52 protein-coding genes and 1 pseudogene (2 of these 53 running past the window's edge) are annotated in these 57,671 nt (G+C 45.6%); 25 read left to right on the forward strand and 28 right to left on the reverse strand.

All coding sequences use genetic code 11. The features are described 5' to 3' along the window. The 6 genes from EHO57_RS16645 to EHO57_RS16670 all read right to left on the reverse strand — a co-directional run. On the reverse strand, positions 1–459 hold the 5' portion of the coding sequence (locus tag EHO57_RS16645) for a hypothetical protein (protein ID WP_246050760.1). It extends 399 nt beyond the left edge of the window; only the first 459 of its 858 coding nucleotides appear in the window; the start codon lies at positions 457–459; the stop codon falls past the left edge of the window. 145 nt (positions 460–604) lie between these two features. Beyond that, positions 605–1,753: a methanobactin export MATE transporter MbnM gene (locus EHO57_RS16650; RefSeq protein WP_135641960.1), complete on the reverse strand. Its 1,149-nt coding sequence runs from the start codon at positions 1,751–1,753 to the stop codon at positions 605–607. A gap of 42 nt (positions 1,754–1,795) precedes the next feature. After that, positions 1,796–2,749, reverse strand: a complete 954-nt coding sequence (locus EHO57_RS16655) for an MbnP family copper-binding protein (protein ID WP_135641962.1) — start codon at positions 2,747–2,749, stop codon at positions 1,796–1,798. A gap of 138 nt (positions 2,750–2,887) precedes the next feature. Continuing rightward, positions 2,888–3,340, reverse strand: a complete 453-nt coding sequence (locus EHO57_RS16660; protein WP_135641964.1) for an LIC_11090 family protein — start codon at positions 3,338–3,340, stop codon at positions 2,888–2,890. Continuing rightward, positions 3,337–3,648, reverse strand: a complete 312-nt coding sequence (locus EHO57_RS16665; RefSeq protein WP_135641966.1) for a hypothetical protein — start codon at positions 3,646–3,648, stop codon at positions 3,337–3,339. Before EHO57_RS16665 ends, EHO57_RS16660 begins: the two co-directional genes overlap by 4 nt. A 68-nt stretch (positions 3,649–3,716) precedes the next feature. Next, positions 3,717–7,085, reverse strand: a complete 3,369-nt coding sequence (locus EHO57_RS16670; protein WP_135641969.1) for a methylmalonyl-CoA mutase family protein — start codon at positions 7,083–7,085, stop codon at positions 3,717–3,719. A gap of 232 nt (positions 7,086–7,317) precedes the next feature. On the opposite strand from EHO57_RS16670, the gene EHO57_RS16675 reads away from it, so the two are divergent. Genes EHO57_RS16675 through EHO57_RS16685 form a run of 3 tightly spaced genes read left to right on the forward strand, consistent with a single transcriptional unit; the run spans position 7,318 to position 11,039 of the window. Then, complete coding sequence (locus EHO57_RS16675; protein WP_135641971.1) at positions 7,318–8,289, forward strand: phosphatase PAP2 family protein; 972 nt, start codon at positions 7,318–7,320, stop codon at positions 8,287–8,289. Between the two features lie 3 nt (positions 8,290–8,292). Next, complete coding sequence (locus EHO57_RS16680) at positions 8,293–9,588, forward strand: oligosaccharide flippase family protein (RefSeq protein WP_135641973.1); 1,296 nt, start codon at positions 8,293–8,295, stop codon at positions 9,586–9,588. Further along, positions 9,585–11,039, forward strand: a complete 1,455-nt coding sequence (locus EHO57_RS16685; protein WP_246050761.1) for a hypothetical protein — start codon at positions 9,585–9,587, stop codon at positions 11,037–11,039. The genes EHO57_RS16680 and EHO57_RS16685 overlap by 4 nt, the downstream gene beginning before the upstream one ends. Here the strand turns inward: EHO57_RS16685 and EHO57_RS16690 are convergent. From EHO57_RS16690 to EHO57_RS16705, 4 genes are all read right to left on the reverse strand, one after another. Next, a complete protein-coding gene (locus EHO57_RS16690; RefSeq protein WP_135641975.1) occupies positions 11,036–11,935 on the reverse strand; it encodes an ATP-binding response regulator in 900 nt (299 codons plus the stop codon). The two genes, EHO57_RS16685 and EHO57_RS16690, sit on opposite strands and share 4 nt — an antisense overlap. Positions 11,936–12,035: 100 nt before the next feature. After that, the gene (locus EHO57_RS16695; RefSeq protein WP_135641977.1) at positions 12,036–13,403 is read right to left on the reverse strand and encodes a PDZ domain-containing protein; all 1,368 of its coding nucleotides are present in this window, start codon (positions 13,401–13,403) and stop codon (positions 12,036–12,038) included. Beyond that, positions 13,400–14,878: a S1C family serine protease gene (locus tag EHO57_RS16700; protein ID WP_135641979.1), complete on the reverse strand. Its 1,479-nt coding sequence runs from the start codon at positions 14,876–14,878 to the stop codon at positions 13,400–13,402. Before EHO57_RS16700 ends, EHO57_RS16695 begins: the two co-directional genes overlap by 4 nt. Then, positions 14,871–15,764 carry an LIC11113 family protein gene (locus EHO57_RS16705; protein ID WP_135641981.1) on the reverse strand — a complete coding sequence of 298 codons (894 nt, stop codon included), beginning with the start codon at positions 15,762–15,764 and terminating at the stop codon, positions 14,871–14,873. Before EHO57_RS16705 ends, EHO57_RS16700 begins: the two co-directional genes overlap by 8 nt. Positions 15,765–15,948: 184 nt before the next feature. On the opposite strand from EHO57_RS16705, the gene EHO57_RS16710 reads away from it, so the two are divergent. The 5 genes and pseudogenes from EHO57_RS16710 (at position 15,949) to EHO57_RS16730 (ending at position 21,674) form a co-directional block, all read left to right on the forward strand. Next, entirely contained in the window at positions 15,949–16,800 is an 852-nt protein-coding gene (locus EHO57_RS16710; protein WP_135641983.1) for a sulfurtransferase, read from the forward strand. A 62-nt stretch (positions 16,801–16,862) separates the two neighbouring features. Further along, positions 16,863–19,013 (forward strand): annotated as a pseudogene (locus EHO57_RS16715) (alpha-glucosidase); the annotation flags it as partial. A 140-nt stretch (positions 19,014–19,153) separates the two neighbouring features. Continuing rightward, positions 19,154–19,567: a thiol-disulfide oxidoreductase DCC family protein gene (locus tag EHO57_RS16720; RefSeq protein WP_135641987.1), complete on the forward strand. Its 414-nt coding sequence runs from the start codon at positions 19,154–19,156 to the stop codon at positions 19,565–19,567. Positions 19,568–20,059: 492 nt separating this feature from the next. After that, the gene (locus EHO57_RS16725) at positions 20,060–20,845 is read left to right on the forward strand and encodes a M23 family metallopeptidase (RefSeq protein WP_246050762.1); all 786 of its coding nucleotides are present in this window, start codon (positions 20,060–20,062) and stop codon (positions 20,843–20,845) included. Between the two features lie 4 nt (positions 20,846–20,849). After that, a complete protein-coding gene (locus EHO57_RS16730; protein WP_135641991.1) occupies positions 20,850–21,674 on the forward strand; it encodes an HAD family hydrolase in 825 nt (274 codons plus the stop codon). A gap of 224 nt (positions 21,675–21,898) precedes the next feature. On the opposite strand, the gene EHO57_RS16735 is transcribed toward EHO57_RS16730, so the two are convergent. Next, on the reverse strand, positions 21,899–22,741 hold the full coding sequence (locus tag EHO57_RS16735; protein ID WP_135641993.1) for an SDR family oxidoreductase: 843 nt from the start codon (positions 22,739–22,741) through the stop codon (positions 21,899–21,901). 30 nt (positions 22,742–22,771) lie between these two features. Beyond that, a complete protein-coding gene (locus EHO57_RS16740; RefSeq protein ID WP_135641995.1) occupies positions 22,772–23,485 on the reverse strand; it encodes an RluA family pseudouridine synthase in 714 nt (237 codons plus the stop codon). Positions 23,486–23,581: 96 nt separating this feature from the next. Between EHO57_RS16740 and EHO57_RS16745 the strand changes: the two genes are divergently transcribed. Together EHO57_RS16745 and EHO57_RS16750 are read left to right on the forward strand one after the other, a co-directional pair. Then, positions 23,582–24,196 carry a helix-turn-helix domain-containing protein gene (locus EHO57_RS16745; protein ID WP_016544611.1) on the forward strand — a complete coding sequence of 205 codons (615 nt, stop codon included), beginning with the start codon at positions 23,582–23,584 and terminating at the stop codon, positions 24,194–24,196. After that, a complete protein-coding gene (locus EHO57_RS16750; RefSeq protein WP_425460801.1) occupies positions 24,177–25,184 on the forward strand; it encodes a hypothetical protein in 1,008 nt (335 codons plus the stop codon). The genes EHO57_RS16745 and EHO57_RS16750 overlap by 20 nt, the downstream gene beginning before the upstream one ends. A gap of 35 nt (positions 25,185–25,219) precedes the next feature. On the opposite strand, the gene EHO57_RS16755 is transcribed toward EHO57_RS16750, so the two are convergent. Next, positions 25,220–26,695 (reverse strand): sodium:proton antiporter, encoded by a 1,476-nt coding sequence (locus tag EHO57_RS16755; RefSeq protein WP_135643232.1) that lies wholly within the window; start codon positions 26,693–26,695, stop codon positions 25,220–25,222. Positions 26,696–26,923: 228 nt separating this feature from the next. Between EHO57_RS16755 and perRB the strand changes: the two genes are divergently transcribed. Next, positions 26,924–27,376: a peroxide-responsive transcriptional repressor PerRB gene (gene perRB / locus EHO57_RS16760; protein WP_135641997.1), complete on the forward strand. Its 453-nt coding sequence runs from the start codon at positions 26,924–26,926 to the stop codon at positions 27,374–27,376. Here perRB and lpdA read toward each other — a convergent pair whose 3' ends face one another. Both lpdA and EHO57_RS16770 read right to left on the reverse strand, forming a co-directional pair. Beyond that, positions 27,377–28,795: a dihydrolipoyl dehydrogenase gene (gene lpdA, locus EHO57_RS16765; RefSeq protein WP_135641999.1), complete on the reverse strand. Its 1,419-nt coding sequence runs from the start codon at positions 28,793–28,795 to the stop codon at positions 27,377–27,379. Between the two features lie 72 nt (positions 28,796–28,867). Then, positions 28,868–29,611, reverse strand: coding sequence for a class I SAM-dependent DNA methyltransferase (locus EHO57_RS16770; protein WP_135642001.1), 744 nt, complete (start codon positions 29,609–29,611; stop codon positions 28,868–28,870). Positions 29,612–29,678: 67 nt separating this feature from the next. On the opposite strand from EHO57_RS16770, the gene EHO57_RS16775 reads away from it, so the two are divergent. The 4 genes from EHO57_RS16775 (at position 29,679) to EHO57_RS16790 (ending at position 34,141) form a co-directional block, all read left to right on the forward strand. Beyond that, entirely contained in the window at positions 29,679–30,818 is a 1,140-nt protein-coding gene (locus tag EHO57_RS16775; RefSeq protein WP_135642003.1) for a hypothetical protein, read from the forward strand. Continuing rightward, positions 30,809–31,321 carry a chemotaxis protein CheX gene (locus tag EHO57_RS16780; RefSeq protein WP_135642005.1) on the forward strand — a complete coding sequence of 171 codons (513 nt, stop codon included), beginning with the start codon at positions 30,809–30,811 and terminating at the stop codon, positions 31,319–31,321. The genes EHO57_RS16775 and EHO57_RS16780 overlap by 10 nt, the downstream gene beginning before the upstream one ends. A gap of 52 nt (positions 31,322–31,373) precedes the next feature. Further along, positions 31,374–32,399 carry an alpha/beta hydrolase family protein gene (locus tag EHO57_RS16785; RefSeq protein WP_135642007.1) on the forward strand — a complete coding sequence of 342 codons (1,026 nt, stop codon included), beginning with the start codon at positions 31,374–31,376 and terminating at the stop codon, positions 32,397–32,399. Positions 32,400–32,650: 251 nt separating this feature from the next. Further along, a complete protein-coding gene (locus tag EHO57_RS16790; RefSeq protein ID WP_135643254.1) occupies positions 32,651–34,141 on the forward strand; it encodes a DUF342 domain-containing protein in 1,491 nt (496 codons plus the stop codon). 1 nt (position 34,142) lies between these two features. Here EHO57_RS16790 and mtnA read toward each other — a convergent pair whose 3' ends face one another. Further along, the gene (gene mtnA / locus EHO57_RS16795; RefSeq protein ID WP_135642009.1) at positions 34,143–35,222 is read right to left on the reverse strand and encodes an S-methyl-5-thioribose-1-phosphate isomerase; all 1,080 of its coding nucleotides are present in this window, start codon (positions 35,220–35,222) and stop codon (positions 34,143–34,145) included. Positions 35,223–35,384: 162 nt separating this feature from the next. On the opposite strand from mtnA, the gene EHO57_RS16800 reads away from it, so the two are divergent. Together EHO57_RS16800 and EHO57_RS16805 are read left to right on the forward strand one after the other, a co-directional pair. After that, positions 35,385–36,404: a rhomboid family intramembrane serine protease gene (locus EHO57_RS16800; RefSeq protein ID WP_135642011.1), complete on the forward strand. Its 1,020-nt coding sequence runs from the start codon at positions 35,385–35,387 to the stop codon at positions 36,402–36,404. A 138-nt stretch (positions 36,405–36,542) separates the two neighbouring features. Continuing rightward, the gene (locus EHO57_RS16805; RefSeq protein ID WP_135642013.1) at positions 36,543–36,980 is read left to right on the forward strand and encodes an LIC11177 family protein; all 438 of its coding nucleotides are present in this window, start codon (positions 36,543–36,545) and stop codon (positions 36,978–36,980) included. Between the two features lie 35 nt (positions 36,981–37,015). Here EHO57_RS16805 and EHO57_RS16810 read toward each other — a convergent pair whose 3' ends face one another. The 3 genes from EHO57_RS16810 to EHO57_RS16820 form a co-directional block, all read right to left on the reverse strand. Further along, on the reverse strand, positions 37,016–37,459 hold the full coding sequence (locus EHO57_RS16810; RefSeq protein WP_135642015.1) for a hypothetical protein: 444 nt from the start codon (positions 37,457–37,459) through the stop codon (positions 37,016–37,018). Positions 37,460–37,581: 122 nt separating this feature from the next. After that, the gene (locus EHO57_RS16815; protein ID WP_100769980.1) at positions 37,582–38,571 is read right to left on the reverse strand and encodes an HpcH/HpaI aldolase/citrate lyase family protein; all 990 of its coding nucleotides are present in this window, start codon (positions 38,569–38,571) and stop codon (positions 37,582–37,584) included. Positions 38,572–38,674: 103 nt separating this feature from the next. Further along, the gene (locus EHO57_RS16820; RefSeq protein ID WP_135642017.1) at positions 38,675–39,607 is read right to left on the reverse strand and encodes an ornithine carbamoyltransferase; all 933 of its coding nucleotides are present in this window, start codon (positions 39,605–39,607) and stop codon (positions 38,675–38,677) included. A gap of 291 nt (positions 39,608–39,898) precedes the next feature. Here EHO57_RS16820 and EHO57_RS16825 point away from each other — a divergent pair, with 291 nt between their 5' ends. Continuing rightward, a complete protein-coding gene (locus EHO57_RS16825; protein ID WP_135642019.1) occupies positions 39,899–41,524 on the forward strand; it encodes a peptide chain release factor 3 in 1,626 nt (541 codons plus the stop codon). Between the two features lie 215 nt (positions 41,525–41,739). Next, the gene (locus tag EHO57_RS16830) at positions 41,740–42,348 is read left to right on the forward strand and encodes a CsgG/HfaB family protein (RefSeq protein WP_135642022.1); all 609 of its coding nucleotides are present in this window, start codon (positions 41,740–41,742) and stop codon (positions 42,346–42,348) included. Between the two features lie 235 nt (positions 42,349–42,583). On the opposite strand, the gene EHO57_RS16835 is transcribed toward EHO57_RS16830, so the two are convergent. Then, positions 42,584–44,665 (reverse strand): heterodisulfide reductase-related iron-sulfur binding cluster, encoded by a 2,082-nt coding sequence (locus EHO57_RS16835; RefSeq protein WP_135642025.1) that lies wholly within the window; start codon positions 44,663–44,665, stop codon positions 42,584–42,586. Positions 44,666–44,874: 209 nt separating this feature from the next. On the opposite strand from EHO57_RS16835, the gene mqnC reads away from it, so the two are divergent. Together mqnC and EHO57_RS16845 are read left to right on the forward strand one after the other, a co-directional pair. After that, entirely contained in the window at positions 44,875–45,975 is a 1,101-nt protein-coding gene (mqnC, locus tag EHO57_RS16840) for a cyclic dehypoxanthinyl futalosine synthase (RefSeq protein WP_135642027.1), read from the forward strand. 29 nt (positions 45,976–46,004) lie between these two features. Next, complete coding sequence (locus tag EHO57_RS16845) at positions 46,005–46,415, forward strand: LIC11299 family lipoprotein (RefSeq protein ID WP_135642029.1); 411 nt, start codon at positions 46,005–46,007, stop codon at positions 46,413–46,415. On the opposite strand, the gene EHO57_RS16850 is transcribed toward EHO57_RS16845, so the two are convergent. The 3 genes from EHO57_RS16850 to EHO57_RS16860 all read right to left on the reverse strand — a co-directional run bounded on the left by EHO57_RS16850 (position 46,351) and on the right by EHO57_RS16860 (position 49,423). Next, positions 46,351–47,613 (reverse strand): GGDEF domain-containing protein, encoded by a 1,263-nt coding sequence (locus tag EHO57_RS16850; RefSeq protein WP_135642031.1) that lies wholly within the window; start codon positions 47,611–47,613, stop codon positions 46,351–46,353. The two genes, EHO57_RS16845 and EHO57_RS16850, sit on opposite strands and share 65 nt — an antisense overlap. Before the next feature lie 249 nt (positions 47,614–47,862). Beyond that, positions 47,863–48,696 carry a GerMN domain-containing protein gene (locus tag EHO57_RS16855; RefSeq protein WP_135642033.1) on the reverse strand — a complete coding sequence of 278 codons (834 nt, stop codon included), beginning with the start codon at positions 48,694–48,696 and terminating at the stop codon, positions 47,863–47,865. A gap of 55 nt (positions 48,697–48,751) precedes the next feature. Next, positions 48,752–49,423 carry an HAD family hydrolase gene (locus EHO57_RS16860; protein ID WP_135643256.1) on the reverse strand — a complete coding sequence of 224 codons (672 nt, stop codon included), beginning with the start codon at positions 49,421–49,423 and terminating at the stop codon, positions 48,752–48,754. A gap of 96 nt (positions 49,424–49,519) precedes the next feature. Between EHO57_RS16860 and EHO57_RS16865 the strand changes: the two genes are divergently transcribed. From EHO57_RS16865 to EHO57_RS16875, 3 genes are read left to right on the forward strand one after another with little or no spacing between them, the layout of a single operon-like run. Then, the gene (locus EHO57_RS16865) at positions 49,520–50,791 is read left to right on the forward strand and encodes a KamA family radical SAM protein (RefSeq protein WP_135642035.1); all 1,272 of its coding nucleotides are present in this window, start codon (positions 49,520–49,522) and stop codon (positions 50,789–50,791) included. Continuing rightward, positions 50,788–51,918, forward strand: a complete 1,131-nt coding sequence (locus tag EHO57_RS16870; protein WP_135642037.1) for a D-alanine--D-alanine ligase family protein — start codon at positions 50,788–50,790, stop codon at positions 51,916–51,918. Before EHO57_RS16865 ends, EHO57_RS16870 begins: the two co-directional genes overlap by 4 nt. Then, positions 51,915–52,592 (forward strand): iron-containing redox enzyme family protein, encoded by a 678-nt coding sequence (locus EHO57_RS16875; protein WP_135642039.1) that lies wholly within the window; start codon positions 51,915–51,917, stop codon positions 52,590–52,592. Before EHO57_RS16870 ends, EHO57_RS16875 begins: the two co-directional genes overlap by 4 nt. Here EHO57_RS16875 and EHO57_RS16880 read toward each other — a convergent pair. The 5 genes from EHO57_RS16880 to bfr form a co-directional block, all read right to left on the reverse strand. Continuing rightward, positions 52,589–52,936 (reverse strand): DCC1-like thiol-disulfide oxidoreductase family protein, encoded by a 348-nt coding sequence (locus EHO57_RS16880; protein WP_135642041.1) that lies wholly within the window; start codon positions 52,934–52,936, stop codon positions 52,589–52,591. The genes EHO57_RS16875 and EHO57_RS16880 overlap by 4 nt on opposite strands. Beyond that, positions 52,933–54,117, reverse strand: coding sequence for an acetylglutamate kinase (locus EHO57_RS16885; RefSeq protein WP_135642043.1), 1,185 nt, complete (start codon positions 54,115–54,117; stop codon positions 52,933–52,935). The genes EHO57_RS16880 and EHO57_RS16885 overlap by 4 nt, the downstream gene beginning before the upstream one ends. A gap of 18 nt (positions 54,118–54,135) precedes the next feature. Further along, complete coding sequence (locus tag EHO57_RS16890; RefSeq protein WP_246050764.1) at positions 54,136–55,242, reverse strand: THUMP domain-containing class I SAM-dependent RNA methyltransferase; 1,107 nt, start codon at positions 55,240–55,242, stop codon at positions 54,136–54,138. A gap of 26 nt (positions 55,243–55,268) precedes the next feature. Beyond that, a complete protein-coding gene (locus tag EHO57_RS18855; protein ID WP_167882924.1) occupies positions 55,269–56,084 on the reverse strand; it encodes a hypothetical protein in 816 nt (271 codons plus the stop codon). Between the two features lie 226 nt (positions 56,085–56,310). Continuing rightward, positions 56,311–56,778 (reverse strand): bacterioferritin, encoded by a 468-nt coding sequence (bfr, locus tag EHO57_RS16895; protein ID WP_135642046.1) that lies wholly within the window; start codon positions 56,776–56,778, stop codon positions 56,311–56,313. Between the two features lie 130 nt (positions 56,779–56,908). Here bfr and EHO57_RS16900 point away from each other — a divergent pair, with 130 nt between their 5' ends. Further along, positions 56,909–57,671, forward strand: the 5' portion of a protein-coding gene (locus EHO57_RS16900; RefSeq protein WP_135643260.1) for a thiolase family protein. The gene runs 362 nt beyond the window's last position; only the first 763 of its 1,125 coding nucleotides appear in the window; it begins with the start codon at positions 56,909–56,911; its stop codon lies beyond the right edge, outside the window.

Consider the following 57,671-nt stretch of genomic DNA (forward strand, 5'->3'; position numbering starts at 1 on the left):
TCTTACCGGTCCTGTAAGAGAGACAAGATCCGAAACGGATATATCTCCCGCAGAAAAACTTCCGCTGATCCCATACTTCTTCGCATAGGATCCTGTTCCTGGACTAGAACTTCCTGAGTCTCCCGAATGCATGGAATGAAAATCCAAGGAATGGGGAGAAGAAAGCCCAAGTAAAGTATCCGGCGCCTTGAATAGAAAATGTAAGCTTTGTAAGGTCACTGTGTTTGCAGTGAGCTGGAGAGAGTAGCTTACGGAATTTCCGGAAATTTGGAATCGACTTAGGTCCGAATCGCCTTGGTCGTCCGAATAGTAGATCCAGGGGGAAATATTCGTTCTTCTCTCATCTACAAGTCGCAGGAAGGACTGGAATATTTCGGAGCGCTCGTCTGTCGAGTTCCCCAAGCTTCCAAATGCACAGTTCTGAAAAAGAACTGTGATCAGAATCGATCCGCCAAACACTGAATAAATCGATCTAGAAAATAGGAACAAGATCCCTCGCACAGATGTGGAAAGGATCGATTTTGAAACTTGAGAAAAAGTTAATTCCTTAAAACATAATATCTTTTTCCCAATTGTATTCGAAAAATAGAATATATTCTGCATTTTAAAAAGGGCTCTCGAATTTAGGGTTTGTTACGAAATCCTCGTCCGTAAGACTTTTCAGGAATTCTACAAGGTCTTGTTTCTCCGATGGCGTTAAGGAGAAGCTTCTCACGAAAGGGTCCCGATTGGGATTGGAGACCCCGTCCCCGCTTCCTCCGTTCGCGTAATGATCGATTACGGAGATCAGATCGGGGAGAGAGCCGTCATGCATATAAGGAGCGGTCAGTTCCACATTTCGGAGAGAAGGAGCTCTGAATTTCCCTCTGTCCGACTCGGAGAAGGTAAACTCGTACAATCCACCGTTCGGACTGATGAAACTGGAAGAATCCAAACCGTTATTATGAAAGGTGACTTCTTCGAATACTGTCCCTGTGTGCAGGATGGTATCCGTGAAATTAAATCCTCCATGACAGTGAAAGCATTCTCCTCTTTCTCCGAAGAACAGGTTCTTTCCGCGGATCGCAGATGCGCTGAGAGCAGAAATATCCCCTGCTTGGAAACGATCGTAGGCAGAATTTCCGGAGACGAGACTTCTCTGAAAACTAGACAACGCTTTTGTTATATTCAGTAGGGAGAATGGATTGGGATCATTCGGAAAGGCAGCTCGGAATAGGGGAGGATAGATGGGATCGTTCTCCAATCTGGAAAGAAGGAGGTCTTCCTTATCCTTCATTCCTAATTCCACAGGATTGTCACCGAACATGGGAACCCTTGCTTGGTCTTCCAAGTTCTTTAAGAGAGGATTTGCCCAGGTCAGTCTGAGATTATAAACAACATTCGAAAGATGCTGCGCGTTTCTCGGATGAGCTTGTCCTGTCGATCCTGCCGATACTGTCCGACCATCCGTAAATGCTTTATCTTGTTGGTGGCAACTCGCGCAGGCCTGGGTTTGGTTTTCGGACAATTTTGTATCATAGAATAGAAAACGTCCTAGAGTTACTTTCTCTACGGTCATCGGATTATTCTCCGGGATCTTAGGATCCGGAAATCCGCTCGGAAGATCCCAGATATACGGAGTTCCTTCCGGGACATTCCCTCCTAATAGCAATAGACCTGTCTGCAGATCTTCTCCTTTGTCCTTGGCAAGGCCAAAGGGTGCGCAGTCTATAATAGAAAATAATACTATTGTAATGGATATAATTACTTTCATATGAATCTGTTTCTCGGCCCAGTTTCCCGAGCCGAGACTCCTTTATTTGGAAAGGATACTGAATACGGATTGAGAGACGGAACCGACATCACCGGTGGAATAGTCTAATCCGAAATTAGGATAAACAGCGGAGCAATTGCCATCCATGGCTCCCATCGAATGACAGGACTTACTTCCGCCACCTGCAGCGCTGATATCCCACCCGGCAAACGCCTTCTTCAGATCAAATTGTATCTCTTGCGTGAAAGGATTAAATCCTCCGGAAGGACTCAACTCTATCTTAGGTCGATTGGAATTTACACAGGTGTATGTCCCAGGAGAAGGTTCCGTGCATCCGCTCGATCCGATATGAAGTACCGCTGAATTTCCGGGAGAAGTGGAATCGTTGGAATAGAATTCTCCTACGAAGAATCTGTATCCCATGGTCCATCCCCATGCCATTCCGGAGATATTCAATGGGCTTGGAGATACACTGTAATCTATATGATTCAGGTTTTCCGGCACTCCTAAGGTGAATCGAATTGTTTTGTATTGTTTATTTTCCAGATCGATTTGCACGATCTTGTTTGTTGCTGTCGTGCCAGTGCAACTTCCGCTAGCATTCTCAAAATCTAATAGAGTGACCCCGGAGTATTGCCAGGTTCCGTTATCCGGAATATTTAAGACGATCGTGTTATCGTTCTCATCTACCAGTTCGAATTCGGACACATAGAATCTGAGGTCCTTGAGCCCGATCGGCATGACTCCTGCCACATGCAATGCATGAACCGTAGAACTGGAATGGCTATCTCCATGGCCTGTGATTTCCTGACCGCAAACAGCCTCACTGTCACCCACGACTGCATGAAAAGAGATCCCTCTAGGCTTGGAAGAAGAACCAAGAGCTTGGCTTCCAGCGATAAGAGCAAGGGTTTCGTTCGAACTGGAATTCCCGTCGCAATTCCATAAAAAGGGCGCGAATGAAAGAGCAAACGCGCATATATATACGTATTTCATAATATTCTCCTGATCGTGGGAGAAGGCATACGCTTCCGCCACGCAATAGTTAAATGTTAGGCGATTCTATGAATTGAGTAGGGTGTAACAGGTCCTTCCCATCCAAAGAGAACCGCTGTTGTTTTTATTTATGATAGGTTAGGAGAATCGAGGGGGCTTTTCTAGATCGGAGGAAAGTTCTATTCCCAGATCGCTTTGGGTCCAAGAAAGAAGATCCGAATGCAGAGCGATCGGAACAGGTGAATTTCCTCTTTCATAAGAAGAGTAGAACTGAGCACAGATGGTCCCAGTAAAGAGAGCGAATGTATCCTTTGCTTTTTTACAGGCACATTTATGGGTCTCACCTGACTTGGCAGAGTGACAGTCGGGCATTGATTTGGAATGATGATCGTGGTCTTCAGGACCTTCTGCGGAGGCGAGTTTGGTCTTGAATTTGGAATCTTCTTCGCTTGCGTGCTTTTCGGTTCTGCTTCCGTGGTTACATTCGCAGAGTTTGATCTCTCCTGCGAGTAGGCCGGAGAACCATCCGCTCCCGAAGACTAGACTTTGAAATAAAAGGCAATTTGTAAGGACTAAGCAGATTCCCTTCATTGTAAGGAGATCTTTAGCCTATTGAGGACAGTTTTTAGGCCCTCGCTTGTTTTGATCTCTACAGGGATCGATTTGGATTTCAATTCTGCAAGTAGTTTGAGGATCCGGTTCAGGATGAGAGAAGGGATGGCTACGACACTTTCCAGATCCAATTCTACCAGGTTCGGTTGGATCTCCTGGATCTTTTGGAGGATCAAACCGATCTCTTCTGTTTCGACCGCGCACACGTTCCTTACAAAAACCACTCTAAAGCGCTTTTTGTCCGCATATACATGGGTCTCACTGAATTGGATCGCGGTGGAATTCATGGCCTCTTGTCAGATTCTGCATTTCGAATTTCCAAGGGAAACAAAAAAAGGATCCCTGATTTGGATTTCTACATGCTTCTTCTGTACTGGCCGCCTACCTCATACAATGCGTTTGTCATCTGTCCCAGGGAGCAGATCTTTCCTGTTTCCATTAAGGCCTCGAATCCGTTCTTTCCGGAGAGACAGGCTTCTTGTAATTTCTTAAGAGCCGTTTCGGAGTCCGCTTGATTCCTAAAATGGAATGCTTCTAGTTCTGCGATCTGTGCCTTCTTCTCTTCTTCCGTAGAACGAATGACTTCTTCCGGAAGAATGGTAGGGGAACCGTCTTTTCCTAAGAAGGTGTTCACTCCTATTACAGGAATGTCTCCCGTATGTTTCTTATGCTCGTATTCCAAGGACTCTTCTTGTATCTTATTTCTTTGATACATCCTTTCCATGGCGCCTAGGACTCCTCCTCTTTCTGAGATCCGTTTGAACTCAGTAAGGATCGCTTCTTCTACCAGATCGGAAAGATCCTCAATGATGAAAGAGCCTTGGAGAGGGTTTTCATTATTCGCCAAACCTAATTCTCGATTGATGATCAGCTGGATCGCCATCGCTCTTCGTACGGATTCTTCGGTCGGAGTCGTGATTGCCTCGTCGTACGCGTTCGTATGAAGACTGTTGCAGTTATCATAAATAGCGTATAACGCTTGTAATGTGGTTCGGATATCGTTGAATGCGATCTCCTGAGCGTGCAAGGAGCGTCCCGAAGTTTGGATATGATACTTTAACATTTGGGAGCGCTCAGAAGCATTGTACTTGTATTTCATGCTCTTTGCCCAGATCCTTCTTGCCACTCTTCCGATCACAGCATACTCAGGATCTATTCCGTTGGAGAAGAAGAAGGAAAGGTTCGGAGCGAAATCGTCTATCTTCATCCCTCTGGAGAGATAGTATTCCACGAACGTAAATCCGTTTGCTAGAGTGAATGCGACCTGAGTGATCGGATTTGCTCCTGCTTCCGCGATATGATATCCGGAGATGGAAACAGAGTAGAAGTTTCGTACCTTGTTCCAGATAAAATATTCCTGGATATCTCCCATGAGCTTGAGAGCGAATTCAGTGGAGAAGATGCAGGTGTTCTGGGCCTGGTCTTCTTTTAGGATATCCGCCTGCACAGTTCCTCGTACAGCAGTTAGGGTCTCTAATTTAATTTTTTCGTATGTTTCTTTGGGAAGGATCTGATCTCCCGTCACACCTAAGAGTAGAAGTCCCAGACCATTATTCCCATCCGGGATGTTTCCCTTATAAACCGGGACAGGAGCGTTTTTCTTCGCATAGATCTCTTTGATCTTTGCCTTGGTTTCTTCTACCTTTCCTTCTGCATGAAGATATTTTTCGCAGGTTTGGTCTACAGCAGTATTTAAGAAGAAGGAGAGAAGCATCGGTGCCGGTCCATTGATCGTCATGGAAACGGAGGTAGAAGGATTGCAAAGATCGAAGCCGGAGTATAATTTCTTTGCATCGTCCAGAGTTGCAATGCTCACTCCTGAATTCCCGATCTTGCCGTAGATATCCGGGCGAAGTCCAGGATCTTCTCCGTACAAGGTAACCGAATCGAAAGCAGTGCTTAAACGCTGCGCAGGCATTCCCTTACTTACATAATGGAATCTGGCATTGGTACGTTCCGGTCCGCCTTCTCCTGCAAACATCCGGGTCGGGTCCTCTCCGGTACGTTTGAATGGGAATACTCCCGCAGTGTACGGGAATTCTCCCGGGAAGTTTTCAAAATAAGACCATTTTACGATCTCGCCCCAGTCCCGGAACTTAGGAACGGCGACCTTGGGAATATTCAGATGACTTAATGATTTCGTAAAGTTCGGGACCTTGATCTCCTTGTCTCTCACCTTATATGTAAAGAATTCGCTGGAATACTTGGCGATCTTGGCATCCCAGTCTTTGAGGATCTGCCTAGTTCCCGGATGCAATTTGGATTCTGTCTTGGAATATTCTTCTTCCAGGTCGGAAGTGTTCTTTCCTCTTTCTTTTAATACTTCGATGGCGCCATGGATCCTATAGAGGATCTCGGCATTCTTGGATTCGCTTTGGACAAAGGAGTCGAACTTCTCGCATTCTTCCGCGATCTCAGACAAGTATCTCTGTCTTTCCGGGGGAATGATATGGATCTTTTGGCTGGACTCCGCACTTGCATCCAATGAGGATTTCCAACCCAGATCGAATTTCTTGTTTAAGGCCTGGATAAGTGCCACATATAGATTATTCGTGCCTGGGTCGTTGAATTGGGAGGCTATTGTCCCGAATACTGGCATTTCCTCGGGTCTTTGTTCGAATAATTTGCGGGATCTTTGGAACTGTTTCTGAACATCACGGATCGCGTCCTGGGCTCCTCTCTTATCGCATTTATTGACGGCGATTAGATCTGCATAATCGATCATATCAATTTTTTCTAATTGAGTCGCCGCACCGAATTCGGGGGTCATCACATAGAGAGAAAGATCCGAAACCTCGGTGATCTCTGAATCGCTTTGTCCTATCCCTGCTGTTTCCACGATGACTAGATCGAACTCGGAACTCTTGAGAACTTCTAGGCTTTTCTTTACATTCCTGTTCAGGGCAATATTTGCCTCTCTGGTCGCAAAGGAACGCATGAATACTCTGGGATGAGAAATGGAATTCATTCGGATCCTATCTCCGAGTAGGGCTCCTCCCGTTTTTCTTTTGGAAGGGTCAACGGAAATGATCGCTATCGTCTTGTCTTCGAAATCGTGAATGAATCTTCGTACAAGTTCGTCCGTGAGAGACGATTTTCCGGCTCCGCCGGTCCCGGTGATCCCTAAGATCGGGATCTGTTTTTTAGAAATAGGGAAGTTCAGCTTTTCCGGATTCGTAGGATTCGATCCCGAAAGAGAATATTCCACAAGTGTAATAGACTCTGCGATCGCGATCGGATTCTTTTTTTTCAGTTCCGCGAATAGGTTCCCATTGAATTTGTTCGGGGGAAGGAAATCGGATTTGAGAAGAAGATCGTTGATCATTCCCTGCAATCCTAAGGAACGTCCGTCATCCGGAGAATAGATCTTGGCTACACCGTAATTCTCTAATTCTTTGATCTCACTCGGGAGAATGGTCCCTCCGCCCCCGCCGAATACCTTGATATGACCGCATCCTCTTTCCTTCAGGAGGTCTATCATGTATTTGAAATATTCTACATGCCCTCCTTGGTAGCTGGTCACAGCTATTCCTTGCACGTCTTCTTGGATAGCACAGTCCACGATCTCTTGCACGGAGCGGTTATGGCCTAGATGTACTACTTCCGCTCCGGAGGCTTGCAGGATCCTGCGCATAATATTGATAGAAGCGTCGTGCCCGTCGAATAAGGAGGCAGCGGTTACGAATTTTAATTTATTTTTAGGGCTATAGATTTCGGGTTCCATATTAAAAACTCCTAATGTATTTGGCTTGGGTTCGAGGATGGGCCCCGCCGGCTTTCACATTAGCTGAACTCTGTTTGTTTTGTTCTTTAGAAAACGATCGTTCAATAATTTCAGTGCTTATTTCTATCCTGCAATAAGAATCCGAATCCATCAACCGAGATTTTAATTTCGAGAGACTTTGCCACTTAAATACTTTTTGCATTGAGAAGCTCATCATTATACTTTCGTTTTTATGAATTGGGAACAAGTTTTATGGAAAGAATATCTCTTCTCCAACTCTCCTTTGGAAGCGCTTCATATTTCTTTTTTGAAGCCGATTTTAGATCCTCTCGCGATCACATTCCATCATCTTGGATCGAGTCTTTTCTTTATGGGCTTGGTTTCCATTATCTATCTCTGCGTGGATAGAAAGCTTGGGATCAGAATGACCTTGGGTCTTCTCCTTGCCGGAATATTGAACGGTACTTGCAAGGCTCTTCTTACTTCTCCTAGGCCGATCGGGCTACCGTATCCGGCGGAGCTAGGTCTCGTCGAAGGATCCTACGGTTTCCCTTCCGGACATGTACAGACTGCAGTTGTGTTATACGGAACTCTATTCTTGCATTTGAGGATCTTTTGGGTCCGTATGCTTACCGGATTTGCGATATTATTCATGCCGATCGCGAGAATGTATGTCGGTCTGCATTTTCTAGGGGACGTGATCGGAGGATTCTTTCTCGGATTGTTTGTGTTATTCGGACTGGAATTCTGGCTCCAAAAAAATCCATCCTTACTCGTAGCTTCCGGTCCGGCAGAAGCGGAAAATCAAAGTAAGCTTAAGTCCTATCTACTACTCTTGATTGCGGCAACCCTGCCTACCGTACTTTTGCAAGACCCGAGCCAACCGGAGTCCACAAACAGATCTTGGGAACAGGTGATCTCCGCCTCTGGATCGCTTGCGGGTTTCGGGATAGCCATCCTGCAAAATAAAAGATCAGGTGTGGACTGGAAGAGGGCAACTGGGATAGCGGATTTCTTGGTTCGGATTGCCATCGTGGTCCTAGGGATCCTAGTATTTTACCTTGCGATCGGAAAATTGCTCAATACACTTCTGCCGGAAAATCCGGTTGCCAGATACCTGAGGTACGGGATCGTATGCTACTATATTGGCTACCTCTCTCCCTTTCTCTTGAAGAGAATTCGTGGAGGAACCCATTTGATTTGAAGAATGTTCCGGCGTTTTACCTCCTTACAATCTTTCTCGGAAACCTTCAAGAGACTTAGGGCATCCGGATTTATCCGTAGCTTTTTTTCGGTAGGGTCTTCCAAGGTAATCGCCTCCCTTCTGAACTTCGTCTTCATGGTATATTCCGTTCGCATTCTAAGTAAGAATGAGAACGGATTCTTCCAATACTATTCCGGTTTTTTGCCGGTGCTTCTTGCGATCGCAGAGTTTGGTCTTCCTGCCGCCATGGTCCGTTATCTCTCTCCAATGACGGAGGACAAAAGAAGGATCGGTGTCTTGCTTGCTTCTTCTCTTTGGATCAAATGGATGGCACTTTTCATTTTGATCCTGGTTACCGCTGTGGCAGCCTTGTTCTTAAGGGAAAATGCGTTAGCCGCCTTTTTGTTGGTATTCGGCAGCTTCGTTCTTTCCTTCAATTCCTACTTCGAAAGCATTTTTGTTTCCTTCGGTCAGTACCAGTCCCTTTCCATCTGGTATCCACTCCCGAATTTGATCCGACTCGTGATCCTTTATTTTGCGGACCAGTTCTCGGCTCGTGCTCTGAACCATATGGATATCCTGGCGGTGTTCTCTGTGGCTCCTTCTTTTACGATCGTGCTATTCTTCTTCTTATTCCCGAGAGAGAAATTGAATTGGTCCGGAGATAGAGAGGAGATCCAAAAGCAAACCAGGGACTTGGCTTCTTTCAATCGATATGCATTCTTGGCTTCTTTGTTTGCGATCGTATCCGACAGGATGGAGCTATTCTTCTTGAATAAGTATCATTCCAACGAATCGGTTGCGGCTTACGGGGTGGCTTTGCAGCCTTTCAGCGGATTCGTGATCTTATTCTCCGTTTTGAATTCCATTATTTATCCTAAGCTATCTCGTCTAACGGAGAATAAGGAGTTCACCGCATATCTGGCCAAGTCCATTCTGATGGCCTGCGGGTTTGCTCTTGCCTTGGGGCCTTGGGTATTTCTGGGAGATTGGTTCTTCTCCGCATTGTTTTCCGGAAAGTATCCAGAATCCGTTCCGGTCTTCCAATTGCTGTATCCGAATTATTTATTCCAGTTGGTCTTCTCTCCTTTGGGAATGGCGCTCTTTGCTTTAGGGCAACCCAAACTTCTGGCAATGTTAGCTCTTGTAAGGCTTATCTTCGGACTTGTGCTGGATAATTTGCTCATCCCGGAATATGGGACCATGGGTGCGGCGGGAGCATTCTTCTTGGGGCAGATACCTTCTTGGCTATTGCTAAGCGGGTATTTCTTAGCGTACCATAGACCTTCCCAAAAGTGAAGCCGCATATATATAAAAAATTTATAATATTCTTATGCATTGCTTGCTTTGCCTATGAGATAAGCGCAGACTCGTATCCTCAATACCGGCTGGACGATTCGTCTCTCCTGAACGACGGGGTCATAAACGTGAAGTCCCAGGGAAGAAATGCGAATACCAACGACGACTCCAAGAGTTTTTCTTCTCAATCAGGATTCTATACTTCCTTGTATGTTTGGGGAAAGAGTTACTCTCAGAAAGGAGGAGTGAAGGAGGACGAGGCCAGGAAATGGTACGGTAGGGCTTCTTTTAGTCCGGAATTCGGTTGGCAAAAGAAAACGGATCGTTTGGAAACCTTGGTCCTGGTTTCGCCTATCGTGACCTATGCAGAGAAGGACGATACAAGACTGAACACCTACAGATTGAGTGACGGAGAAGCATTGGTCTCTTCTCGCCTGAATTTTTCCCAGTTCCGGTTGAGAGCCGAAGGGGGAAGGGGATTCCAACGTCTGGACAAGAATGGATTCCTATTCGCGAATCTTGCAAATTATGGAGAGATCGGTTGGGAATATCTGCCTTTGAATGTAAGAGGTTCTTTACTGGGCGCCGAATTTCAATCTTCTATCGCATATTCTAACAGAGACAGAACGGAATCTCCTTTGAGAATACAAGGAGGAGATCTGGTTTGGGAGCCTAAGCTTCTTCTAAATTCGTTTCGAATATTCCATTACCAGTATTCCGAGCCAAAGCAAAGCGCACAAAGAGCAGACCTATTCCGGCAAGAGGAACCGTTTCGTCCTTACGGATTTTTCAGATATTCCGGACTGGAATGGGAGTCGGAACCTTTTTGGAAGGCGAAGATAGAAGGCTCCGCCATCCGAGTAGAAGGAAGAAGAGAGAATGGCACGAATCCATTTTATTCCCAAAATACAAGGCAAAGCTCAAATGCCTGGCTTGCGACTCTGGGCGCTACTTGGAAAGAAGAAAGCTATTCTATTTTTGTTCGCGCGTTATACGCCACCAAGGATCCGACATTCCATACGGACCAAAACTCGAACGGATACGCGAGTATCAAGGGAGATCCGAGAGGATATCTGGCTCCGTTCTCCATTCTTCTATTAAGGGATTGGAACGCTAAACAGGATACGGTTTTCTCCGGAGTCGATTCGCCTAGAAAACCGATCTATGAGAATTCGGGTCTGCAGTATTACCAAACAGGAGTTTCCAAGGAATGGGGGAAGGGTTGGTCCACCACTCTCGGAACTGGTTTAGGAATTTCTTATATAGGAAGAGGCTTGGAGCTGATTGCCGCCGGCGGCTGGAAATCGGAGACAGGCTATTTGGTCGCAGGAGCTGCATACGCTTGGGTTCGCCCAGGAATGGATGAGTCTGTACTCTTGGATGAGATCCGCAGACCCATCCCCACCAGAGAATATTTTCGTTGGTATGCTTCCGCAGGGATTAGATTTTAAACAGCGCCTTCTTTCAATGCTTGCAGTTTCTTCGTGAATGTGACCTGGTTTCCCTTATCGTTATAAGAAAGAGAGTCCACGTTCATTCTCACCAGGAAGATTCCTCTACCTGAAAGTTGACTAGCGTTCGGATCTTGCACAGGATCGGGGACTCTTGCAGGGTCGAACCCTTCTCCTCCGTCCTCTAAGACCACTGTGACCCTTGTGTCGTCGTAATCCACTTCTACCTTGATCCATTCGTCTTTTTGTTCGCAGATCTTATCCACATAAGAGAAATAATCGTTCTCTTGGAACATCAACTCTTGCTTTTGGTGATAGGTTATATGAGCGCAACCGTGTTCGATCGCATTTCCGATCAATTCATAGAGCGCCACTTTCAAGGAGAGAAGATCCTCGTTATGCAGACTAGGTAAATGGGCTAGGGACTTTAGGATCAAATGAACGTATTGGTTCAGATTGGCTAACCTTGGGATAAGTGTGAATTTCTGCCTGGATTCCTTGACCTGGAAGAATCTCTTGTCCACCAAGTCCTTTCCGGAATAAAATAAATTCCTAAATCGTAATAAAGAATAACGGATCGCCTCCATTCGGAAAGGCTTTAGGAAGAAGTCTACCGCTCCTAAACGTAATGCGTTGATGGAGATCTGGATATCCTGATTCCCAGTGATGACAATAAAAGGAGTCTCTACACCTTTCTCTCTCAGTTTAGTGATGAACTCGATCCCGTTCATCCTAGGGAGTCGAATATCCGTGATGATCAGATCGAAGGCTTCGGATTCGGCGAGACTCAGGCCCTGCTCGGCGGTGCCGGCGAGCACTAACTGGTATTCGCTTCCGAAGATTTCTTGGAATAGATCGCGTATGACTTCTTCGTCGTCGACGAATAGGATTTTCATAACAAATTCCTAATTCAGGACTTTCGCCTGGCGATACGTCCCGAAACGTTTAATGGAAACATAAGAAAAACCAGAAAAGCAAAACCAGTCAAGGATTTTGTCAGCGTATATTGTCCAAGGAATCCAGAGAATAAGAGGACTTTATCTTCTCATCCAGAGCCTTGAGTTCCGATTTATCGAAGACTGCTAATTTATTTCCAGAGAACCGGAAGACCAAAAAATTCTCCTTATTCTCGGAAATGGCTGCTTTTAGGCCTTCCACAGAGTCTACAGTCTTGTCGTTGACCGATTCCAGGATCAGATCTTGGAATTCCTGGTAAGCCTTATTCTTCTCATCCGGAAAGGTCCTAGAGAGAAGAACGATCCGATTCTTTTCCGGGTGCATTTTGCGAGAAAAACTTTCCGCTAAGTATACTAACTTGCGATCGCTCGAAGATTTGTATTTGTCTCCGTATTCTTTCAAATAGGTCCTAGTTAGTTCCGTAAACAAGAGACCTCCTGAGATCAAATACTTAGGAGCGACTCGATCCGAGCTTTCCGGAATGAGGAAAGCATCCTCGTTATAAGGCTTAAGCGCGTAACGGATCTCTCGTTTTCTTCCGTCCCGATAGAGGGTCAACTCCACGGTATCTCCCGAATTTATATAACTCCCATGCTTGGTGAGAAGAAGATCATATAAGACCTGTTTATGTTTGGAAGCCACGGGAGTTCCGTTCACAGAGATGATCGCATCTCCCGGAAACAGATTATGCATTGGACCGATGCCAGGTAAAACTTCCGAAACGACTGCGCCTATCGCACCCTTCGGAAAATAATAATCCTCTTCTGCGGGAGTCAGGGACGCTTCTGCAAAAAAACCTGGATGAGGGAAGGGGGATTGAGAAGAGAATCTGCTCTGGGAAAATCGTCTGAGAAGTTCCGCTCCACCGTTCCAACTTCCATCTGTGAAACCGCAAACCTTCTTGCCGGCATACAGAAAACTCCTAGATCCATCCGTGTTCTCTTTCTTAGCAAGCTTAGAGAGAGGAAGAATCGATTTAGAAGATTCTAAACTAGCCCATTCTAAATTTGGAAAGTAAGCAGAGCAACCGGGACTCGTGCGAGGTTTTTCTTCCAAGACTGCCAATGGAAAAATGCGTTTTGTTCTTCCAATATCTTCAGGAAGGATCAGGATCCCAAGACCGGTATCCAGATCCACCTTTTGGAAATAGGCCTTTCTTCCCGCAGAATCGTCCGGATGGATCTCTGCGAAAAGAGGGACCTCGCCTGGTTTTAAAAGCGCGACCGCAGTTCTTTCGTCCACTCGAATGGCAGGGATCTTTCTTTGGAACGGCACGCCCTTCTGGAAAGGATTATGATGGGAATATTTCCTGAAATGGACAAGCACTCCGAATTCGGGCTCTCCTTTGGCTTCTAAGTTGGAAAGGCAAAGGTGAGAGAATAAAACAAGAAGAAGGAGCCGTTTCATTTGGATGCCTCCTGATACTCGTCGGACTTGATATCGAATCTTTTTCGAACCCTTGCGTCTATGATCTTGATCGTCTTAGTATCCAATATCAAAGGAAGTCCGACCCCTCTGAATTTTAAAACTAAGGTGCCGCCCGAATATCTTTTCCAGAGTTCCTTGAAGTCCTCGATATTCTGAGGGGTTTTCCCATTAATGGATTCTAATATTTTAAAACGATAATTCATGTATTTTGAATTAAGAGGATCGGGAAAGATCGTAGTCAGGATCAGATCCCGTTCCGTAAATTTGAACAGATCGTCCTGGATAAAATAACTGTAATGGTATCTAAGAGAGGTTTCCACTCTTTGGCTTTCCTTTCCGAAAAGAGCCCGATTCACAGGTTGAAAGAGTAGCCCGGCCCCCAAGAAATTCCGCACCTGTCTGTCCCTGTACAGTTCCAAGGAATCGGTTCGTTTGAGTTCGGCTTGTGTCTTAAAATTCTTTCCGTTCCTATAAAAATACAGAGTGAGTTTTTGGCCTACGAAACCTGGTTCGATCAGATCCACCACGGTCCTTCCTGTAAATTCCAGGAGGCCTCCCTCATTGTTCAAGTACGCATCGTCGATCTTATAGAGAAAGTCGTCCGTTTGCAAAACGTCGGAGAAGGAAGAATTCGGATACACCTTATTTACCAGGATCCCTTGCAATCCATCCGGGATCTTTAGGAACTGCTTAATCGCCTCGGACGTCCCATTCTGAAAGGTAAATCCAACAAAGGGAAATCCGTCGTACTTCCCGTCCTGTATATCCTTTAGAAAATGTTGAACTACTTCGGGAGGGATGAGATATGCCGTACTTCCTTGCACCTGGCTCACTTCGAAGATGATCCCGGCAACCTTGCCGTTTTGCAAGGCTGGGCCGCCAGAATAACCGGGAAGGATATTTGCGCCAACTCGGATCACTTTACGATAATCTAATCCAGTAAATGAATATCGAATACGTTCGATCCGATTCACCAAACCATTTTCGAGAGTAAGGTTCTCTCCACCTTCCGGATAGCCAAGCATAAGCAAATTACTTCCGAGAGAAGGGGAATCGTCCGCAATATCCAAGGGTTCCACACCCGCAAAGAACTCATCATCGTCCACGGAGATCAGTGCCAGATCGCAATCGAAACCTAAAAATTCTACCTTAGCATTATAATACTTACTGCTATTGAAATGCTTTACTTTCAGATATTTGGATTCGGAGATCACATGAGCGTTTGTTAGGATCTTATTCCCAGCGATGATAAAACCGGAGCCTACATCCCTAGAAAGATCTTGGTCTCCGAATTCCAATGGATCGGTAGGATCGGGATAGATATCGCTTCGAACGATGACGACACTTCCGAGTAAGCTTTTCAGATCCGGATTCGGAGAGCCTTGCGAAAAACTAGGGTTCGATCCAAGGATCAGGACTAAAAGAAAAAGACGAAGAAGTCTAGATCTATTCATGGAATAACTCCCCGTCCGACCAAACGATCTTATCCTTTTCGATGGACTGTAATTTTAATTTAGCGAGAAACCTGGCGCCTTGTTCCAGACTTTCCAAAGGCTTATCGTCTACTTGCACATTTCCGCCGGCATCCGCCTTGATCCGGATCCAAGAATAGGGAGAACTAGGAATGCAACTGGCTTGGAAGGAAAAATACAAAACCTTATCCCAATAGAAGTCGGCATCCTTTCCCAAATACAATAAAGGACAAGAAGAATCGAAGAAGATCTCCTTGCCGACGGGAGCAGGACGAGAAGCAGGATGCCTAGCGATGCTTAAGAAATATTGAAGACCAAAATTTTCGGTAGAAGCCTTATCGTTGATCTTGGATCTTTTATCCTTATTGCTTTCGGAAAATTTTCCGGTGGCAAGACGAAGGGTATCGGAAGAAAAACCCAATTGCCAGTACACCATCTTACCCGTTTTCACGGGACCTCTTACATGAAAGGAAGAGATCTTGTTCGGATACAATATCTTATCCTTCCCCGCAAAAAAGAATCCGGGCATTTTTTTGTCCGTGCAATCCAAGGAAAAATACTGAGAACCTTCCAGATCGGGTAAGGACCTAAATTTGCAATCGCCTGTTTGTACCACAGGATGGGTTTGGAACCACTGCTTTAAGGGTCTTGCATCCTTTTCTTGAGAATATTTCTTCCAGCCACTGACGAAATCAGGATCATTTAAATCGCCAAGAGAAGAATCTTGAGAAACAGTTTCCTTCTCCTCCGCTTCCGGATGAAAAAACGGAAAGGAAATGAGAGAAACTGCGGCAAGAAGCCAAAGAATTAAAGGATAACGATACACAAGGCGACTCGGTCCGAAAGATTTAAGGATCGGGAAAAACATTCTATATTAGTATCGGTTTTCCAAAAACTGGATTTTACAGATCCAGGACTAGAAGAGGAATTTATGTGGATTCTTTCTCATTATGTCTCGAATTCGCGAGAACACGAAAAAAAAGTTAAACTCTGAAACGGTAGTCTGGAATATGGTTAAAACTAAGAGTAAAAATATATAACGGTAGCTTATCTTGTCTCACTGGAGTTTTCTTAAAACAGACCTGAACGACCAACAGGACTTATACGTCGATTGTCGTTCGCAAGCGCAGTATCAGGAGTCCACCCTAAAGGGCGCTTACTATTTCCCATTCGTAAAGAAGGCGTTTGCCTCCGATCCCGATTCTTTCAAGAAATTATTAGGACCGATCGAAGAGATCCTATCTCTTGCAAAGAAAGAGAACAAGTCCAGGATCATCGTCTTTGACGAAGGAATGGGAATGTTCGCAGCCAGGCTCACTCTTCTTTTGAGAGCAGCGGGTTTCCAGAATACATTTATCCTAGGCCAACGTTGGCCTGTTGAGAATTCTAAGGAGAAGGGAAGCAGGGAACTGGATATAGGTCCTTCTGCAAAGGTCAGAAAATTGGAAGGGGTCATAGACAAGGCTTTCTTGGAAAAGAACCTGACCAGACTTCAGATCTTCGATACTCGTACTCCTGAAGAATACGACGGCAAACTTCCTCGCCTAACCGCTCCTGAACCGGGAAGTCTCTGTGGACGTTTGCCTGGAGCATTTCTCTGGGATTGGAGAATGCTGTATGACGCGAACGGAGAACTAGTAGATAAGACTTTCTTTAATAAGAAGTTAAGAGGCTTTCCGTTCATGCCGGAAAGGACCACTGTTATTTACGATTATAACGGAGCTCGTTCTTCTCTCCTCGCTCTAATGCTCAAAGAAGTAGGATATAACGATGTGAATGTATACGTCGGTTCCTGGTTCGAGTGGAGAAAATCCAATTTGCCTAAGCAAGCTGTCAGCATTTACGGACAGACCGGTGCAGGAGCTTCCGCCCCTAGAGTCGGTGGCCTGGACAGAAAGGGTTAAAAACTAGAAGACACCACAAGACATTCTGAAAGGATCTCATACAATCTTTCTTAGGAATTTGTATGAGATCCCTTATCGCACTGCTACTTTTCTTTTCCTTCTTTCTTTCCTGTCAGTCTAGATTCCAAAAGATCGCACCTATCTCAATTCCTCCTAAGGAATTCGATCTGGGAAAGGGGATCAAAGCGATCCTAGTACCTTCTGAACTATCGTTCATTACATCGAAAGGAAAACTGTTAGAGTTCGATCTGAAAGAACCTTTCCTCTCTGCAGCAAAAGGAGAGCAGATCGTTGGATATCGCAAGGCAACATTCAAGATCAAGGACCGGATCCAGTATTTTTGCAACGAGCAGAGCCTCGAAAATATAAGCTTAGAATCCGGTTCCTTGCTCATCCAAGGGAAGTTAAGCGGGGAAGGTTGCGAGACCAAATACTCTATTCGTTTTACGGCGAAAGAAAATTCTAATCTAGAGTGGAAGGTAGAGATCTCGCATCCGGATCTGAATCGGAGCTATATTCGATTCAAGTCGGACGAGGAAGAAGCCATCTACGGATTAGGAGAACAATTCTCTCATCTGAATTTAAAAGGAAAGAAGCCATTCTTGTTTTCGGAAGAACAAGGAGTGGGAAGAGGAGACCAACCCATCACCTGGGGAGCCGAGCTGTTAGAAGGAGCAGGTGGAAACGAATACAGCACGTATACACCTATCCCTTTCTTTTTCACCTCTAAGAACAGAGGGTTCCATTTCGAGCATAGCGCTTATTCCGTTTTTGATTTTGAAGAAGATCCGGAGATCAGGATCGAGATCCGAGAAAAAGGATTTACCGTAAATTCTTGGAAGGCGGAGAACCCAAAAGAGATCCTGAGATTGTACACACAAAAAACGGGAAGGTTCCCACTTCTCCCGGATTGGGCCTACGGCACTTGGCTTGGGATCCAAGGAGGAAAGGAGATCGTTCTCCAAAGGATAGAAGAGGCAAGGAAGGCTGGAAATCCGATCACTGCACTTTGGATCCAGGATTGGGTAGGGCAGAGAAAAACATCCTTTGGTTCACAGCTTTGGTGGAAATGGTTTCCGGACGAAACGAGATATCCTGAATGGACGAAATTCGTGAAGGACCTGAATTCCCAAGGGATCAAGGTTTTAGGCTATATCAATCCGATGCTTGCCACGGAAGGACCATTATATGAAGAGGCGGTCCAAAAGAATTATTTAGTAAAGAATAAAGAAGGAAAAGATTATATAGTCCAAACAGCGGGATTTCCGGCAGGGCTATTGGATCTAAGTAATCCCAAGACCCGCATTTGGATCAAGACTGTGATCCAAGAAAATCTGATCGGGAAGGGACTCAGCGGTTGGATGGCGGATTTCGGAGAATGGCTTCCTACGGATGCAGTGTTATTTTCCGGAGAATCCGCTGAGCTCTATCATAACCGATATCCAGTAGAATGGGCAAGACTGAACCGAGAAGCAATCCAAGAGGCACGCAAAGAAGGGGAGATCGTATTCTTTACGAGGGCCGGTTTTAGTAATTCTAATCGGTATTCCACTTTGTTCTGGGCGGGAGATCAAATGGTAAGTTGGGGAAAAAATGACGGGATTGCCTCTTCTCTCGTTGGGATCTTGAGCGGAGGTCTTTCCGGATTGAGCTTAAATCATAGCGATATAGGCGGATACACTACGATCCCTAGCCCGATCAAAGACTATTTCAGATCCAAGGAATTATTCCTGCGTTGGGCGGAGTTGAACGTATTCTCTCCCGTCTTTAGGACTCATGAAGGGAATCGTCCTCTTCAAAACCACCAACCGTATTCCGATCAAAAGACCATTCGCGAATTCGCTCGGTATGGGAAAATGCATATCGCATTAAAGGAATATATGAAATTTCTAAACAAGGAAGCAAGCGAAGTGGGACTTCCTATCCTTAGGCCTCTCGTATTATCCTATCCGAATGATCCGAATACAAGGGACTTGCAAAACGAGTTCCTAGTAGGAGAGGACTTACTTGTACTTCCCGTATTGGAAAAAGGAGAAGATTCTGTAAAAGGATATCTTCCCGAAGGAGAATGGGAACATGTATGGACAGGGACTTCTTACAAGGGAGGAACCTGGATCGAAGTGGACTCTCCTCTTGGATCACCGGCGGTTTTCCTGCGTAAGAAGGGAGACTGGTATGAAAGACTGAAGTCTGCCTTGCTTCCTTTAAAAAGGATCCCTAGATCTTCCGAGCCGGAATCTTCTCCGCTTAAGAAAAAAGAGAACCCTTCTAAGAAGATGATCCTATTTTCAGTAGGTTGATTTCCATTTCCTTCGAGTGGATTCGAGGGTCTAAGGAATAAAAGGAAGCAAACTTGGAAGAAGAACGGAATTCCATCCTATTGTTTGACGGGGTCTGCAATTTATGCAACGGAACAGTGAATCTTCTCCTGGATCTGGATAAAAAGAGGGTTCTGAAATATGCGAGCCTTCAATCTGAATTTGCAAAAAATCTAATTTTAGAACACCATTTAGAAGAAGAGACTAGAGGTGTAGATAGCATTCTGTTCTGGGACGGTACAAGGATCCACAGTAAGTCGGAGGCAGTCTTGAAAATCGCCTCTCGCTTGGGGGGAATTTGGAAGATTTCCCTACTCGGAACCCTTCTTCCGAAATGGATCCGCAATCAGATCTATGATCTGATCGCAAAGAACCGATATCGATGGTTTGGAAAGAGGGAGGCCTGCAGAATGCCCACTCCGGAGTTGAGGGACAGGATCTTAGGCTAGGATTGTAGGATCTCCTGCTCAGGGAAATGCTGAAGAAACGAGTTGTTTTAAACGACCAGCGGATTCTAAGGCCCATTCTTCCGGAAAAGGAGCATTTTTGGCTTAAAATGTCTCACTTAAAGGACTCCGTTTATGTCCATCATCCTTACAAATTGCCAAGCGAAGGCGACGAAATCGCTCCGGTTTTTCCGAAAACTTTTCTGAAACTGGGAATTTTTCTCTCTATAGATTGAATTGGTAGATGAAAAATTATAAAATACTCCGAAAAATGCTATAATTAGATATTATTGGAAGATAATTCCATATTTTCGTAGTATATCGTGGTAAATCGTTTATTTCCGCTTATTCCCTCAGATTAGAGTGGTGAAAAATCCTTGTCCCAAGATTATGGACAAGGAGGATAGGTTGAACTTTCGGAAATTAACTGCCGATCTTAAAAACAGTAAATTTGTTTTGAGAGCTTTTTTTGCGGCGCAAAAAGGAAAGAACCAAATGAAAAAGAAAACGATTCTATCCATAGTGGGCGCTTCCGCTCTTATCTTTATTTCTTGGAAGACCTTCGCAAATACATATATTGAAGAAGTTAAGGTGGATAACCAGTTTATCCAGACCTATCAATCCAGAGAAGGCATCTGGATCGTTCCCGGAAAAGTAAAAGAATCCTTAGAAGATCTATATCATAAATTCGGAACTTCCGAAAGAGAGGTCCGTATATTGAACGGGATCTATGACGGAAGCAAGATCCCGAACTCAGATCCTGTATTCTTCCCTTATAACAGCAATTATACAAGAAATCTTCTCTTAGAGGACAAGGGTCGCGAGATCTTTAACTCCGATTCCAGAGAATTGATCTGGCCTTTGAGCTTTAAATATTCCAGAGTAACTTCTCGTTTGGGAAGAAGATGGAATGCACTGCATGCAGGAGTGGATATTGCCTGCCCGAACGGCTCCATTGTGATCGCTGCTGCAGATGGAGTAGTAGTCGATTCGAAAAGAGACGGGGGTTACGGACTTAGAGTTGTGGTCCAACATCCTCAGATCAATGGGATCCAGACATTATATGCTCATAATTCACTTCTATTCGTGAAGCAAGGTGATAAGATCAAGAAGGGGCAGGTTCTTGCTCTTTCCGGGAATACGGGACATACGACTGGTCCTCATGTTCATTTCGAAGTCAGATACCAGAACGTGGTCCTGAATCCGGAGCATTATCTTCCTCCTTTCCTCGCTGACAAAGAAGCGCAAGTCGCGATCGCGAAAGAAACCATCCAACAATAATCCCTTGTTGCAATCTTCCGACTGGAAACCTGAGATCTTTTCTTTTTTAGAAGGGATCTTGGTCCAAGGCAAACCTATAAGTGCCGTATTCGATTTTGATAATACTCTAGTCCAAGGAGATTTCGGAGAAGCTGTCTTTTGCGATCTTCTCCTGAAAGGTCTTCCATGGATCCAGGACATTTCTCCCTTCTTTCCGGAATCTTCTATCGCTGAGAAGATGAATATTCTCCGTAAGACGGATCCTTCTTCCTTTATGGAGGAGGTCTGGAAATATTATGAGGCAAAGATAGAGACCCAAGGATTGGAAGCCGCTTATCGTTGGTCTACTTGGATCTTTTCCGGAAGATCTTCCGAAGAATTAAGAGAGACCGCTCGTCTTGTTTGGCAGGCTCATCAGAAGGAACTCCTAAAAGAAGTGGTGAGACCTTATCTGCCTCTGTTTGAATTCATCAAAAAACTTAGGGAGTTCGGTTCAGAACTTTGGATCGCTACCGCTTCTCCAAAAGAAGTGATCCAAGAGGTCTCCGAACTTTGGGGGATCCCAAGGCAAAATGTCTTAGGAATGAGGCTGATCGAGAAGAATGGGATCCTAAGTTCCGATCTCCAGGAACCATTTACCTATGGAATGGGGAAGGTGCATTTCCTTCGCCTCGCAAATGGGAATAAGGAATACGATATTGCTTTTGGGGACACGGAAAACGATTTTCCTCTCTTGCAGAATGTGAAGCAGAAGGGGATCTTTTTTGATCGTGGGAAGAATAAGATCCCACCTGTAGGAAGTTTCATCCAGCCGATCGGAGGCTGGAAGACGATCGAGATCCCTCTTTAGTTGAACGAGGGCGGCCCTTGCCCAATCGAGCGACCCATAGGGAGCGAGATTCCCGTAGGGTTCGAATCGAATCAGGTAAGGTGCATCCCGTTTCAAGGAAGGCGGCCCCCACCCTCATCGGGTGGTGGAGGTGGGTCCTCAGTGGGAGAAGCTCGGGCCTCTATATCACAAAAATCTCATTTCCTCAACCAGAAAATTCATCGAACTTTTTTCTGTGGGAACTCTTACCTTGCCTTCAAATAGTCCGGCATTTCGGGTAACGTATTTTCCGTCCAAACCCAATCTCCTACGAGAGAAACGATCGGTGCCTTCTCTCCTTTTAGGATCTTAAGCAATGCATTCTTTAGATCTTTAGGCTCCGTGATCCGGTAAGGCACATTCGGAAAATTCTTTTTGAAGCTGGAGTTCTCTCTATCTTGTATATAATCTATAAAGAAGTCCCCGAATTTCTTTCCGGAAGCCTTCTGTTCCTCCATGAGTTTTTGTAGATCTGCATTCGTGGAAGTTTTTGCGAGCCTTTGCAGAATAAGAGTGATTCCTCTTACGCTCTGGCTAAAGAATGTTCCGGCGCGGATGATCTTGCGGGAATCCGGTCTTTGCAAGGCCCATTCTTCCATTTTCTTTTTGATGAACGCGAGCGAACCGTAAAACGTCAGTAGATGGGGAAGATAATAATAGGCTGAGTATCCCACTGTGATCCGGGGAGAGAGAGCCTTTTCCAATTCCAACATCGGATCCAGGCAAAACTTTGCCGTAGCGACTATATCCTCGTCGGGCGTTTCGGAGACCGGGTAGCCTAAATTCCCTCTGGCAGGAGTATAGATTAGAACATCGATTGGACCTTTGGTTTTTAATGCTTTTTGAATATTCTCGATCGCTAATTTAGGATCTTCCAGCTTTACGGAATGGATGGTTTCGTCTGCTCCGGCAACTTCTCCCTCTCCGGAAGTAGTTGCGATGATCTTCCATTTTTTTCCGCTTTCTTTACCGAAATCTTGAAAGGCTTCTATAGCACTTTGTCCTGCCGCTCCGGACCCGCCTACGATCAATGCGATGGATTCGCTCATTTTTTTCTCCTGGAGAGGGATCCAGAATACTCATTCAGGGAATCTCAGGCCAGAAAAAAAGCGTAAGTAGGGTTCGAAATCTTTAGGAGGTTCGGATACGATTCGGATTTCTTCTCCGAACTCGTTTTTGAATTTTAGAAGATAGGAATGCAATAGAAAACGGTTTGGCTTTGGAACTAACTCCTTCTTCTCCTGTTTGTTTTCTCCGTAGGTCTCATCTCCTAGGATAGGAGTTCCTTCCATGGAAAGATGAAATCGGATCTGGTGCCTTCTTCCTGTAACGAGCTTAGCGGCGAGTATAGAAATCCCTTTTTCCGGATTGGAAGAAAGGACCGTAAAATCGGTGATAGCCTTTTTTCCACCGGAACGAACGGAACTCACTCTTCCCTTGCCGTCTTTTAAGAAGCATTCCACTCTGAATTCTTTTCGAGAAGGAACTCCTTTCGCAATACAGAGATACGTCTTCTCCGAATCGGCAAGGATCGCATCCGCTTCCTTATTCTTGGCCGGGTCGATGCATGCGAGCAAGAGTCCGCTCGTATCCCGATCCAATCTATGGAGAAGACGAAGATTCGGTCGCTTCTCCTGGATCCGAAGTAGATCTTCCAGATTGGGCCGGTTTGGATCGAAGGTTGCTTGGGAGGGAATCCCCGGAGGCTTTTCTACTACGAGTAGGAACCCCTTCTCATAATGCTTTTGGATCGGAGACTTAGGAGTTTCCCAGCGAGGAGGAATCTGGCTCATTGTATCCTCAAGGAAAAGAGCGCACAACTCTCATCCATCTTCTGAAATTCTTGAAATTGGATTGACACTTCTTCCGTTATATTGGATGAATCAGGTATGAAACAGGCAGATGCCGAAGAGCTGGACGGAAAGGAACTCATCTCCAGCGAACATATAACAGAAGTCGTCAAAGAAAACCTAAAATTAATTCGCCATACTAAAGGACTCTCTTTGGACAAACTGGCTTCCCGCTGTGGAGTGAGCCGGGCCATGCTTTCTCAGATCGAGCAGGGCAAGAGTGTTCCTACAATTGCGGTCCTGTGGAAGATCGCAACGGGTCTGAACGTTCCTTTCAGCGAGCTTCTCAAGGAAAAAGGGACCGAAGGAGTTTTTCTTCTTAAAGCGGAGAATACGAAGGTATTATATTCCAGTTCCAAAGTATATTCGAGCCGAGCTCTCTTTCCTTTCATCGGAGGAAGAAGAGTAGAATTCTACGAACTGATCCTAAAGCCGGGTGGTATAGAAGTTGCCGAGCCTCACAAGGCAGGAACTACTGAGAACCTAGTAGTGGTCCAAGGTAAATTACGCCTCAGAGTAGGGGACAAGGTGGTAGAACTGGATGCAAAGGATTCTGTTTATTTCAGAGCGGATGTTCCCCACGAATACATCAACCCTACGGATACAGAGACTCTCATGTATCTTGTCATGGAATATACGGACGAGGCTTCCTAAGCTTTCCGTATTCCTTATCTTCTTTTTATCATCGATCCATTTCGGACTCGGAGCGGAGACCCAGGTTCCCGCCTCCGGCTACTTCGGAGTGGATCGATACGAAGAACAGATTTCCTGCCATCCGGAGGACTGCTTTCGTTTTTCCTTGGATGAACTGAACTCCAAGGGAGGCAAGTCCGAGATCAAGAGGCTCATGCAAGAAGGGGCCGGCAAGGTTCTTGTAGATACTTCCGGCAAATCCTTAAAACTTTCAGACGACGAACTCGAGGATCTTCGGGATTTTCTATTAGAAATTTCTAAAAGAGATGGAAGGGTAGCGATCGAAAAACTGCATATTGCTGTTAGAGATCTTTTCCCTCCTGATGTACCTGTTCTAAAGGATGTAGGCTTTGTGGGTTGGTCTGTATTCAAGAGGATCTACCGGGGCATCTATTTCAGACGCAGCGGCGATTATAACGCGAAGGTTTTGTATCATCCAGGCAATGGAAATATCCAGCTCATCTTCTTCGTGCATAAAAGGTACGGAGATATTTGTGAGACCGTTTTTTCTTCCTGCAATGAGATAGAATATTTGGACGAGGATACGTTCGATCTTCAATTATCCACTGCGATTAAGGAATCTAAGGAGAAGAAGATCCCGGTACGAGTGAATTTCAAACAGGTAGAGGCGAATCTTCCCGACAAAAGCCTAGAATGGGATAATATTAAGAATATTGGACGTTCCGCTCGGATCTATAAATGGTTAGCCGTTCCCAAAGAAACGGAAATGAAGCCTCTTTCTCGGGCTCGGATCCTGCCGGTGCAGATCGCGTTGAGTGTGATCGACTATTCCTTATCCGTTTATGATTGGGTGAATCAGATCGTAATGTATAAACCGGCTAAGGATACGAAGGCAGAAGTCTTATATACGCAGAGATTAACGGAAGATGGGACTCCAGGAACTCGCACACTTCATTCCGTAGTATTTATCCCAAAAGAAGAGAAATAACCTCGCTTCTTTTGGAAGCGAGGTTGGGCAGGATCTTATAGGAAGAAGATCCCTGTGAGAAGTAAGAAGGTAGGGATCAGCAATAGGAAGGAATATACAACGTACCCTCCGAAGCTTGGCATCTTGATCTTATTCTCTTCAGCGACCGATTTCACCATGAAGTTAGGTGCATTTCCGATATAAGTCAAGGCTCCCATAAACACCGCTCCGCAGGAGATCGCCTTTAATAATTGCTCTCCGAATGGATCTGCCAGGATCTGGGTTACATCAGAAAATCCTAATAAACCCTTTGCCAAAGACAAGAAGGTCAAGTAGGTAGGAGCATTATCCAATACTCCTGAGAATCCACCGGTTACCCAGAAGAATTGCCATTTTTGAGTGATCCCCAATTCTTTTCCGTGATGTTCCAGAAGTAGAAGTGCAGGGATCATTGTAAGGAAGATACCTATGAATAGATACGCAACCTCTTGGATCGGATGCAGAGTGAATTTGTTCTTTTCTCTCAGTTTTATGTCGGAAGTAACCTTAGACAAAGCGATGAGTCCGATGAGAACCGCCTCGCGAATGAACGCTAAGAAGGGATACTCCTTGATCGCAGGGATATAGTTTTGGTTCAAGAATGCCACAGAAAGAATGACTCCTAAAAGCCAGATCAGGTTGATCTGTCCTTCCAAACCTAGAGCCTGTCTATGGCTATGATCATAGCGCAGGTCCTTTTTGGTTTCTTTTCCGTGCATTACTGTGTCCCAGATAAAATAGATCACAAGAAGCAATCCGGAAGCGATAAGCATTTCAGGTAGGAGGCTAAAAGTCCAAGTGAAAGGAACCCCTTGTAGATACCCTAAGAAAAGAGGAGGATCACCGAGTGGGGTCAAGGAACCGCCTATATTAGAAACCAAGAATATAAAGAAGATCACCGTGTGGACCACGTGTTTTCTTTCGGAGTTGGTCTTTAATAAAGGACGGATGAGAAGCATCGAGGCCCCTGTCGTTCCGATAAAGGAAGCGAGGAAGGTTCCGACGATCAAGAAGATCGTATTATTGATAGGAGTAGCTTCGATATCCCCCTTTAGAACGATCCCTCCGGAAATATAGAAGAGAGCGGCGAGCAAGATGATAAACGGAATATAATCGAATACCATCGTATGGAAGATCTTTCCTCCCCAGTTATGGGCCATCAGGATCCCGAAGGAAACTCCGCCTAGCGCCAATGCTAGAAGAAGCTTGTTATTATTGCTCTCCCACCATTCTGCAGTAGTATGAGAAACCAAAGGAAGAAGCGCAATGCTGAGCAGGATCAGAGCGAATGGGATCACCGACCAAACTGGGAGATCGTCTCCTTGGACTCCGTGAGCAGACTCTCCGGCTCCGGAGTGGTCGCTTCCGTGTCCGGATCCACTTTCTGACTGTGCTAGGGAATTTGCAGAGGGAGAGGTCCCCGATTCCGCCCAAACGGAAACGGAAAGGACCATGGAGAGAAGGAGTATTGTAGTAAAAAATTTGTTTCTCATCATTCTCGGTCTTTTGCGAAGATTTTTCGTCAGGTTATAGACCTTCGAATAGGTTTCAAAGGAAAAACCCTAGTTTTCGGGGATTTTTAAACTTCTTTTTTTGGATTGCAGAAATCCTTCCCTCATCTAGGATCTCATTAGGAAATCGCCTCCACTAGAGTTTTTGCTTTATATTCGGAGGGTCCGGACCGTCAGATATTTAGAGGCATAAAACTCGTACGACCCAATATGGCTGTTTTAGGTAATCAAAAGCATTCTTGTTTAACTCCGGATGAGATAGAGAATCGTCTGAAATCTGTTTCTATCCAGCCTACCATGCAAAGGATTTCCATTTGCCAGTACGTTCTCTGCGAAGCGGATCATCCTACGGCCGAAGAGGTCAAGGAATGGGTAGATAGCCGCTCCTTGAAGATGAGCCTAGCTACCGTATACAATACACTGAACGTTCTTGTATCTGCGGGGCTTTTAAGAGAGTTCAAATTCTCTTGCTTGGGCAAATCCGTTTTTGATAGCAATATAGAAGATCATTACCATTTCTTCGATGAACAGACAGGAAAGTTCCACGATCTGGACCATTCCTTGCTTACCATAGACTCTAAGCTTCCTAAGGAGTTTAAAGTGAATAAGATGGATATCCTATTCTCCGGTACCTTGGACGAAGTCTCTTCCGAGCTAGTCTAATCAGATATTGATCGCTTCGCCTAATGCCTGTGCTGCGGCTTCCATTACGGATTCCGCAAGCGTTGGGTGAGCATGTATCCTTCCTGCGATCTCTTTTAAGGTAAGTTCCGATCCCATTCCCAGATTGATCTCTCCAAGTATTTCGGTCACATTCGGTCCGATCATATGAGCGCCTAGGATCTCTCCTGTCTTACGATCTGCGACTAACTTGACCATTCCTTCCACTTCTCCCAGTGCTTGCGCTCTACCATTGGCCCTAAACGGGAATTTTCCGATGGAGACATCTATGCCGGCTTTCTTAGCTTCTTCTTCTTTCAGACCAACGGAGGCTACTTCGGGATGACAGTACGTGCAAGCAGGGATCTTTTGATAGTCCATGGGTTCGTATACGAGAGAGTGAGGATTCCCTTTTTGGATGGAGATCGCTTCTGCTGCCTTGATCCCTTCCGAAGAAGCCACATGAGCGAGTAGGGGAGCGCCAATACAGTCCCCGATCGCGTAGATATTCTCTACCTTGCTCTTGAATTTGGTATCAACCTTTACGAATCCTCTTTGTAGGAACACACCTATCTCTTCTAAATGCATATCTTCGGTATTCGGAGCAACTCCGATCGCCACGAGCACCTTGGAGAATTTTCTTTTCTCTCCTTCTTTTGCAATTCCTTCTCCTTTGAGAAGAAGAGTGACCCCATCCGATTCCGATTTTGGTTCGGAGACTCCCACGCTTGTAAGTATCTGGATTCCTCTTTTTATGAAAGAGCGATTGAGTAGATTGGATATTTCAGGATCTTCTAATGGAAGGATGCGATCTTGCATTTCAATAATGCTCACTTCGGTTCCCATGCTGGAATAGAAGTCCGCGAATTCTATACCGATCGCTCCGGCACCTATGATTGCGAGCGTCTTGGGAGGAGCCTCTTGGATCATTGCGTGTTTGCTAGAGAGAACCTTTTCCCCGTCGAACGGAAGTCCGGGAAGATCCCTCGGTCTTGCTCCCGTTGCGATGATGAAATATTCGGATTGGATCTCTTCTTTGGAAGTATCCGGAAGCCAGATCGTATTCTTGTCTTTGAAGACGGCGCTTCCTTTCTTCACGGAGATCTTATTCTTCTTCATGAGGAAGTCGACTCCGTTGGACATAGTATCCGCAACTCCTCTAGAACGTTTTACGATCCCTGGAAAGTCCGGATCTACTCCGGATACTTTTAGGCCGAAGGTTTCGGATTTACGAATGGATTCTAAGAGGTGAGCGGATTCGAGAAGAGCTTTGGTGGGAATACAACCCCAGTTCAAGCAGACCCCGCCTAGTTTTTCTTTTTCAACTAGACAAACGTTCAATCCGAGTTGAGAGGCTCGGATTGCGGCCACATATCCACCGGGGCCTCCGCCAATTACGGTCACGTCGTACTTCTCTGCCATCTACTTCCTCCGGATGGCAATTCTGCATTCTAGTTTGGAACCTGGGAAGAAATTTTCAGAAATCGAAAGAAATCAGGAGCTTTTCTTTTTTAGGACGACGATCATTCTTCCGGCATTGCTCTTGAATTTGATCTCGCTGTAATTGGAGTATACGTGTAGGATCTCCATCCTATGCTTTGCGATCATTCTCTGGAATTCCGCGAGAAAATAGGCTCTCATCAGATGCTTGTCCTTGATCTCTCTGGAATTCATATTATAAATATAATTTACTTCTACGACTGTGGATTGATCCGCTCTGACTAGACGAAATCCCCTGTTTCTCTGAATAGTGGCAACCTTGGTCTTGAGCTGAGAGACCGGGCCGATCGCCTTTCTTTTGATCCTACGAAGAGGTTCTGCGTTCCAAACTTCCAAGACGGCAATGCCCGCAGGTTTTAAATTCTGCTCCAGATTCTTAAGAGCCGCTTCCACTTCTTCATTGGATAATAGATAATTAAAAGAACCGAATAGACTGATGATTGCGTCCCATTTTTCCTTGGACTTATAGTTCTGCATTGCTCCGACTTCGAACTTGCAATGAGAATATCTCTTCTGCGCCACCTCTATCATTCTGGAAGAAGAGTCCACTCCTTTGGATTTATATCCCAATCCTTGGAAATGGGTCACATGTTCTCCCGTTCCACAGCCCATATCCAAAATATTGCGAACCCTATGTTTGCGAAATAAGCGATCTATGAACTGGGTTTCCAATTCGAATTTTCTCGCATTCTTTTCTATATCGAAGTAGTATTCTGCCAGTTCGGAGTAGAGTTTCATAGAAAAATCGTTTGAGCTAAGTGCTTAAAAGCCCGTTACATATAGTAACGGAACGGAGTCCTTTAAAATGCAATTTTTCGCCGCTTTTTTTCCCAGTATCGGTCATTTTCCCTTCGGCTCCGCTTCCTTTTCCGTTTGGATAGACGGAGAAGTTTTGGCTCTAGGTGGGATCTCTTTTACTCTTCTGTCTCTTTTCGGTTATGTGGTCCACACTCAGATCGATAGAAAAGAAGAAGCAGCATCAGAAGAAGAGGCTGTAGGATCTCCTTCTTCTGATACCGAGCAAGAAGAAGGGATTCACTCCGAACCAAAAGATCAGTCTCAAGTTGAAGTAAGGAATGTACAATTACGGGAGAAGGACGAACACGCCCTAGTCGGATCCTCTTTCGATCCTCTTGCAAGTTCTCCACAAATGAGAACATATGAAGAAGCCCAGGACTTTCTCTGCCATAGATTCTATTTTCCGATCGGCGGGAAGACCTATGAAGCCATCAAAACCTTTTTGGATTCTATTCCTTCTTCTCCGAAGGAAACCTGGGAAGTCTTATTGTACAATACCAGATCCAAACTAGAAACGGTTGCGAGTAAAACGGGAAGCATTCTAGTATTCCCTTCCGAAACGAGAGAAGGATCCGAGATCCTTCCCGGGACCGTGCTTTGGAAATTGGAATGGGAATCCTCTCCTTTGGGAGAAGTGAGACTGATCTCGAACGAAGCTTCTTCCTTAGGAAGCTCGGAGATGGGCTTGCGGCTGGATAAACTGATAGAGCAGCTGATACTTGCAGGAGAGTCTCAGGACGAAGAGACAGGATGGGGATCGTACTCCTTCTTCTCCCAAAATCTGGAAGAAGAAAGATCAGAAGGAGAAGATCCAAAGATACTTGTATTATTGGAATTCGGATCCGTCGGAAATCTTGTAATGGATCTCAAAAGTTTCGGACGTTGGTGGACAAGCAGAATGGAAGGTCGTTCTCCTTTGTCTAGGATCCGCAAAAATCGAGTGGCAGCAATCCTTGCTCCCGGCGATTGGATGAGATTTCAGGAATCCCTTTCCGGCCTTATGGAATTCTTAGGTCCGGATAGGGTCGAATTGAATGTGGGAGCTTCTATCAGGATCCGAAAGGGAGACTCCGAATGGGAATCCCGGGCTAAAAAAGCATTACATTCTTCTAAAGAAGAAGGACCGAATCGTTTCGTATGTCTTTAAATATAGATCCTCTTCTCGACGAAAAATTCATTCTCACGATCTCTCAGATCTTTCCGGAGTTCTTGGAGAAAAACTTGGGAGTGCAGGCCGTGCGAGAGGCGTTCGGTCCTTCCAAGAACGAGGGGCTTTGCTATGAGAATTGTACCTCCGTTTCTTTCGAGGGAGAGGCGACCGGAAAACTTTTTTTAGCGATGGACGGATATACTAAGCTCAAACTCCTTCCTAAGATCGCTCGTTCCTTTCATATAGATCCTACCATTCGAAGCCACGCAGCTTCCATTATGCTGGAGTTCGCAAACCAGATCTGTGCGGAACTGATTACCGAAATGAAATTGGGAAGATTCCAAATGGATATTCTTCCTCCCGAAAATCTGAACAATAAATTGGTTCCGGTCGATCTGGAGCATCATAGACAGTACATTCTTATCTATTTTTTAAAGGACCAAGACGCAAAAGAGTATCTGGGTCGCATCTATCTCATTCTTCTGATGCAAAAATATTAATATAAAAAGCTGGAAAAAAGAAGGGGAAAAGAGAGACTCGTTTGCGCTCCTGATGTTAGGCTACGTAGTACAAGGCTTTCCCTTTCTTCTCAAATACGCCGATATGATCTCTTCCCCTCCTTCGGAGGTCCTGGAAGAAGAGGTATCTCTTACCGGTTTTCCCAAGTTCCGTCTCAAGATCTTTCCTGCGGCTCCGAACTCGCCTTCTGTATACCTGCAACACGGGATGAGTGCGAGAGGGATCGACGATCCTAGGATACTTACCCTCGCCACTCATTTGAGAAACAGCGGATTGCAGGTGTTCCTTCCTGAACTTCCGGAAGTGAAAGGACTCAGGATCGCCTCCGAGACCGTGGGAAATATTCGAGCGTTGTTCGATTTCTTTTCCAAAAGAGAAGGAAGGTCTATTTCCTTTCTCTCGGCAAGTTTCTCCGCCGGAATGGGAATGGTGGCTCTGGCTGGAAAGAAACAACAGGAGTTCTTGGATTCGGTCCTTCTTGTAGGAACATATTCCGATTTTAGCCAAACGCTTCCCTTTATTCTTTCGAACTACGATCTGGATCCATATGCGGTCCATATTGTTCTCTACAATTATATCTCTAAGATCCGTCCGGAGCTAAAAAGTTTAGAAGAATTCTATTATCAGACTGCGTTAGACAATGGGCTGCAAAGAACTGGTCCTTCTGAAAAGGGGCCCGAGGTATTTCAAACATTAGGAAAAGCGGAGAAGGAATTTGCCGCTTCTATTCGGTCGGATGCTTCCTTTCGGGAAAGTTTAGCGAGTTCTATTCTTAAGGTCCTACCCAAGGATTTTATCCGAGAGAATTCCCCCTGCAATTTCTTGGAAGATTGGAAGGCTCCCATCTCCCTACTGCATGGTTTCGACGATCCGGTGATCTCTCCGACAGAATCGGAATCCCTCTATGAGGCGTTAGGCAGGAGATCCTACATAGATTCCATCTTTTTGAAGTCCAGGTTGATCACCCATGGGGACCATTTGCCCTTCTATACGCAACTAGGGGAGATCCCGAAGCTAGCGGCTGTTTGGGGGTTTTTTCTAAAAAAAACCGGACTCTAATATTCTTTACGTTATATTTTTAGGAAATATTCCGTCCTTAGATATAGGCCTCCTTTGTCTTTTTTTGGCCCATAGGCCCTTGTATAATTGGAACAAGAGGATATAGTGAGGACAGGTATTGAAAACGCGAAAAAGGAATAACCAGCCAATTCAAATTATTATTTCCTAAGAGCTAAAGCTTTTAGGAAAGGGATGTGCTCCAAACAAAAAAATGCGGAGAAATCCAAAGTCTGAATTGTTGGCCTGGTAGTATGGTTGTGAGTACAGAACAGACCCCGGGTGTGTCAGATCAGGAAACAAGTTGGGACAGCGTATTCGGTCTCAAGATAAGCATGGACGGCTTATCTGCGGACTTGACGATCCGTCCCGGCATGATCAAGGGACGTGCTCTCTCTACTAGTGTTATTCTAGAATACCTTCATAACAAGGATATTTCCCAAGAGAGGATTATTGGGGACAATATCTACCAAAGCCTCAAGCAACTCCAGACATCCACTTCGAAAATGGATTTTTCGCCGGTTTCCGCACGCGTGGCCGAAGGTTTTCCTCCTACAAGAGGCGAAGACGGTTGGGTCAAGTTCTATCATCCTCAAGCACAACGGGTCAAGATAGATGAGAATGGGCACGCGGATTATAGGAATATTGATCGTTATATCTATGTAAAAGCAGGAGAAAAGCTCTCCACTCTTTTCGAAGGCATCCCTGGCAAACCTGGTATGGATGTTTTCGGAAAACCGATCGCTCCTCCGCCGATCAAAAGACCAAAAATTACGATCGGAAAGAACGTACAGGAAAAAGGCCTGGTTTTAGATAACAAACCTCTTATCGAGTATTTCGCAACCTGCAACGGTGCCATCTTCTCCACGGAAACTTCTATCACTGTCTCCCAAGAATTGCAGATCGATTCCAATGTTGGGATCGGTACTGGGAATATTAACTATGACGGAAACGTTTTAGTAAAAGGAGACGTGGAACCTGCTACTTCCATTAAGACCCAGGGAAGCCTGATCGTTAAAGGAAATGTAGAGACTTCGGATCTTACGATCGGAAGAGACTTAGAAGTCACCGGAGGGATCAAAGGGGACTCTAAAACGGCCATTAAGATCAGCGGACACCTTTACGCAAAATTCATCGAAAACGCAGAGTTGGAAGTCGATGGGGACGTGGTCGTTGAGGGATTTATCCTGAATTCCAAGATCCATTGCTTGGGCAATGTGATCCTGAACGGGTCCAGCGGGAACTTAGTCTCTTCGAGCGTGATCGCTTATATGGGGCTGACCTGCGCAAGCCTCGGCTCTCAGGCAGAGCTAGATACTGTGGTTGAGCTAGGATTTCATTTTAGGAATGAAAGAGCCTTCGAGGATCTGACCAAGCGTCTGCAAGTTGCCGAAAAGGAAATGGAAAAGATCCTTCCTAGAGTGCAACAGATCAAACAAATGGTGCAAAGATCCAGGGGGCAGATCCCTGACGATAAGAAAGAAGGCTATAGAAAGATCTTCGAAGAATACAACCAGAAGAATAAGTTCATCGAACTGGTGAAACAAAAGATTGAAGTCCTCAAGTCTTCTCGCTTCAATCCTGGAGAAGTGCAACTAGTTGTTCGTAAAGGTGCCTTCAAAGGAAGCGTAGTCAAGTATAGAAGACAGATTGAGAAGGTAGATAAATTCCAGTCTGCCTTCATGATGAGATTCCAACCCGGCCAGGATAAGGCAGCCATGGTTGCCATCAAACCCCAGAAATAGTTTAGCCGAATATCTTGGCTATATCTTGCGGTTTGACGATCCCTTTCTCCGTGATGAAAGCGGTGATCAAACTCGCAGGGGTCACATCAAAGGAAGGATTCAGAGCCTTTACACCTTTTGGTGCGATCACTCCTTCTTCTAAGATAGGTTGACCGTCTTCTTTTTTTAAGAAGTTCAATCGGGTGACCTCGTCCTGGGTCCTCATCTCTATCGGAATATGGGAACCGCTCGGGATCTTGAAATCGAAACTCTTTTCGGTTGCGGCGATATAGAAGGGGACTCCATGATATTTTGCTAAAACCGCCAGAGGATAAGTCCCTATCTTGTTCGCAGAATCCCCGTTAGCTGCCACACGGTCCACACCCACGATGACCGCATCTATTTTCTCGGAGGCCATGACCCAACCGGCCATGCTATCCGTGATCAGAAAACTGGGGATCTCTTCCTCTAACAGTTCCCAAGCGGTAAGTCTCGCACCTTGCAGATAAGGACGAGTTTCATCCGCATATACGGTTAGATCATGCCCCACTTCTTTCAAGGAACGGATCACACCAAGAGCGGTCCCATGTCCTGCGGTAGCTAAAGCACCCGTATTGCAATGAGTGATGATCCTTAATTTGGAAGGAGAAGAAGGAAATAAACTCACACCGTTCTTTCCCAGATTCAGATTATTTCGAAGATCTTCTTCGTAGACGGAGATCGCGAAGGCTTCCGCTTCTTCTTGGAATGTTTTCCAAGAAAGAGAATCGTATGTATCGGCCGGAATTTTCTGGCTCAGTTCCTCGAAGGCTCTTCTTAGATTCACTGCTGTTGGACGGGACTCGATGATCTTAGTGAATACGTTTTGCAATTCCGCATAACTAGGTTTCGATGGGAATTTTCCGAATTCCAAGACCGCTCCGAAAAGACCTGTGATCGCGATTGCGGGAGCGCCTCTCACCACCATTTCTCGGATGGCAAAGATCGCATCCTCCGCATTCTTTGCGACAAACCATTCCTTCTTGCCTGGGATCTGCCTCTGGTCCAAGAGCCTTAAATTTTCTCGTTCCCAGAAAATAGGGCGCAGATTCTCTTTTTTCATTTTTTTTACTCCCTCAGGCTAAAGCAGGCCTATCGATTCTACGATGATTAGAATGTGATTGAAATCATCACCCAACTCCCTGGGGATGAGGACGAACCGGGGCCATTCCCGCCCCGGCTTTGCCTACTTGACTAGGATACCAGTTCCTTTAATCCTTACATAATGGCAAAGAGAAATCCGATCACAGGTCCGAAGCTTTTCGGGTTCTCACTGATCCATCCCTTAAACTTAATCCTACTCTTCAATATTTTCGTCTGGGTCCTTCTTATGTTGGAAGGCGGCAGAGGGATCATCACCTATTACTTTGGCCTGAATCCCAGTCTCGTGGTAGAAAAGGGGATGTACTGGCAGGTATTTACGTACGGCTTTCTTCACGTAGTTGGAGAGGACTTATTTTCTTCTCTCATGCATATAGGGATGAATATGTTCGGTCTTTACACGGTGGGATTCTGGGTCTGTCGGTATATAGGTGCTTGGAAATTCCTGGGCATCTATCTACTCTCCCAACTAGGAGGAGGGATCTTCGTAGTCCTTTTTTCTTATATAGGCTGGAAGAGCGGGCTTGTTCCGGAACACTCTATTTGGGACAGTTATCATTCTTCCACAGTGGGAGCGAGCGGCGGTGTCTTTGGGGTCCTGGCTGCGTTCAGTATCTTATTCCCGGAGGCAAGATTTGCATTCCCTCCAGTGAGAGCTAAATACGCTCCTTGGCTTTTGATCGGAATCGGGTTCGCATTCGATTCCTATTCCCTTCTTCAATTCTATAAGACAGGGGGAACATCCCAAAGTATTTTCGGGATGATGAGTAATTCCGGACACTTGGGCGGGGCAGTATTTGGTCTAGTCAGTCTACTCGGCCTCAGAAAGATCTGGGGAGAAGGAAAATCTCCTCTCTTCGTCCGACGCTGGGAAGAGAAAGAAATTTCAGAAGAGCCTAAGCCCCAGCAGAAGACAGGAGATCCTTTCGAAGCACAGATACGGAACAATAGGGAATTATTGAGCAAGCTATACGGGATCTCCGATGCTCGGGAGAAGGAGAACATTTTGGCTCCCCTACAATCTAAGGACGCGAACCTATGTCCTCCATCGGATTATAATCCTGAGGATATGTTTTGTTTGCGCTGCGAATGGCTTCAGAACTGCGAACTCAGAAAATTAAAGCAAAGCCATCCGGAACTTTGAAAGTATTTCCGTCTTTGGGACGTCTATCTTCTATATAACAACAATAGAACGGAAATTTCTGGACATAAATTTTATGCGTCCTTAGAATAGGTTTCGTTCGGAACTTCGGACTTAATTCCTTTGGGGAACTCGGTAACATTGGCAGAGAAAAAGAAAACGGTTCTTCCCGACGTACTAATGCGGGAAAAACTACTCAAAGTTGCACTAGACGAGAAGGCAAAAGCGGCACGGGTTATAGGATCGGAAAAGAAAGATACGGATCCTAAGAAGGACGACGGACCAGGCAGCAAGATCTACAAAGCGATCGATGAGGCTCTGGTCGATTTACGGTATTATTTTTTAGAAGGCGAGTATAGAGACAAGGTCGCCGAATTATTCAATAGGAATGAAGGTCAGTTCGATAGATTGGGGATCACTCCCAGGAGATTCTTGGATTTTGCCAGAGAATCCTTCGATCGCTTCAAACAACTCCAGAAAAAGATGCCTTTGGAACCGATGAACAAGAAGGGTTGGGACTATCTAGAAAGAAGTTTGCTCGAGCTTATTGGTAAACTGAACGAGAAGTTCCATAAATAGCTGACGGCTCTGCAGCTTTCGTCGCTATATGCGGGTTACAGACAATTCGTACTCAATTCCATTAAGCCACCAGGAATTCCCAGGATTTTGCCTTGTAACGGCTTATAGTCGTTTATAAAATAAGCTTCTCTAAAATCGCAGGCCGATAGGATAAAACCGGTCCAAGCATCGAAGTTCTCCCCGCTTCTCGGGCAGAGAGAAAGATTTATCAGATGAAGGCAGGAGTCTAAGGATTTCGTCCAAACAAACATTCCTTTATTGTAATCCATAGCATCCCCGCTACAGGCTCCGATACCTGGTGCACCTGCGGTCGTGGCATACTGATTCCCTTGAGCGGTGCATATCGCGAATTTGATCATGAAAGAATTGATAACTTTTCGATAAGCATCGTTTGCTCGAGTAACGTCGCTTGTGTCTATCCCGACGTCCCTACAATAGGAGCAGATCAAAAAAACGAGAATAAGAACTTTTGGGAGCATGATAAGTTATACTATCCTTCTTTTTTGAATAGCGGTCATACTGGATCGGCTCTCTCAGAAAGGAAATAAAAAAGCCGCAGTGAAACTCTGCGGCTTTTTCGTTTTCGATCCTGAATTTAGGATCAGAAGAATCTTTTTGCAGCTTCTTCCGGAATTGCGATACCGGTAAGTTTCGCCTTTTGAAGAACTTCCCAGAAATAACGATAAGTCGCTCTGTCGTGAAGATCTCCATCGTGTTGGATCGGTCCCCATTCTGCGTCTTGCGCTTTTACAAGGATCGCAGCAGAAGTTTGTACTTCGCTATAGTCAGGTGCCATTGCGTCCAAGATCGCTTGGATCTGAGTTGGATAGATGGACCACATACGAAGGAATCCGAACTCGTCGTGAGCTCTCTTCGCGTCTTTGTAAGTTTGGTACTGGTTTTTCAGGTCCAAGGTTACGTTGTGAGCTGGGATCACTCCGTGAGCCAGAGCGGCAGCTACGCAAGAAGCTTTCGCTCTTCTTAATAACTCATGATCGAACTGACCTGGGCTCTTCATGCAAGAAGCAGGGATTGCTCCGTGGTGTCCTGAAATGAAGTCCATCAGACCGAAATCCACAACTTGCATCCAAGGAAGTGCTGCGATCTTGTCCACATCTGCGAGAGCTCCGTGAGTCTCGATTAGAACGTGGATCGGGATCTCTCTAGTGATCCCTGCCTTCTTCGCAGCGCCTTGGATATAAGTGATCATTTCTTCCACTTGGGAAGCTTTTGTAGGCTTAGGAATAGTGATGTATGCGATCTTGTTTCCTGCACCTGGAACGATAATATCTACGTCTTGTTTCCAGAAAGAGTTGGTGTAGTCATGAATACGAACACCGCTCATATTATGCTTGTTCAGCTCAGAGTTTTGGATGCGAACGATCATCTCCGCATGTTCTTTCTCTTTTCCGGTTTGAGCCCCGTCCTCGCAGTCCATGGTGATGTCGAATAGACCGCCGAGTTTGTTTTGCAATTCGAGTGCTTTAGTGATTAGTTTTTCCGATCCGGCAAAATGCTCGCAGGCTGGAATAATGGGGAAGGGTTTTTCTCCTTCGAATAATGCATCCTTAGGATGGGGCAATTTGGACATACAAGTACCTTTCAGTTTTTGCGGTTTTTAGCCATGCTCGGCTGTCTCAGAACAGGGTTTTAGGGAAAGGCCTTCCCGGCAACGGATTTTTGAATGCTTTGCCCTAGGCTTCTAAGAGTTGGAGGATGACTGCCTTCTGCGCATCCAATCGATTCTCAGCTTGTTGGAAGATAATGGACCTCGGGCTTCGTACCACTTCTCTTGTGATCTCGTAACCGGAATGGATAGGCATATCGTGCATTACCTTTGCCTTGGTCTCCTTGAGCAATGCCTCGTTGATCTGGAAAGGCATCATGAGTTCCATTCTTTCCTTCTTCTTATCCGCGAAGGCAGGATCGTTGAAGAACTCCATATCGACCCAGGTATCCGTATAGATATAGTCCGCATTTTTAACAGCACGGATCAGATCCGTTTCCCAAAGAACGGTTCCCTTCTTCTTGGCACGGTCCACAGTCTCAGGATCGATATTTTCCTTTTCTGCGATCGGGGTAAGAAGGGTGAGCTCGATTCCAAGCGCGGAAGTAATCCCGATCAGGGAATTCACTACATTATTGTGAACCCCGATATAGGTCATCTTCACTTCTTTCAGTGGCTTGGTATTGTCCATCGCTATGGCAAGAATATCCGCCAAGGACTGACAAGGATGGAATTTATTGCAGCATCCGTTGATGACCGGAACTTGAGAACCCGCCTTCAATTGTAGAAGGTCCTCATGCTTTCTCATCCTGGCCATGATCACGGAAACATTGCGGGAGAGATATTCTGCCTCCAGATCTATATCGGAGAGCTGGAAATTGGAAGACATCCAATCCAAGTAAATGGCATGTCCTCCCATCTCAGTCATGGCCACCTCGAAGGAAACCCGAGTACGGGTGCTTGTCTTTTGGAAGAGCATGGCCAGAGTTCGGCCAGTCATATGGCCCAGATAATTGGCCCTATGATTCTTGACATAAGCCGCAAATTGCAATAAGTCCAGGACCTCTGCATCGGACCAGTCGTTCCAAGAGATAAGATGTTTGATTTTAGGACTTTCCATGACTGTCATTCAGTTCAGTCTAGAAAAACATTCGGTTCTCTTTCGACAATCTGAAAACCCAGAACAGAAGGAGAGGAAAAAGGGGAGGGATTCAAACTCCCTCCCTAAGTGTTTTCCGGGGAAAAAAGCGGTAGGAACATCTCCTGTGATCAGGAGAAAGAGGCCGCAATATACAATCGGAGCGTTACGAAGTTTTTACTGCTGGAATACGAATCCGTGAATATTCCCGAGGGTTTTCGTGCTGACAAGGGCCGAAGTTCCAAAAACGTATTCCTAAGAGAGAGGAGAATCGTGTCGGAAACCGCAGTAGGACAAAAAACAGTCGAAGATGAAACAAAGCGTCGTAGGACCTTCGCCATCATCGCACACCCGGATGCGGGAAAGACAACATTAACCGAAAAACTTCTCTTGTACGGAGGCGCGATCCAACTTGCCGGTGCAGTAAAAGCCCGTAAGAATCGGAAGGCCGCCACTTCCGATTGGATGGAAATGGAAAAGGAGAAGGGGATCTCGATCACTTCTGCTGCCCTCCAATTCGAATATAAAAATCATGTATTAAATCTTTTGGATACTCCGGGTCACGAGGACTTCTCCGAGGATACCTACCGCACATTGATCGCAGCGGATACCGCGGTGATGGTGTTAGACGCGGGGAAGGGAGTCGAGCCTCAGACCATTAAGCTATTCAAGGTCTGTAGGGATCGCGGGATCCCGATCGTAACCTTCGTGAATAAGATGGACAGGCCTACCAAAGTTCTATTTGCACTCTTGGATGAAATCGAAAAGGTCCTTGGGATCACTGCTATTCCTATGGTTTGGCCGATCGGAACCGGAGTAGATTTCAGCGGAGTATACAATCGTGTGGATAAGAAGATCTACACCTATGACAAGACTCCGGGCGGTTCTCAGAAATCCGCCTTTCAAAGTTCGGGTATAGACGATACGAGCCTGGACTCCATGTTCGAAGACTGGGTACTCAAGCAATTCAGAGAAGAAGTGGAACTGGTAGAAGACGGGATCGGTTCCTTCTCCTTGGAAGCTTTTTTAGAATCCAAGATCACTCCGGTATTCTTCGGATCCGCAGTGAACAATTTCGGAATTCAATTATTCTTAGATCATTTCTTGGAGATCGCTCCTCCGCCTTTGTATTTTCCATTGAAGAACGGGGATCGTTTGGATCCGATCACAACTCCTTTCAGCGGGTTCGTGTTCAAGGTGCAAGCAAACATGAACAAGGCTCATAGGGATAGGATCGCATTCTTAAGAGTCTGCTCCGGAAAATTCGAGAGAGGATTGAACGTAAACCATGGAAGGCTTGGAAAGCAGGTGAAGTTGTCCTCTTCTTTCGCTTTCTTTGGCCAGGATAGGAATACCGTAGATGAGGCGTATCCGGGAGACATCATCGGGCTCGTAAACCCGGGCACATACTCCATCGGAGATGTTCTTGCAAGCGGCAAAGTCCCGGATCTGAAACCTCTTCCGGTCTTCGCTCCCGAAATATTTGCGACACTTTCCTGTGTGGAGACCGGAGCGCTCAAGAGTTTCCGAAAAGGAATAGAGCAGCTTGCAGAGGAAGGGATCCTTCACTTATTCACTTCCCAAACTGTGGGAGGAGGGCTTCCGGTAATCGGGGCCATGGGCCAATTGCAGTTCGAGGTCTTTAGAAGAAGATTGCAGGACGAGTATGGAGCTCCTACCAATATCAATATTCTTCCTTACCAAGTTTCCTGTTGGTTGTTAGAAGAGGATCTGCCAAAGATCCCTTCCGGCTCCAATCTTGTGACTGATAGCATAGGGCGTGCCGCTCTTCTATTCGATTCCGAATGGGAGAAGGGTTATTTTCAGAAGAAGAATCCGGAGATCCGTCTTCTAGATTATCCAACCCAAGATGTTTCGGAACTGAATCAGGATTACTGAATCTTGTAGGAGTTCCTACAAGAAAGTTCTCTGAAAAAATCACTTGCTGCAAAAGAGTTTTCGTGGTAGCAAGTGCTTCCACCGCTGCGCTCCCGGCCCCCACCCAATCAAGGGCGGGGCTACTCTCTTTCTCCGAAATTACTTGAAGAAAAATCCGAACAGAATATTTCTCTTCCGATCCTTTTACATAAAAATCAACTGAATAGGTAATTCCAATGCGACGTTCTGTCCAACTAATCATTTTCTTCTTAGGATTCTCTTTTTTCGGCTTTGAAAATTGCAGGAGTCTTCCGCGTTATGAAGCGCAGCTTACTGCAAGCGGCGAGATCGGCAAGGCTGCCAATGGGAAATACATAGTTTTCCCATTTGAGTTTGCCGAAGGATTGAACCTGAAAGAAGTTCAGGAAAATAACCAGAAGATCGTTTCTCAGCGGAATCGAGAAAAAGCAGAGGCGGCCCTTTTTGCATCTGGTGCTACCGTTTTGGAAAGAAGTAAGGTAGATAAGCTTCTAAACGAGATCACTTTGAGTAAGACGGGGATCACAGAATCGGACGGCCTGAATATTGGTAAGCTACTCAATGCAAACTATGCAGTCTTTGGCAGGGTCACGAATTACGGGGTGGCAAGAAGAAGACTCCGTCAGCATTTTACTGCGGAGATTATCCTTAAAGGGGTGAATATCGAAACTGGAGTCATCGTGTGGGAATGTATCTTGAAAGGACATTCCCCGTACAATAACGGCCAACAAACGTTGTTAGATACCGAAAACAAACTGTATGAGCAATTTACTAAGAAATTTAAGGAAAAGACTGCCAGTCCTTGAGATCAGATATTCTTAAAAATAATTAATTTCCAGTTGGGATGACATGTCTCCCTTCGTCGGATATACTGTATTTGCACCAGATGATTCAGGGCGGGATGGCGACATTCCGCTATTTTTTTGCCTTTGCAAGATCGTTAGTAAAAACGAGCGATTTTCAGGATTATTCCTTGGATAATAAAAAAGCCCCGGATTTTACTCCGAGGCTTTTTTGGATCTCGATCGATCGGTCGGAAAACTATTTCAAGTTTTCTGCAACTAATTCGGCGATATCCTTTACCTTCACTTCTTCGATCTTTCCTTCTTGTTTTACACCGTCTGTGACCATAGTGATACAGAACGGACAAGCGGTCGCGATCGTAGTCGCTCCGGTATCCAGAAGTTGCTTGGATCTCTTAAAGTTGACCCTTTCGCCATGCTCTTCCATCCACATCTGAGCTCCGCCGGCTCCGCAGCAGAGTCCTTTTGTATGGTGGTCGACAGGCTCTGCGAGTTTTCCGCCGGAAACCTTTTTGACTAGATCTCTTGGATTCTCGTAGTTGTCGTTATATCTTCCGATATAGCAGGAGTCGTGATAAGTGAATTTGCCAGCATTTGCATCTTCTGCAACACCAACATCGATCTTTCCGTCTTTTGCAAGGTCATTGATGAACTCGGAGTGGTGAACGACTTCGAAGTTACCGCCGAACTGAGGATATTCGTTTTTGATCGTGTTGTAGCAGTGAGGACAAGCGGTTACAACTTTCTTCACGTTGTATCCGTTCATGGTGTCCACGTTCGCCTGTGCAAGAGTTTGGTAAAGATACTCGTTACCACCTCTACGCGCTGAATCTCCGGAACATCCTTCTTCTGTTCCTAAGATACCGAACTTAACATCGGCCTTCTGCATAATTTTTACGAAGGACTGAGCGATTCTCTTGTTACGATCATCGAAAGCTCCGGCACATCCTACCCAGTAGAGAACATCCACATTGGAATCTTCTGCCATGGTTTTCACGCCTAAACCTTCTGCCCAATCCGCTCTGGAGTGCGCTGCAACTCCCCAAGGGTTGGAGTTATTCTCCATATTTACGAATGCGTTTTGCAGTTCTGCAGGGAATTTGGACTCAGCAAGTACCAAGTGTCTTCTCATTTCCATGATCGCATTCACTTGGTTGTTTCCTACTGGGCAAGCTTCTACGCAAGCATAGCAAGTAGTGCAACCCCAAAGAGCTTCTTCGGAAAGTCCTTCGTATGTATTGATGACTCCGGTATCCAATGCGGCAACTGCGTCTGCAGCTCCTTCTGGATTGGAGGCTCTTACTTGAACAACCTCAGGCATCTTATCCATAAGAGCATGTTTAAGTTCAACAATGATAGCCTTAGGATTTAGAACCTTGCCTGTGCGGTTTGCAGGACATTGCACTTGGCAGCGTCCGCACTCGATGCAGGAAAGTCCATCAAGCAGGTTCGGCCAAGGGAAGTCCTCTACTCTGTTCACTCCCCAGACAGCGGTCTCATCTTCCAAATTCAGTTTGGAAAGAGCGCCTTTCGGAGTATCGGATTGTAAGAAGTAGTTGAATGGCGCGAAGATCAAGTGTCCATGCTTAGAAGTTGGAACGTAAAGCATGAATGCAAATACGGAAAGAATATGCGTCCACCACATGATCTGGAAGACCAAGTCAGCGGAAGAATACTCGATACCGATCGCTTCCCAAACGGAACCGATTGCAGATGCGATCGGAGCGGCGTCATGGAACGGATCAGCATAAACTGCACCTACCGATCTTGCTCCTTCTCCCAATAGGGTGGAGAGCATGAGAACAGAGATCATTCCGATCACTACTGCGGAAGCAGGAGAATGAACGTCTAAGCCTTTTGCTTTTTGGATCCAGCGTCTCCATGCGAAGAAGCCAAGACCTACAAGCACCAGAACGGAAACGAATTGAAGAACGAATTCATAGTAATAATTCGCAGTCTCTCCGAATACGCTTCCGACTAAGGTGAATTTGTAAGGATCATCCAAAGCATATCCGAATACGCCAGAGATAAACTGACTAGTCGTATGCAATAAGTATGTTACGAATCCGTAAAATACGAATGCGTGCATGATACCGCGTAATGGTTCTTTAAAGTTCTTCTTTTGTAAGATTACGTTCAGTAAGAAGCTTTTGATCCGAAATCCCCAGTTGCGATGCTCTAGGAAGTTTTCGGTGCCTTGGGCCTTTCTTGCGTTAAAAACCAGATTGAGTCTGTAAAGAACGGCGCGTACGAACACAAAGTTCGCTACGGCAAACAAGGCCGTGAAGATCACATGGAAGGCGATTTGAGAAATAGCCATAGTTTTTCAGGTTACCCTTTGTATTTGGATGGTCTTTCATAGCACCCTAAAGACTGGGAAGCGCCCTGTCCAGGAAAAAAGAAGTTATAGTCGCATAGAGAGGATCCAACTGCGACTCTGTCGCAACAAATGAGAATCTAACCGAAAAAGGAGGTGCATTTTTGCGGAAATAGAAAATCTTGAAGACTAAGGAAGAAAACATTCCCTCCATGAGCCAAATTTTCCAGAAACATTCCACAGATCCTATATTAGAAAAAGCCTTAGATGGGGAAAGAATCTCTCCCCAGGAAGCCTTGGAATTATATAAAGAAGGAGACCATCTCAAGATCATGGCGACTGCCAGGACTTTGAGAGAAAGGATCCTTCCTTCTACGAGCGCGAGCTATACGATGTTTCGAGTAGTGAACTATACGAACTATTGCAATGTGGAATGCAGCTTTTGTTCCTTCATGGATGAGATCGGGAATGGCAAGGGCTACGTTCTCACTAAAGAGGAGATCCTCGAGAAGATGGACTATGCGGTCTCAGAAGGAGCCGACCAGATGTTCCTGCAAGGCGGGGTCTATCCCGATCTTCCCTTCGATTATTATCTGGATGTGATCTCTTCCGTAAAGGCAAAGTATCCAGACATGCATATACGTGCCTTCTCTCCGGTGGAGATCATTAATTTGGAGAAGATCACAGGCAAACCTCTTTCGGAAGTATTACAGATCCTGAAATCTGTCGGTTTGGATTCCGTTCCTGGGGCAGGGGCCGAGATATTAACGGATCGTATGAGAAACATTATCTCTCCAAAGAAGGCGACTACGGAAGAATGGGTAAGAGCCATGGAGACCTGTCATGAAGCGGGACTTCCGGGGAGTGCAAACATCGTATTCGGTTCCGAAGAAACCCAAGAAGAAGTCATAGAGCATCTTACAGTAGTCCGTAACTTGCAGGACAGAACGGGTGGGTTCTTATCCTTCATTCCTTGGACCTTCCAACCTCAGACCAAGAGATTTAAAGTAAGAGCCGTCTCTACGATGGAATATCTGAAAGTCCTAGGGATCTGCAGGATCTTCTTGGATAATATTAAACATATTGAAACTTCTGTAATGGTGCTCGGAAAGGGAGTGGGCCAGCTCGCTCTCGTGAGCGGGGCAGACGATATTTCTTCCGTAGTGATCGAGGAGAATGTGCTTCGTTCTTTCGGACTAAAAACGGAGAAAGAGGCGATCAAATTCCTGAAAGAAGGCGGCTTCACTCCTAAACGTAGAGATCTGATGTACAATTACGAAAGATATGAGGGAAGGGAATTGTCCGCAGTTTAATCCCTAAGTTCCGTTAAATAGAGGTTGGAATGATAGATTCAAAGAATTATAAAATTCTAATGGGGATCGGGCTCAGTGCTTTTTTCCTTATTTTCTGGAATTGTTTGGCTACTCACCAAGAGAGGGTCATGATGGAGACCGGGGTAAGCGTAAAGACCTTGGGACCTCATAAATACCAATTCATCGCGATCGGAAAGGCCTCCCTCTCTTCAGTAGAAGACCAGGACGCTTTTAAAATGAAGAAGACCTCTTGTGAAGCGGCTAAATTGCAAGTCACCCAAAGACTGGACGAGCTAGAGCCGGAGCAGAAGCATAGACTCTTCTTCTTAGAGCAAAAGGAACAGAAGTATTTCGGGGACGGAGAATACTGCGAACTTACTTATATATACGAACTTCCTCCCGCCAAGAAGACGACGACCCCGGCGAAGGAACATTCTTAATATTCTGCTTAGAAGCTTCTACAATAGTCACTCGATTTCTACCGGCGCCCTTAGAATTGTATAGCCCGCAGTCTATGCTCTGGTAGAGATCGTCGAAGCTAAACTCCTCATCATACGGTAAAATTGCCGCGCCTATAGAAACTGTGATCCTCACCTGGGCTCCGTTCGGATCCAGAACGGAAAGTGGGTGGCTTTCCACTCCTAAGCGCAAGGATTCACAAAGTGTCTTTAAACTCTTAGGATCCACCGAGTCTAGAAGAACGCAGAACTCATCTCCGCCGATCCGAGCGCAAATATCGGTAGATCGCACCCTGGACTTCATCACTGCGGATAGGGTATGCAAGGCCTCGTCTCCGACCCTATGGCCATACTTATCGTTGATATCCTTCAAATGATCCAAGTCTAAGATCACGAGCGCCATTTGGAATTTATGACGTTTGGCCCTTTTCTTAAAGATATCGAATTGCTCTATGAGGTATCTTCGATTGTACAGATCCGTTAAGTCGTCCAGATTAGAGATCATTCGGATCTGTAGGTTCTTGGCCTTTAATCTAAGAATGGCGCCGGAAAGTTTTCTCTTATCCCGGTAATCCATTGTCCTCCAGTAATTCATGATCACATTCCCGAAAGTACCTACGAATAGATACGTTAGCAGGATCGGGAACTCTTGCATTACCTCGACTGGCGAGTCTCCCAAGTAGCAGACGCCTAAGAACAGCAAACAAAAGGCGAGGTTTGTGGCAACCGCAGTCGTTGTGGTGAGCCAAAGGAGAAGGTTCATGCTGAGTAAGATTGCGGATGCCTGGTGAAGATAGACATCGTAGTGGGCCTTATCTAAGTATAGAAATGGAAAGAATGAGATGAGTAGGGTAGAAGAGGTCCATACCTTATAGAATTCCAGTTTCTTGGGGACCCAATCCTTTTTACGGGCATGTCTCCATAAAAAAATCAAAGAAAGCACGATTAACGTGATCCTGCTCGATTGGAGAAGGATAAGAGATTCGTTTTCGAAGTCCCGTGAATTTGGCAGAAAATAGGTGATTAAACTGATTACGATACAAAGAGAATAGTGGGCCACCAAGGATTGTCGGATCTCACTCCAGTTGGTCTCTAAGAATCCTTGGGGATATCGATTGAAAAAGATCCGCTTAGAAAGAAGACGGATCCTTCGGTCTATGCCTGGGAACAACTTGAACATTAGCTTTCATTTCCGCATGGAAGGCCTCTTTTGGAAACCTCCATAATAAGACCACGAATCGAATATAACGTTACTAGGAGCAAGAAAGAATCACAAATAAGGAAAAAAATTCTGGGTAAAAGATTGTCTTCTTTGGCAGAAGAAAGGAAATCCATATCTCAAGTGATAAAAATGCTACCTTGAGCAGTTGGATCTCCTACGATCCTTGATTCGGTTGTTGGCGAAGATTATCTAACTTGCTTGAGCTCGTCAAAGGACGGCGATCTTTCTTGGGTTCTTCGTAAGAACCTCAGGGATGGGAAGTCCTACTCCACCTAAAGAACGAACTTGCTTTCCATTGATATAGAGACGGATCCCTTTTAGGTCCAGATTTTCCAAAAGACTATAGCAGATCTCATCCACTCTATCTTTCAAAAGTTCCGGTCCGGCTCCCGCTTCAAACTCAGGACCCAAGGAAAGTTTTAAGATCCCGTTTTCTACGGCATATTCTTTGGAATAATCCATCTTGGAAGGAAGAGCGTTCAGAACACCTTGGGTTTTCTCTTCTGCCGAGGGTCCTTTGGTAAGTTCCTTCAAGATAAATAGAACCTTGTCTCCTTGTGTGTGTTTTCGTTTCACTTCCACAAGTCTAGAATGGCTCTTGTTTCCCTTTCCAAAGAATTTCAGATAATAGAGTTTCACTTCTCCGGGAGAATGGTTCAGTCGGGACACCCCGCCAATGTTCGGGCGGCTCTCTTTTGGATTCTCCACCACGGGAATAAAGAGTTCGTCCGGATCGGAGGGATCTCCTTGGGAGATATCGTCGGATGGCTGGTCCCCGTTTTGTAGTAACTCCGACAGGATCTCGTCTTCTGCCTGGTCCATGACCTGTTCGTGGGACTGTTTGCCTGGAGTTTGGGTGTTCGGGGGAAGCGGACTGTTCTTTCCGATCGTTTTAAAATGAGAGAAGAAGGAGGAAGGAGTTCCTTCTGCTTGCGGGCCGGAAGGAGAGACTCCTCCCGTGGACTTATCCAATAAGACCAAAACGAATAGGGCACCCGTCAGGATATACAAGAGCGATTTGAGTTTATCCGATTCGGGCACAATGTAATTTTCGGCCGAAGCGCAAAGTGCCTTCTCTCTTTTTCGGAGAAAAGGCTTAGAATAAGCGGTCTAGATCTTCTAATTGGGCTAGACTGACTTCCCAATCCGGAATTTCTCCCGCAGGCGCGTGCCCATAGGCACAGAATGCAAATGGGGTGCCATTCTTGCGAGCAGCCTCGTGGTCGGAACTCCTGTCGCCTATCATTAGGATCTCATCGGGAGCCAGGGAGTAATCTTGCAGATATTTTGCCACTATGTCCGGCTTGGTCTTGATCTCCACATTGTCCAGGACCACCACCGGATCAAATAGTTGTAGTATGTTCGACACTTTCAGGATGGTTTCAACATAAGGCCTTCTTCCGTTGGAGGCAGCTAGGATCTGATAGCCCTTATTCTTGAGGGAAGTGACCGTTTCGGTGACTTTCGGATAGAATTCACCTTCTCCTTGTAGTATCTTCGACACTAAAAGGTTCAGAACGGAGTCGGAGATCTTGTCTCTCTCGGATTCCTTTAGCTGGGGAACCAGATTTAAAAAGATGGTTTTGACCGGTTTGCCGATTTCCAGCATGATCCTTTCCCGGTTGGGAACCTCGATCGGGATCCCGGAGTCCAAGGAGAATCTACGGATTGCTTCGGCGTAGGTTTCGAGTATGATTCCTTCGGAAGAAAATAGGGTTCCGTCCACATCGAAGGCGAGGGCGCGGATTCGTTTCGGATTCCAATCCATTGCCTGCCATCCTTTTGCTTGGGGAAATCGGAGCATTCCTTTTTTGCTTCGCTTGATTTTCCCTGGCGAAAGGGAAGGATGGGAAAAGAGTTCCGGATGGAAGAGATCGTAAAAAAAGAAGGAGTTCCTGCATTGGAATCTCCCGAGGATGCAAGAAGAAGTCTGTATTCTTCATTAGATTGGAAGGATTACAAAAGCCAGCTCCAAAAGCGTGTTCGCTCCGAAGAACTGTATAAATACTTTCAACTTACCGGATCCGAAAGGTCGGGTATCCAAGATACCATTCGATTGAATGTGGGCGCGACCCCATATTATCTTTCTCTTTCTGATCCGAATGATCCGAACTGTCCTATCCGGAAGATGATCGTTCCAAGACAAGAAGAAGCGTTCTTCTCTTCGGAAGAAGCATTGGACCCTTTGCACGAAGAAGATCTTTCCCCGGTAAAGGGTCTTACTCATATGTATCCGGACCGAGTATTACTTTTTTCTAATCATGAATGTTCCGTGTATTGCAGACATTGCATGAGGGGGAGAAAGGTTTCCGATAGCTCCGAGAGGATGGACAGCGTGGACCTGGAACGCTGTTTCGAGTATATCCGGGATCATTCGGAGATTTCGGATGTTGTGATCTCAGGAGGAGATCCTCTCAATCTTTCCGATGTCAAGATAGACTGGATCTTAGAGAATCTGGAAAGGATCCCTCATATTAAGATCTGTAGGATCGGCACCCGTAATCCGGTCACTCTACCTATGAGGATCACAACAGAGCTTTGTAAGATCATAGAGTCGCATAATACGGATCGTTTATCTGTTTTTTGTAATACACAATTCAATCATGAGAAGGAATGCACTCCCGAGGCTAAAGAAGCGATTCTCAGACTGTTGAAGGCCGGGGTCAGCGTGGGAAACCAATCTGTTATATTGCAAGGCATCAATGACGATGGGGAAGCAATGCTTCGACTCCACCGGAAACTTTTAGAGATGAGAATAAGGGCCTACTATATGTACGATCCTGAATTGATCCCTGGCTCTCGTGGGTTTCGTACGCCTCTTGCAAAAGGCATTCAAATTATCGAATATATGAGAGGAAAGATCGCCGGCATGGGGATCCCTCAGTTTGTGAACGATCTTCCTGGCGGAGGAGGAAAGATCACACTTGGTCCGAATTGGTATCTTGGATTTCATAGAGAAAGTCGGAACCATGTATTTCGCTCCGCAGTCAGAGGCACCTATCATTTGAGTCCTGAACCGGTAGGAAGCGAATATGATGATCTTTATCCTTCGTTGGATTTAGAGACCTGGGAAAAAATCCGTGAGAATGCGTATTCCGCAAACCGAGGACTTCGCTTAGGACAGGGGGAATCATGACGCCTTCTTCTTTCCCCAGTGTTCTTATCGTTGCCGATATCCAAAGCCCAAACTTTGAAAAGAAGAATATGCAGGAATGGGAAGATCTGGAATCCGTTTTAGAGATCCGATCCAAGTTAGAGGAATTGGGGGAGAAGGTGGAGATCCTAGAATCTCCGTCGAAGTTACTACAAAAACTCTCCGAATTTTCGGATCTTGCCTTCGAAGCTAGACCGGTTCTATTCCATTTGGTAGAAGGATTTCTTTCTAGGAACCGAGAAGCCTTATTGCCCAGCCTGGCCGAATTTGCAGGCTTCCCTCATACTGGGTCGGATGCATATGCACAAACATTGAGCCTGGATAAGCATCTTTCCAAGTTAACTGCTTCTTCCTTAGGGATCCCGACTGCTTCTTGGGGGATCTTAGAGATCAACTCTGTCGAAGATCCTACAAAATTTCCCAATTCTCAATCTCCTCACCCCAACTCATCTTCTCTCATCGGCTTCCGAGGCTCGGGACTTCCTTCCGGATCTGAATTCCCGATCTTTCTGAAGCCCAGATTTGAGGGTTCGAGCCTCGGGATCGGGGAAGAAAATCAGATCATTGATATTTCCTCACTGCAAGAATTCTTAGATTCTAAATTACGCACTCATTCTTCCTGGATATGGGAAACGTATTTACCGGGAGAAGAATGGACTGTGGCTGTGATCGGCTCGACTAAGCTTGGATACAGAGTAAGTTCTGTGGCTCGCATCGATCTGGAAGGATCTCCGGAAGAAGTGTACGGAGAGATCACTAAGACAAAACTCTCTATGCCGGAGAAATTGCATTTCGATCTAGACGAGAATAGAAGCCGATGGATACAGGAAGCATCTTTGGCCTTATGCAGATCAGTAGGAACATCCGGCGCGGTTCGCTTGGACTGGAAGGCGGATCGGAACGGGGTTCCTAATTTCCTGGAATGGAACCTGACTCCGGGACTTTCTTCGTATTACAGCAGTTATCCGATCTGTTATTCGATGGATTTCGGCTCCTATTCCCAACTACTTGCAGAATTATTAATGATCGCCAGAGAAGATTTTACTACGGAAAGATTTTCCTATTCCAGACAAAAAACAGAAAAAGAGACGGGTCCATATTCCAGATGAGTGTTTTTCGAGAAGAATTAATCCGACAGGTGGCCGAGCATCCGGTCCTGACTTCCAATTCCTGGTTGGAAGAAAAGGAAGATAGAATGGAGAGGTCCGATCTCTTGCTTTGGCTCAAACAGGAATATTTTGTTTCTGTGGCCTTTGTGAATTGGTTTTTGCATACTGCGGCTCTTACGAATCATGTTCCTTCTAAGATCATCCTCGTGCACAATATCTGGGAAGAATTGGGCGAAGGGAAAGAAGAGGATTCCCATGTATCTATCTTGCGAAAATTCCTCTCGGAAATGGGAGAAGTTGTAAGCGATCAGGATCTGCTTCCGGAAACGGAGAATTATCTTTCCTTAATGAATCGGATCACAACGACCGATTTTTATGCGGCCTTGGGAGCTCTAGGCCCTGCAAATGAATACCTTCTAAAATTGGAATATTCCAGAATGTATGCATCCTATCGGGATCTGAAATCGAGAGTCCCTCTTCCGGAAGGAAAATTCTTCCAAGTCAATTTGGAAGCAGACGAATCCCATGCGGAGAAACTATTTCGTCTGATCGAATCAGTCGCTACCGATCCGGAAAAACAGGATCGAGTGAGAGAAGGAAGTCGATTGGCATTGGACGCGAGACTCGTGTTCTACGAAGGATTGCAGAGAGTAGATCGAAAAGTCTTATATTAAGATCTTGTTTTAAAGGATTTTAAGAGGCTCATTACCATCATTCCTAAGATCGGAACAAGAGGCAAATAGAGAAGGGGAGAAAGCCATCTCCAACCTCTTAAGGAATGGGAAAGCCTTCTCACCGCAAAGAATCCCGGGTATCTCATATTTCCCAATACATACTGCACATTGCCTTGAGCGACGGACGGATCTAGGCCTGGATGGATGGCTTTTAATTCTTCTGTAGAAAGATTACGAAAACTTAAAAAACGGATCTCTTGGTCCATGGATCTTTGGGATAATTTTAATGCCAGATCCGTGCAGAAAGAACAGTCGCCATCGTATAGAAAGACATTTTGTTTCATAGAGAAGGATTGCTTTGTTTCTTTGGTTCCAGATCTTCCGGAAGATTTCTGAGGAAATCGCAGACTGCCGGGATCTCTTTTTCCTTTAGACCGATCCAGAAATAGATCCAGATGCCTTCTTTTTGGAGACCGCTACATTCTTTCGCATACCATTTGGAGATCGTGTTCTCTGATCTCGCTCTCCAGAAAAGGACCGGGGCCTTTTTTCTCATCTCGTCCCAGATGTCCCTTCCTACGCCTTCTCCTCTGGCAATTTCGTTCACTGCAAATTTAGAAAGGAAAGTGCCCCAAGGAGTATTTTGCAAGAGAGCACAGCCTTTATATTCGGACTCTAATACGATCCCGGAGAATTCCCTTTCCCAGAATCCGGACTTTAGTCCTCTACCAAAAGAATCCTCGATCAAATGATTGAGCCTTGCATGATCCAATTTTGCAAAGTTGGAATGATACTCTATCTTGTTCTTCTTTCTGACTAGAGTCCCACTTCCTTTGATCGTGAATAATTCCTTTAGCAAGCCGGGAGCGGAAGTGATCGCGATCTGTAGATTCGGATCTCCGGAAAAAGAGAAGATCTTTTTGCATTCTTGGAAGAGTTCCTCGTCTTCTCGGATCAGCTTTTCTTCGGATTCGAAATCCAGAATAGAAATTTTATGATCTTCTAATGTATATAATCCGCTTCTTGTGGTGAGTAGGATCAGTTTCTTTGTCTTGAGTTCCTTGCAAAGATTTCCAAGATAAGGATAGATGTCCGTTCCTCCTTGGTCCGTAACGAATACGGGGATCTTCTTTTCTTTGAGAGAAGATTGGACGGATTCCAAGGCTTGGCTTGGATTACGGAACCATTTTGCCGGAAGATTTCTGGAACCAGGGAGACTTTCTTCCTCCGTCATGGAATCCTTGATGGACTCTAAGCTGATCTTAGAAGAAGGGGAGCGATAGAATAAGTTCGCATAGGATACCCCGTCCTTCTCCAAGACAACGACCGGGAATAGTTGCAATTTTTGTAATAGCTTTAGATTGTGTAGGAATGCTTCGGCAGATTCGGTTAATGTCTCAGAACTCGCATGAATGACCGCAAACTTTTCCGGTTCTAAGGACCGGAAAAGTTTCAAGAACTGGAAGCTATCCTTGGAATTCTCGGTAACTTCTAGGAGTTTGAGGAGGATCTCCTGGTGATTCATCTCTCACGGGATCTTGCTTTAGTCGATCTGGTAGGCAACCAATTTTCCTTTCAACTTGGCTATCGTAACAGACTGTTCTTTGTCAGCCTTTAGTTTCAGATAACCTAAGAGGGAAGGATCTCCTGCCACCATAGAGATATAGGATCCTGGAAAGTTCTCCTTTAAGGACTTTCCCCAACTTGCATAGAGTTCGGAGGCGGATTCCCGATCTCCAATCCTTACTCCATAAGGAGGATTGGTTACGATCTTACCTTGTTTGAACTCGAAATCTTCCGCAGGTTCTTCTGCGGAAGCAACGGTCCATTGGATCAGATCCGCGACTCCCGCTTCCTTCGCATTCTTTTTGGCAAGAGCGATGGCCTCTTCGGAGATATCGGAGCCGAATAGCAATACTTCTCCCTTGGATTCCCATTCTTCCTTTGCCTTGCAAGGTCCGAATAGGCGGGTGAATATGCTGGATCTGGAAAGGCTTTTGTAATTTACCCAGCCCCCGTTTCTCATTCGGAGCGCGGCTTCAATGAGAAGTGTTCCGGATCCGCAGAACGGATCATACAGCTTTTCTCCCACCTTCCAGCCGGAGAAACGGAGAAGTGCCTGGGCCAAAGTCTCTCTGAGAGGAGCCTCTCCGCCTTCTCTTCCATGTCCTCTTCTTTGTAAAGGTTGAGGATGAAGTGCGAGGAACAATTTTACGTGATCGGTACGGGAACGAAGATAGAACAATACTTCAGGTTCTTCTCTATCTGCTTCAGGAAGTTCCAAACCTTGGGCCCTAAAGCGATCGAAGATCGCGTCCTTGAGTCTGTATGTCGCGTAACGTGAATCGGTTAGATTATCCTTGGTGGTCGCGTCTATCCTGAACTTTGTCTTAGGAGAGAGAAGCTTCTCGAAAGGGAACATAGCTGCGACTTCGTAGAGATCGTCCGGACCCTGTATATCCTTCCAAGAGGAAAGTTCGAAGCTGATCCCGGATGCGATCCCGGAGCTTAGGCAAAAATCCCTTACCTTCTTGGCAGGGCCTTTGAAGAACACGCCGCCTCTGTTTTCGGAAACGAGTTCTAAGCCTGCCTCTTTTACTTCTTCTGCAAGTAGGAAGGAAAGTCCGTCCCCGCAGGAAGCGTGGAACATCAGAGCTTCCGGTCTATCGAATTCGCTTAAGGATAATTTAGCAGACTGCCAGCCGGCGCGAATTCCTTCTCTATGCGAATCTTCTTCATATCGATTTGAATAAGATTCTCTTTCAAAGCCAGGCTTTCCTTTCGGACGGAAAGGTTTTCCTTCTCCGCGTGGAGAGCGCCCAGAAAATTCTCCGTTCCCTCTTGGTCCTTTTCGTTCTCTAGAAAAGGAAGAGTGTTCTCTGTCAGAGGAATAAGGTCTTCTTTCTCGAGATCCACCTTCGCGAGAAGTGAAAGGTTTTCTTTCATCCGACCTTCCTTCACGAGAAGTGAAAGGTTTTCTGTCCTCGGATCTTCCTTCGCGGGAAGAATAAGGTCTTCGATCGTCGGATCTACCTTCTCTGGAGGAGAATGGTTTTCTGTTTCCTTGGTCTTTATCAGTGCGAGATGAATACGGCTTTCTTTCTCCGCGATCGAAGTCGCGTCTCGGTTTTCGCTCTTCGGAACTTCCGGACCCATTTTTATCTCGGTATGGTCTTCTTGGTTCGGAAGAATCGGATCTTCTATTTCCGCGGCCTTGTTCTCTGTCGTTGCCGCGATCGTAATCTCTGCGAGGTTTTCTCTCGTCTCGATCGAAGTCTTTTCTGGGCTTTCGTTCTCTCGAGCTATCTTGTTCGTTCTTATCTCGGAACGGTCTTCTAGTTTCGGAACCTTCTTGTTCGTTCCTTTTTTGGTATGGTCTTCTTGGTTCGGAAGAATCGGATCTTCTGTTTCCGCGGCCTTGTTCTCTGTCGTTGCCACGATCATATTCCCTTCTCGGTTTTCTTTCTGCACGAGAAGAAGAGTCCTTATCATCTCTCGTTCTATAGGGAGAAGGTCTGCCGGAATCGTTTCCGGAGCGGTATGGTTTGCGATTCCCTTCTTCCTTAGGACGTCTGGAAGAATAAGAGTCGTTGTCCTCTCCACCAGGAGAGCGTTTTGGTCTTTGCGGTTTAGAGAAGGATGAGCCGGACTTGTTGCCGGACCCCTTCTTTCCTGGTCCGGAAGAAGGGGATTTCTTAAATGGTTTTTTGTTCAATGTCTAGGAAAGTTGTTGGGCCAAATAGTTTTGGACGCCTATGGTTTTGATGATCTCTAGCTGGGCCTCGAGCCAGTCGATATGCTCCTCCTCGGAAACGAGGATCTTCTCGAGCAATTCACGTGTGCCGTTGTCTTTGTTTCTGGTCGCGATCTCTATGCCGCGATTCAGACGTTCCACTGCGAGGTACTCCACCTCCAAGTCGTTCTTGAAGATGCTCTCTGTGTCCTTGCCGACATTGATCTTCATGTATCTTTGAAGATCGGGAACTCCGTCTAAGAAGAGAATGCGCTCTATGACTTGGTCTGCGTGGTTCATCTCTTCGATAGATTCTTTTTTCATATAACTCGCGAGCTTGTCGTAGCCCCAGTTCTTATTCATCTTTGCGTGAATAAAATACTGATTGATAGCGGTTAATTCGGCGGAGAGTACTTCCGCTAAGATTTCGAGGACTTCTTGGTTACCTTTCACGTCGTTTCTCCTACCTGAGATCACTATAAACGAGAGTGCCTATTTTGAAAAGCGAGTTTCTAAAATTCAATCCATTCTCATTCCTATTTTTGACTTTGCCCGAAATTCCAAAATGAAAACTTAGTTGGATATGACCTTGGCCTATGTGCTGGACTCTCATTTGAGTAAGTTCGGTAAGACTGAATTTGACTATCAGTCGCTCTCGTATGAGACTGCGAATCATTTACTTAAAAGGAATCCAGAGTTTCGTCCAGAGTTCTTGGTCTTTGCCTCCATGGCGCCTGAACGTTATACGGGAGAGACTTTTCTTCCGGCAAAGATCAAGGAGGATCTGGGCCTCCCTTCCATATTTGCAATTCGTTCCGAGACGGCCTCTTCCAGCGGCGCCTCCGCCTTGCACCTTGCAAGAATCTTGATATTGTCCGGCAAGTTCCAAAGAGGACTCGTTCTTGCCACAGAGGTCATGAGTAAGCTCCCAAGAGAGGAAAATAATCTCTTACTTGGTTCGGTGCTTTCTTCCCAACAGAGATCCTTGGCCATGTCCATGGCGCAAGGAGGGGCGCTGACTGCAACAAGATACTTAAAGGATTTTGGATATACCAGAAAGGATCTTTTTCGTTTATCAAAAAAGTTGCATGATAACGGTCTTGCGAACCCAATCGCTCATATTCAAAAAAACTTAAGCGAAGAGGAATATTTTTCCTCTCCTATGTTCTCCAGTCCATTCTGTTTATATGATATTTCTCCTCTCTCGGACGGAGCTTGCGCTGTACTCGTGGAGTCGGATCCTTCTCGCTTGCAGAAGGGAAAACGAAAAATATCCATTTCTGGGACGGGCTTCGGGCTTGGGCAAGTGAATGGGACTCCGGGGGCTTTACGTTTTCCCGCATCGA

This window comes from Leptospira langatensis (genome assembly GCF_004770615.1).
GTDB lineage: Bacteria > Spirochaetota > Leptospiria > Leptospirales > Leptospiraceae > Leptospira_B > Leptospira_B langatensis.

Excerpts from the sequence above, each read along its gene's own strand:
- EHO57_RS16695 (WP_135641977.1), bottom strand. The coding sequence starts at position 13,403 with ATGAAACGGCTCCTTCTTCTTGTTTTATTCTCTCACCTTTGCCTTTCC.
- EHO57_RS16725 (WP_246050762.1), top strand. The coding sequence starts at position 20,060 with ATGAAAAAGAAAACGATTCTATCCATAGTGGGCGCTTCCGCTCTTATC.
- EHO57_RS16665 (WP_135641966.1), bottom strand. The coding sequence starts at position 3,648 with ATGAATTCCACCGCGATCCAATTCAGTGAGACCCATGTATATGCGGAC.
- EHO57_RS16790 (WP_135643254.1), top strand. The coding sequence starts at position 32,651 with ATGGTTGTGAGTACAGAACAGACCCCGGGTGTGTCAGATCAGGAAACA.
- EHO57_RS16655 (WP_135641962.1), bottom strand. The coding sequence starts at position 2,749 with ATGAAATACGTATATATATGCGCGTTTGCTCTTTCATTCGCGCCCTTT.
- EHO57_RS16800 (WP_135642011.1), top strand. The coding sequence starts at position 35,385 with ATGGCAAAGAGAAATCCGATCACAGGTCCGAAGCTTTTCGGGTTCTCA.
- EHO57_RS16835 (WP_135642025.1), bottom strand. The coding sequence starts at position 44,665 with ATGGCTATTTCTCAAATCGCCTTCCATGTGATCTTCACGGCCTTGTTT.
- EHO57_RS16740 (WP_135641995.1), bottom strand. The coding sequence starts at position 23,485 with ATGAGCCAGATTCCTCCTCGCTGGGAAACTCCTAAGTCTCCGATCCAA.
- EHO57_RS16770 (WP_135642001.1), bottom strand. The coding sequence starts at position 29,611 with ATGAAACTCTACTCCGAACTGGCAGAATACTACTTCGATATAGAAAAG.
- EHO57_RS16810 (WP_135642015.1), bottom strand. The coding sequence starts at position 37,459 with ATGCTCCCAAAAGTTCTTATTCTCGTTTTTTTGATCTGCTCCTATTGT.
- EHO57_RS16815 (WP_100769980.1), bottom strand. The coding sequence starts at position 38,571 with ATGTCCAAATTGCCCCATCCTAAGGATGCATTATTCGAAGGAGAAAAA.
- EHO57_RS16700 (WP_135641979.1), bottom strand. The coding sequence starts at position 14,878 with ATGAATAGATCTAGACTTCTTCGTCTTTTTCTTTTAGTCCTGATCCTT.
- EHO57_RS16830 (WP_135642022.1), top strand. The coding sequence starts at position 41,740 with ATGCGACGTTCTGTCCAACTAATCATTTTCTTCTTAGGATTCTCTTTT.
- EHO57_RS16745 (WP_016544611.1), top strand. The coding sequence starts at position 23,582 with ATGAAACAGGCAGATGCCGAAGAGCTGGACGGAAAGGAACTCATCTCC.
- perRB (WP_135641997.1), top strand. The coding sequence starts at position 26,924 with ATGGCTGTTTTAGGTAATCAAAAGCATTCTTGTTTAACTCCGGATGAG.
- EHO57_RS16780 (WP_135642005.1), top strand. The coding sequence starts at position 30,809 with ATGTCTTTAAATATAGATCCTCTTCTCGACGAAAAATTCATTCTCACG.
- EHO57_RS16775 (WP_135642003.1), top strand. The coding sequence starts at position 29,679 with ATGCAATTTTTCGCCGCTTTTTTTCCCAGTATCGGTCATTTTCCCTTC.
- EHO57_RS16880 (WP_135642041.1), bottom strand. The coding sequence starts at position 52,936 with ATGAAACAAAATGTCTTTCTATACGATGGCGACTGTTCTTTCTGCACG.
- EHO57_RS16870 (WP_135642037.1), top strand. The coding sequence starts at position 50,788 with ATGACGCCTTCTTCTTTCCCCAGTGTTCTTATCGTTGCCGATATCCAA.
- EHO57_RS16820 (WP_135642017.1), bottom strand. The coding sequence starts at position 39,607 with ATGGAAAGTCCTAAAATCAAACATCTTATCTCTTGGAACGACTGGTCC.
- EHO57_RS16845 (WP_135642029.1), top strand. The coding sequence starts at position 46,005 with ATGATAGATTCAAAGAATTATAAAATTCTAATGGGGATCGGGCTCAGT.
- mtnA (WP_135642009.1), bottom strand. The coding sequence starts at position 35,222 with ATGAAAAAAGAGAATCTGCGCCCTATTTTCTGGGAACGAGAAAATTTA.
- EHO57_RS16875 (WP_135642039.1), top strand. The coding sequence starts at position 51,915 with ATGAGTGTTTTTCGAGAAGAATTAATCCGACAGGTGGCCGAGCATCCG.
- EHO57_RS16785 (WP_135642007.1), top strand. The coding sequence starts at position 31,374 with ATGTTAGGCTACGTAGTACAAGGCTTTCCCTTTCTTCTCAAATACGCC.
- EHO57_RS16850 (WP_135642031.1), bottom strand. The coding sequence starts at position 47,613 with ATGTTCAAGTTGTTCCCAGGCATAGACCGAAGGATCCGTCTTCTTTCT.
- EHO57_RS16735 (WP_135641993.1), bottom strand. The coding sequence starts at position 22,741 with ATGAGCGAATCCATCGCATTGATCGTAGGCGGGTCCGGAGCGGCAGGA.
- EHO57_RS18855 (WP_167882924.1), bottom strand. The coding sequence starts at position 56,084 with ATGATAAGGACTCTTCTTCTCGTGCAGAAAGAAAACCGAGAAGGGAAT.
- EHO57_RS16705 (WP_135641981.1), bottom strand. The coding sequence starts at position 15,764 with ATGTTTTTCCCGATCCTTAAATCTTTCGGACCGAGTCGCCTTGTGTAT.
- EHO57_RS16675 (WP_135641971.1), top strand. The coding sequence starts at position 7,318 with ATGAATTGGGAACAAGTTTTATGGAAAGAATATCTCTTCTCCAACTCT.
- EHO57_RS16860 (WP_135643256.1), bottom strand. The coding sequence starts at position 49,423 with ATGGATTGGAATCCGAAACGAATCCGCGCCCTCGCCTTCGATGTGGAC.
- EHO57_RS16885 (WP_135642043.1), bottom strand. The coding sequence starts at position 54,117 with ATGAATCACCAGGAGATCCTCCTCAAACTCCTAGAAGTTACCGAGAAT.
- EHO57_RS16650 (WP_135641960.1), bottom strand. The coding sequence starts at position 1,753 with ATGAAAGTAATTATATCCATTACAATAGTATTATTTTCTATTATAGAC.
- EHO57_RS16865 (WP_135642035.1), top strand. The coding sequence starts at position 49,520 with ATGGAAGAGATCGTAAAAAAAGAAGGAGTTCCTGCATTGGAATCTCCC.
- EHO57_RS16660 (WP_135641964.1), bottom strand. The coding sequence starts at position 3,340 with ATGAAGGGAATCTGCTTAGTCCTTACAAATTGCCTTTTATTTCAAAGT.
- EHO57_RS16755 (WP_135643232.1), bottom strand. The coding sequence starts at position 26,695 with ATGAGAAACAAATTTTTTACTACAATACTCCTTCTCTCCATGGTCCTT.
- lpdA (WP_135641999.1), bottom strand. The coding sequence starts at position 28,795 with ATGGCAGAGAAGTACGACGTGACCGTAATTGGCGGAGGCCCCGGTGGA.
- mqnC (WP_135642027.1), top strand. The coding sequence starts at position 44,875 with ATGAGCCAAATTTTCCAGAAACATTCCACAGATCCTATATTAGAAAAA.
- EHO57_RS16690 (WP_135641975.1), bottom strand. The coding sequence starts at position 11,935 with ATGAAAATCCTATTCGTCGACGACGAAGAAGTCATACGCGATCTATTC.
- EHO57_RS16890 (WP_246050764.1), bottom strand. The coding sequence starts at position 55,242 with ATGTTCCACGCTTCCTGCGGGGACGGACTTTCCTTCCTACTTGCAGAA.
- EHO57_RS16680 (WP_135641973.1), top strand. The coding sequence starts at position 8,293 with ATGTTCCGGCGTTTTACCTCCTTACAATCTTTCTCGGAAACCTTCAAG.
- EHO57_RS16670 (WP_135641969.1), bottom strand. The coding sequence starts at position 7,085 with ATGGAACCCGAAATCTATAGCCCTAAAAATAAATTAAAATTCGTAACC.